Source organism: Burkholderia sp. SRS-W-2-2016 (assembly GCF_001931485.1).
Classification (GTDB): Bacteria; Pseudomonadota; Gammaproteobacteria; order Burkholderiales; family Burkholderiaceae; genus Paraburkholderia.
On sequence record NZ_MSDV01000071.1, the window covers coordinates 114,014 to 154,513 of the forward strand.

General features: G+C 61.8%; 26 protein-coding genes, 1 tRNA gene and 1 pseudogene (1 of these 28 running past the window's edge). 11 read left to right on the forward strand and 17 right to left on the reverse strand.

Features of this window, described 5'->3' with window-relative positions; genetic code table 11:
* Window positions 1-772: the 5' portion of a chromate efflux transporter gene (chrA, locus tag BTH42_RS29575; RefSeq protein WP_075304725.1), read on the reverse strand. The gene continues 578 nt to the left of window position 1, outside the view; the window shows 772 of its 1,350 coding nt (coding positions 1-772); the start codon lies at window positions 770-772; its stop codon lies off the left edge, out of view.
* Between the two features lie 299 nt (window positions 773-1,071).
* On the opposite strand from chrA, the gene BTH42_RS29580 reads away from it, so the two are divergent.
* Together BTH42_RS29580 and BTH42_RS29585 are read left to right on the forward strand one after the other, a co-directional pair.
* Window positions 1,072-2,157, forward strand: coding sequence for a porin (locus tag BTH42_RS29580; RefSeq protein WP_075304726.1), 1,086 nt, complete (start codon window positions 1,072-1,074; stop codon window positions 2,155-2,157).
* Window positions 2,158-2,371: 214 nt separating this feature from the next.
* Entirely contained in the window at window positions 2,372-4,111 is a 1,740-nt protein-coding gene (locus BTH42_RS29585) for a subtype B tannase (RefSeq protein WP_075304727.1), read from the forward strand.
* Window positions 4,112-4,173: 62 nt separating this feature from the next.
* Here the strand turns inward: BTH42_RS29585 and BTH42_RS29590 are convergent, their stop codons facing one another.
* The 3 genes from BTH42_RS29590 to BTH42_RS29600 form a co-directional block, all read right to left on the reverse strand.
* Complete coding sequence (locus tag BTH42_RS29590) at window positions 4,174-5,007, reverse strand: class II glutamine amidotransferase (protein WP_075304728.1); 834 nt, start codon at window positions 5,005-5,007, stop codon at window positions 4,174-4,176.
* 326 nt (window positions 5,008-5,333) lie between these two features.
* Complete coding sequence (locus tag BTH42_RS29595; RefSeq protein WP_075304729.1) at window positions 5,334-6,521, reverse strand: diguanylate cyclase; 1,188 nt, start codon at window positions 6,519-6,521, stop codon at window positions 5,334-5,336.
* 139 nt (window positions 6,522-6,660) lie between these two features.
* Window positions 6,661-7,272 (reverse strand): TetR/AcrR family transcriptional regulator, encoded by a 612-nt coding sequence (locus BTH42_RS29600; RefSeq protein ID WP_075304730.1) that lies wholly within the window; start codon window positions 7,270-7,272, stop codon window positions 6,661-6,663.
* Between the two features lie 81 nt (window positions 7,273-7,353).
* Here BTH42_RS29600 and BTH42_RS29605 point away from each other — a divergent pair, with 81 nt between their 5' ends.
* From BTH42_RS29605 to bfr, 5 genes are all read left to right on the forward strand, one after another.
* Window positions 7,354-8,487, forward strand: coding sequence for an MBL fold metallo-hydrolase (locus tag BTH42_RS29605; protein WP_075304731.1), 1,134 nt, complete (start codon window positions 7,354-7,356; stop codon window positions 8,485-8,487).
* Window positions 8,488-9,190: 703 nt separating this feature from the next.
* Window positions 9,191-9,937: a gluconate 2-dehydrogenase subunit 3 family protein gene (locus BTH42_RS29610; protein WP_075304732.1), complete on the forward strand. Its 747-nt coding sequence runs from the start codon at window positions 9,191-9,193 to the stop codon at window positions 9,935-9,937.
* A 2-nt stretch (window positions 9,938-9,939) separates the two neighbouring features.
* Window positions 9,940-11,712, forward strand: coding sequence for a GMC family oxidoreductase (locus BTH42_RS29615; RefSeq protein WP_075304733.1), 1,773 nt, complete (start codon window positions 9,940-9,942; stop codon window positions 11,710-11,712).
* Window positions 11,713-11,717: 5 nt separating this feature from the next.
* Entirely contained in the window at window positions 11,718-13,061 is a 1,344-nt protein-coding gene (locus BTH42_RS29620; RefSeq protein WP_083654973.1) for a cytochrome c, read from the forward strand.
* Window positions 13,062-13,346: 285 nt separating this feature from the next.
* Complete coding sequence (bfr, locus tag BTH42_RS29625) at window positions 13,347-13,823, forward strand: bacterioferritin (protein ID WP_075304735.1); 477 nt, start codon at window positions 13,347-13,349, stop codon at window positions 13,821-13,823.
* A gap of 15 nt (window positions 13,824-13,838) precedes the next feature.
* Here the strand turns inward: bfr and BTH42_RS29630 are convergent, their stop codons facing one another.
* Complete coding sequence (locus tag BTH42_RS29630; protein ID WP_075304736.1) at window positions 13,839-16,040, reverse strand: TonB-dependent siderophore receptor; 2,202 nt, start codon at window positions 16,038-16,040, stop codon at window positions 13,839-13,841.
* Window positions 16,041-16,496: 456 nt separating this feature from the next.
* Here BTH42_RS29630 and BTH42_RS29635 point away from each other — a divergent pair, with 456 nt between their 5' ends.
* A complete protein-coding gene (locus BTH42_RS29635) occupies window positions 16,497-17,318 on the forward strand; it encodes a helix-turn-helix domain-containing protein (protein WP_083654974.1) in 822 nt (273 codons plus the stop codon).
* 9 nt (window positions 17,319-17,327) lie between these two features.
* Here BTH42_RS29635 and BTH42_RS29640 read toward each other — a convergent pair whose 3' ends face one another.
* The 6 genes from BTH42_RS29640 to BTH42_RS29665 form a co-directional block, all read right to left on the reverse strand.
* Entirely contained in the window at window positions 17,328-17,864 is a 537-nt protein-coding gene (locus BTH42_RS29640; protein ID WP_075304737.1) for a chromate transporter, read from the reverse strand.
* A 66-nt stretch (window positions 17,865-17,930) separates the two neighbouring features.
* Window positions 17,931-18,545: a chromate transporter gene (locus tag BTH42_RS29645; RefSeq protein ID WP_075304738.1), complete on the reverse strand. Its 615-nt coding sequence runs from the start codon at window positions 18,543-18,545 to the stop codon at window positions 17,931-17,933.
* Between the two features lie 10 nt (window positions 18,546-18,555).
* Window positions 18,556-20,136, reverse strand: coding sequence for an efflux transporter outer membrane subunit (locus BTH42_RS29650; RefSeq protein WP_075304739.1), 1,581 nt, complete (start codon window positions 20,134-20,136; stop codon window positions 18,556-18,558).
* The gene (locus BTH42_RS29655; RefSeq protein WP_075304740.1) at window positions 20,133-23,444 is read right to left on the reverse strand and encodes an efflux RND transporter permease subunit; all 3,312 of its coding nucleotides are present in this window, start codon (window positions 23,442-23,444) and stop codon (window positions 20,133-20,135) included. Before BTH42_RS29655 ends, BTH42_RS29650 begins: the two co-directional genes overlap by 4 nt.
* Window positions 23,441-26,605, reverse strand: a complete 3,165-nt coding sequence (locus BTH42_RS29660) for an efflux RND transporter permease subunit (RefSeq protein WP_075304741.1) — start codon at window positions 26,603-26,605, stop codon at window positions 23,441-23,443. The genes BTH42_RS29655 and BTH42_RS29660 overlap by 4 nt, the downstream gene beginning before the upstream one ends.
* Window positions 26,606-26,620: 15 nt before the next feature.
* Window positions 26,621-27,820 carry an efflux RND transporter periplasmic adaptor subunit gene (locus tag BTH42_RS29665; protein ID WP_075304742.1) on the reverse strand — a complete coding sequence of 400 codons (1,200 nt, stop codon included), beginning with the start codon at window positions 27,818-27,820 and terminating at the stop codon, window positions 26,621-26,623.
* Window positions 27,821-28,827: 1,007 nt separating this feature from the next.
* On the opposite strand from BTH42_RS29665, the gene BTH42_RS29670 reads away from it, so the two are divergent.
* A complete protein-coding gene (locus BTH42_RS29670; protein ID WP_143752255.1) occupies window positions 28,828-31,620 on the forward strand; it encodes a hypothetical protein in 2,793 nt (930 codons plus the stop codon).
* 241 nt (window positions 31,621-31,861) lie between these two features.
* Here the strand turns inward: BTH42_RS29670 and BTH42_RS29675 are convergent, their stop codons facing one another.
* Complete coding sequence (locus BTH42_RS29675; protein ID WP_143752256.1) at window positions 31,862-32,818, reverse strand: hypothetical protein; 957 nt, start codon at window positions 32,816-32,818, stop codon at window positions 31,862-31,864.
* Between the two features lie 716 nt (window positions 32,819-33,534).
* Here BTH42_RS29675 and BTH42_RS29680 point away from each other — a divergent pair.
* A complete protein-coding gene (locus BTH42_RS29680; protein ID WP_075304745.1) occupies window positions 33,535-34,158 on the forward strand; it encodes a hypothetical protein in 624 nt (207 codons plus the stop codon).
* A gap of 75 nt (window positions 34,159-34,233) precedes the next feature.
* Here BTH42_RS29680 and BTH42_RS29685 read toward each other — a convergent pair.
* The 4 genes and pseudogenes from BTH42_RS29685 to BTH42_RS36490 all read right to left on the reverse strand — a co-directional run.
* A pseudogene (locus BTH42_RS29685) lies at window positions 34,234-34,613 on the reverse strand (SOS response-associated peptidase family protein); the annotation flags it as partial.
* Window positions 34,614-34,870: 257 nt separating this feature from the next.
* Window positions 34,871-37,102, reverse strand: a complete 2,232-nt coding sequence (locus BTH42_RS29690) for a hypothetical protein (protein WP_075304746.1) — start codon at window positions 37,100-37,102, stop codon at window positions 34,871-34,873.
* Complete coding sequence (locus BTH42_RS29695; protein ID WP_075304747.1) at window positions 37,099-38,286, reverse strand: hypothetical protein; 1,188 nt, start codon at window positions 38,284-38,286, stop codon at window positions 37,099-37,101. Before BTH42_RS29695 ends, BTH42_RS29690 begins: the two co-directional genes overlap by 4 nt.
* Before the next feature lie 125 nt (window positions 38,287-38,411).
* Entirely contained in the window at window positions 38,412-38,696 is a 285-nt protein-coding gene (locus tag BTH42_RS36490; RefSeq protein ID WP_083654975.1) for a putative phosphothreonine lyase domain-containg protein, read from the reverse strand.
* A 607-nt stretch (window positions 38,697-39,303) separates the two neighbouring features.
* Between BTH42_RS36490 and BTH42_RS29705 the strand changes: the two genes are divergently transcribed.
* On the forward strand, window positions 39,304-40,194 hold the full coding sequence (locus BTH42_RS29705; RefSeq protein ID WP_075304749.1) for a 2OG-Fe(II) oxygenase: 891 nt from the start codon (window positions 39,304-39,306) through the stop codon (window positions 40,192-40,194).
* Window positions 40,195-40,329: 135 nt separating this feature from the next.
* Here the strand turns inward: BTH42_RS29705 and BTH42_RS29710 are convergent.
* Window positions 40,330-40,404: transfer RNA gene (locus BTH42_RS29710), tRNA-Thr, on the reverse strand.
* Between the last annotated feature and the right edge of the window lie 96 nt (window positions 40,405-40,500).

Consider the following 40,500-nt stretch of genomic DNA (forward strand, 5'->3'; position numbering starts at 1 on the left):
CGCAGAAAAGCGTCAGCGCGATGGCGCCGGTCCGGCGGGACACCCGGAATTGATTCGCGTATTGCCGCTCGCCGGCCGGCGGCGCGACGGCGTTGGCGTTGGCGTTGGCGTTGGCGTTGGCGTTGGCGTTGGCGTTGGCGTTGGCGTTGGCGTTGGCGTTGGCGTTGGCGTTGGCGTTGGCGTTGGCGTTGGTGGCGGTCGCGCGGCACAACAGCCAGCCCAACGCCGCGCCCACGACGATCACGATCAGTTGCGCGTAGACCGTCGTCAGCACACCGAGCAGCACGAGCGCGACGATGGCGATCGCCGCGCGGCGCCGATCCGGGCACAGACGCCGCGCCATGTCCCAGACCGCCTGCGCGACAACCGCGACCGCGACGAGCTTCAGCCCGTGAATCAGGCCGCTCCCCGCACGGCCGCCCAGGTCCGGCGCGATCGCCGCGAATGCGATCAGCAGCAGCACCGACGGCAACGTGAAGCCGCACCACGCGGCGAGCCCGCCGAGCCACCCGGCCCTGAGTACACCGATAGAAAAGCCGACCTGGCTGCTGGCCGGCCCCGGCAGGAATTGGCACAAGCCGACCAGATCGGTGAAGGTCGCGTCGTCGAGCCAGCCGCGCCGATCGACGAATTCGCGGCGGAAGTACCCGAGGTGCGCGATCGGCCCGCCGAACGAAGTCAGGCCGAGTTTCAGAAAGACCGCGAGCACTTCGGCCGCGCTGCCGGCGCGAACCTGGGCAATCGGGTCCGGGGAAGTTCTGGTGGTTTTCATTGGGTGTTCGAGAGCCGTGATCGACGCTTGCGTCGCGAGTTCGATTATCAGGCTGACGGGCTTGCGATGGCGAGTGTGCTGGTTTACCCGGCCGCATCGCATGTAAAAAAATGCCACCCAATCTAAGTTTTTTGCATGGACCCAGCGCCGGCCGCGCGATTAACCTTTGCGCCTGCCGTTCGATACCTGCTTCACCGCAATCGCGCCACGGTGCGACACGTACATTAGCTCTGCCAACTAAAACACCAATAAAAGCAAAACGACATTCCCGGGGGCATATATAACAACGGAGATATTGCATGAAGAGGTACATCGCTCTCGCATCGGGCGTCATTCTGTGCTGCTCGTTCGCTTCGTCCGCATTCGCGCAATCGAGCGTCACGCTCTATGGCGTGCTCGACAACGGCTTCGTCTATCAGAGTGCGGGCAGCAACAACTCGGCGTTCCGGGCAGTACCCGGCGGGCTTTTCTCGACCCGCTACGGCCTGCGGGGCTCCGAGGATATCGGCAACGGTCTGCACGTGAATTTCCAGTTGGAGCAGGCTTTTTCCGGTCAGACGGGCGCGGCGACCGATCCGACCAAGGCTTTTAACCGGCTGGCATTCGTCGGTCTGTCCGGCGGTTTCGGCGAGATGCGCTTCGGCCTGCAAAACTCGCCGCAATACGATGTTCTGCAGGCGGCAATGGATCCGTCGTGGGTGAAGAGCATTGCTTCGCCGATGAATAACTTCAACGCGCTGATCATCCGTGCGAACAACGGCATTTCGTACTACACGCCCACGTTTGGCGGGCTCAATGCGAAGTTCATGATCGCACTACGCGACTCCTCGACGGGCGGCGGCAACGGCATCGGGTTCTACAACGCGGTCGTGCAGTACCTCAATGGACCGTTGAACGTCGCGGCTGGCTACGAACGAGGAGACGAACCGGCCATCGGCGCGGGCGGCAGCTATAACCTCGCGGGCGGTGCGGCCGCGGGTTCCGGCGCGGTACTGAGCGTATTCAATGCGGGCGCTTCGTATGCATTCGGTGCGAATCGCGTCTGGCTCGCTTACCACACGGAGAATCTGACCCGGACGCCGAAGTACATGCAACACGACGTCTACCAGATCTCGGACTCCTATCAGTTCGACCCATTCGCGCTACTTTCGCTGATGTACGGATACGTGCACGACCGCACCGGCCACGGTAATAACGCGCAGCAACTGGGGCTGCTGTTCGAGTACTCGCTGTCCAAATCGACCGAGCTTTATACGGCGGCCGGTTTCATCCAGAACCGCAATCAGGCCAGTTACACGCTTTCCGGTACCGCGTATGCGGGCCTTGCGGTCACACCCGGCACCGATACGCGCGGCATCGGGGTCGGGCTGGTGCACAAGTTCTGACATCGATCACGACGCCGGTGCCCGCTTGCGGAAAGCCTACCCATAAATAAAAGGCAACTTCCAATAAGTACAAAGCATGTTAGGGATTGGTCAAACGACTGTAACGTTCTCCCTGTGTCGAAACCGATGCGCTCCTGTGGGAAACACCTCAGGCGACACACTCCGCCCGTCTGGCCCGCGGGACGAAAAACATAACCTTGGAGACACCTTACAGATGCTTCGCCTTCGCACTATGCTCGGCACCGGCTTGCTGATGTCGCTGGCCGCCTGCGGCTCGGACCACTCGGACACCGCCGCCACCACCACTACACCCGCGGCCACCGCGGCCGCCACCGGCGTGTACGACAGCGCGCTGGCTTTCAATAAAGACGGCTACACGACGATCAACGTGACGATCGACGGCGTACAAACGCCGGTGCGCTGGTACAAGGAAGTCTGCTACGTCGGCAAGCCGATCGAAATGGCCGGCACGCAGAGCGGTCTGCGAGGCACGACGACCATTAGCAATACGAAGTGCGGCTATCAGAGCATGAATATCTTCGTGCCCGAAAGCGCCGCCAACGACCAGGACACCGCGATCTACTTCGCCGTCAACAACGCCGGCTGGATGGCCAGCTACGTGACGGCCAGCGTCGCGGACGGCGCGACGTTCAACAGCAGCACCAGCAATGTCGGCGCCGCGCTGAAGGCCGGCTACGTGTATATCGATGTCGCGTCGCGCAGCCGCGGGATCACCGCGGCCGACGGCAGCTATCCGGGCAAGGCGCCGGCGGCGGTCGTCGATGCGAAAGCGGCAGTGCGCTATCTGCGCCTGAACGATGCGGCGATGCCCGGCAACGCCAACCATATCGTCGTGAACGGCACCAGCGGCGGCGGCGCGCTGTCGTCGATCCTCGGCGCCTCCGGCAATAGCGCCGACTACTATCCGTATCTCGCCGAGATCGGCGCGGCCGGCATCGACAAGGACGGCAAGAGCACGCTGCACGACGACGTTCTCGCAATCAACGCGTACTGCCCGATCACCGACCTGGGCAACGCGGACCTGCATTACGAGTGGCTGTTCAACGTACTCGGCACGCGCGCCGCGGTCGATGCGACGAGCGGAACCTATCCGGGCGTGGCCGGCAGCAATACGAACCCCACCGGCAGCGCGAGCCTGATGAACGCGTTCGTCACGTACCAGAACAGCCTGGGTCTGAAGAACTACGACGGCACTGCGCTGACCGCGAGCACGATGCTGGCCAACGTTCAGGACGAACTGATCCGCTCGGCTGAAACGTATATGGCGGCCGGCGGCACGATCCCGGCGCTCGGCGCGACCGCGACCTATACGTCGAACGGTCCGAGCGGATCGTCGTCATTCAGTTATACCAACGACTGGATCAGCGTGGACAGCGCGAGCAAAACGGTACTGTCGCTCGACATCCAGAAGTACCTGAAATTCCTCGCGACCCAAAGCAAGCTGAAGCCGACGCCGGCGTTCGACCAGACCGGCCTCACCATCGCGACCTCGACCGTCGCGGGCGGCAACGGCGGCGAAACCAACCTGTTCGGCACCAGCGCGCAGAAGTACTCGAACTTCACCGAGTACGGCTGGAACAACAACGACACCGCCGGCGACGGCGTCGGCAAGGACGACACCGGTTATGCGTGGGCCGACTACCCGAGCCGTCAGGCGCTGCTGACCCAGACGAAGCTGATCAACCCGATGGCCTACATCGGCACGGACAGCACGACCGCGCCGTACTGGTACATCCGCGTGGGCACCCGCGATCGCGATACGTCGGTGACGGTGTCGATGAACCTGAGCCGCGCGTTGAAGGCCGATAGCAAGGTCACCGACCTGAACTATCACCTCGCGTGGGATCAGCCGCACGCCGGTAACTACGACGTGCCGGAAGCGATGGCGTGGATCCAGCAGACGCTGGCCGCGGCGAAGGCGAAGGGTCTCTAAACCCCAGGCAACCACGAGGGGCGGCGCGATGGTTACGCGCCGCCCCTCGTTTTATTTCCCACTCACCCCAACTCCGGCTCGAACGCGAACCGCTCGATCTCTCCATCGCGCGCGACCACCACCGTGCTCTCCGGAATCTCCTGCCACCATCCCGGCAAATCCGCGAGCGGTTCCGACAACACCAGAAACGCATCCTGCCCGGCCATCGCAATGCGCGGATCGTCGGGATACAACTCGTGCAGATGACGGAACGACGTGTTGTGAAACAGCGAGCGCGATTGCCGTTCGCTCGAATAACGCACCGCGACGATCTGCTCGCCGTCGGTTGCGCAGACGGTCATGTTCAGCGGCTGCTCGACGCCGTGGCGCCGGCCGGTTTCCTCGACGAAGCCCACCATCCGTTTGAGCGCGGTGACCGGCGCCAACTCGAGCCCGAACGTCAGCGCGAGAAAGAACAGTACTTCGGAATCGGTCGATCCTTCGATCGACGGAAACAGTTCCGGCGCGATTGCGACCATCAGATCGCGGCGCAACGCCGGATAGTTGCGCACGAGGCCGTTATGCGCGAACAGCCAGCGCCCATGACGAAACGGATGACAGTTGGTTTCCTGCGACGGCGTATCGGTGGCCGCGCGGATGTGCGCGACGAACAGCGGCGCATGGATCGCGCGCGCGGCTTCGCGCAGATTGCGATCGCTCCACGCCGGCTGGATGCAGCGATAGCGAAACGGAATGTCGGTCGGATGTCCGTACCAGCCGATCCCGAAACCGTCGCCGTTGGTGGTCGTGTGGCCGAGCCGCGAATGCAGGCTCTGATCGATCAGCGAGTGCTTCGCATTGAACAGCACCGTTTCGAGTTGCAGCGGTTTGCCGGAATAAGCGAGCCAACGGCACATGGGTTATCTCCTGTCGAATAGCGAACCGTCATCAAATCTCCACCTGCGCGCCCACTTCGATGCCGCGTTTTCGCTTCGAATCTTTCGTTTCGTTGCCGCGAAGTCGTTCGATCGTACGGGCTGTTCGTGCCGGGCGTGCGCCGGGGCCTGTTCACGCGCGCTAGAGGAAGTATAGAAATTTCCGGCCCATCCGGGCTCCGGAAAACGATCTCACAGGGGGGCCGAACGGCGTTCGCGAAACCCTGAGATCACGCGCATTCGCCTGAATAAAGGCAAGCTGTTTGGCCTGTCCGCGCGAAGGCCGTGCGCAAGCGATCAGGCCGCTTTCAGTTGGAGGAGCAGCTTGTCGCGGGCAGCGCGGTGCCCGGCGTCTGTTCGAGCCGGTTGCCGCCGAGCGACTTGGCGCGGTACAACGCGCGATCGGCGGCCGACAGCAACTCGGTCAGTGACGTCGTCGTATCGCTCGTCTCGGCGAGACCGATACTGACGGTCGCGCGAATCGGCTCGCCGTCCACGCGATGGGACATCGTCGCGAACCGGTACGCGACGGTTTCGCCGAGCGCTTTCGCACGCGCGCTGTCGTAGCCCGGCAGCAGCGCGGCAAATTCTTCGCCGCCGATGCGCGCCAGAATCGCGTCCGCGCCGGTCACGCTGCGCACGGTCGCCGCGAACGACTGCAAGACTTCGTCGCCGGTCTTGTGGCCATGGCGGTCGTTGATCCGCTTGAAGTGATCGAGGTCGAACGCGAGCAGCGACACCGGTCGTCGAGCTGTTTCGTAGTCACGAATAACCCGCTCGCCCTCTTCGAAAAACAGCTTCCGGTTGCCGAGGCGCGTCAGATAATCCGTGCGCGATTCCTTCAGCAACTCGGCGTGAATTTCTTCGCGGGTGAGCCGCAGCAACGTCATCGGCAGAATGACCGAGTACAGCACCCCTTCGTACATCGTGATCTGGCTGGACACCGCCAGCACGTGCAGCCCGAACCGCGCGACCAGCCACGGCAGCACGAGCGCCCGAAGCACGTAAATCAGCGCGTGCAGACCCGCGACCGCCACCGCGACGCGGCGCGATTGCCCCGCCGGCAGACGATCGCCGCGCAGCAACTCGACGGCCGTCAGCGCGGAAGCCAGCCCGATCGGCAGCGCGCTCACATACATCCACACCGCGGCCGGCCAACGCGTGCCGCCTAGCGTCCAGATCACCGCCATCAACAGCAATAGCGCAATCGAGCCGGCCCGATACTGCCGGCCGTTGAACATCGCAACCCCATGCAGCACCAGCAGATAGCCGGACAGAATCACCAGATTGCTCACCGCGGGGCCGGCGGCGCCCAGCAGCGCACTGCGAAATGCGGCGAGCGCGCAGCCCGTTCCCAGCGTCGCGTAGCCGATCGCCAGCATGCGCAGTTCGCGCGCACGCTTCGGATGAGACAGGTGTTCCCAATACAACATCGCGGAACTGGCCAGCAGCGTTCCGATCACGAGGAAGTAAAGGGTGGCTAAATCGACTTTCATCACTGACGCCAAAGCGCGTCCCCGGCACAACGGGAAGCAGGTTGCAGATCAAGCATGAGATAACGGCAAATGCCGAGAATTTTTGAGATGATACGCGACGCGCGGCGTGGACGGCCGGCTCAAACCCGCTAAAACCCGCTTACGCGTAGCGCGCGAGGAACATATCCACGGCCGCTTGCGCGACCCGCTTCTGCTCGCTCGCGTCGAGCAGCGGCTGCCCCATCGCCACCTGCGGCCAGAACGCGGACGCCTTGACGAGCCCCTGCAATTGCATCGCCGCGAACACCGGATCGTCGGTCCTGATCCGCCCGTCCGCGGCCGCCGCCCGCACCCATGCGGTCAAATCTTCCTCACGCTCGCCCATTCGCGCGACCATGTCCCGCGCCCGTTCCGGCGCATGCAAGCCGGCCGCGATCGCGACGCGGGCCAGCGCGAGGAAAGAGTCGTCGTTGAGCAGGCGCAGCTTGCGCTCCACCAGATCGAGCAGTTGCGCGCGCAGCGGCTGGCCGGCCCGATAAGCGGGCGCGTCGCCGTCATGGCTCGCATCCCACAGCTGATGAAGAATCGCCGCGAACAGCGCGTCCTTGCTCGGGAAATGGTTGTAGACCGTGCGTTTCGACGCGTTCGCGCGGGCGGCGATACGGTCCATGCTGGTGGCGTCGTAACCGGCCGCGAGAAATTCCTCGATCGCGGCGGTGATGATCGCCACCCGCTTCCGGTCGGTCAGACGTTGAGGTGTACTGGGTTCCATCGACGGATTTTACACTGGCCAGTTTACTTATCTTGAAAATAAACTACACTGGCAAGTGTACATTTTCCGGATGCTCACCTCATGACATCGCTCCCCGTTTTCGTGCGCCGCATGCTCGGCGTGACCGCCGCGCAACGCAGCCGCGCGCTGTTCAACCGCTCGCCGCAGCACGACGGCGAACGCTTTCGCAACGTCAAGCCGCGCCCGGTCGAAGGTCTGCGCAAAACGCTCGGCCTCGCGTGGACCGTGCTGTTCAACAAGCCGCGCGGCACCGTGCCGGCCGACGCGTTGCCGGTCACCCCGCTGACGCGCGCGCAACTCGATGCGGCGCCCGACCGCAGTCTCTACCGGCTCGGTCATTCGACGCTGCTGCTGAAGCTGCGCGGCCAGTTCTGGCTGACCGACCCGGTATTCGCCGAGCGCGCGTCGCCGTTTCGCCATCTCGGTCCGAAGCGCTTTCACGCGCCGCCGATCGCGCTCGCCGAGCTGCCGCCGCTGCGCGGCGTGATCCTGTCGCACGATCATTACGACCACCTCGATCGCGACACAGTGCTCGCGCTTGCGCAGCACACCGAAGTGTTTCTGACGCCGCTCGGCGTCGGCGACCGGCTGATCGAATGGGGCATCGACGCGGCCAGGGTCCGGCAATTCGACTGGTGGCAAGGCACCGAGGTCGACGGCATCCGCTTCACCGCGACGCCCGCGCAGCACTTCTCCGGTCGCAGCCTGTTCGACGGCAACCGTACGCTGTGGGCGTCGTGGGTGATCGTCGACGACGATCTGCGGGTGTTCTTCAGCGGCGACACCGGTTACTTCGACGGTTTTCGGACCATCGGCGAGCGGCTCGGTCCGTTCGACGTCACGCTAATCGAAACCGGCGCATATGACGCGATGTGGCCGTACGTTCATATGCAGCCCGAAGAAACCGTGCAGGCGCATCTGGACTTGCGCGGCCGCTGGCTCGTGCCGATTCACAACGGCACCTTCGACCTCGCGATGCATCGCTGGCAGGAACCGTTCGAACGCGTGAGCGCGCTCGCGCTTACTCGCGGTGTCGCACTGTCGACGCCGCGCATGGGCGAGCGGCTCGATCTGACCGCGGTGCATCGCGGCGAGCGCTGGTGGCGCGAAGTCGTGGCGCCCGTTGCCGCGCCGAAGGCGTCGTGGCGCTGGTGCGCGTCGCGCAATGCCGGCGAAGAAGAACAGGCGTCCTGATTCTCGTAGGAAATTGCCGGCGGCCACGCGAAGCCGTGGCCGCCAAACCTAGATCCAATCGAATGGCCGCGCAAAATCCTCCACGGGTTTTGCGCGGCCATTCGCGCATCCGGCAAGCGAATTTCTTTACTTTTTTGCTATCGTGGATTTTAATACGAGAAATTAACTTTTGCGATTTAGAGAATGACAGCGCAGTCACAAAAAAGCAATAATGCCGCGACGCTGTCAAGCGCGCCCTTGTATTGCAATAGATTCCGCATAACCATTCAATTTGCTTACAACCACGATATTTAAATCGGCGTGAACACGCCGAAATGAACACATATATCGGCATGGCCGATATTTCGGATACGGCCTTGGCGTTGCCGGGCGCCGCTGCCGGCGCAGAAACAGGTAGTCGCGCTGGTATCTCTCAATGCAATACGCAATTAAGTCCCATGTTTAAATTGCACGATTCGCAGCGAAATCGAGCAATCGAACCAGCGTCTCAATCAATGCGCCATCCTGTTTAGATAATGGCGGGCGCATACCCCGACTTGATAAATATTTAAAACGGCAAACTGTCAAGACGGGGCGGCAATTTCACGCATTAAACCCGCCGTTTGAAACAGCGCCGCTAATGCGCAGCCAAAGCGGATAACGCCGGCTTTGCCGTCGGCCCGCAATTCAATTAACAATTCGTCCCTCTCGCCTATCCCCGCATATGAAAGAAAAGAACGAAAACGACGATCAGCCGCGCAGAAAATTTCTGCGTCAGGTCATAGCGATTCTGCCGGCCTCCACGCTGGCGCCCGCGGTGCTCACGCAGACCGGCTGCACCGACTCCAGCACGTCGAACGCCCCGCAAACGGCCCATGAAGCGCAGCGCGACATCTATCAGCCCAAGTTCTTCCGGCCGGCCGAATGGGACTTCCTGCACGCGGCCGTCGACGAACTGATTCCCGCCGACGCAACCGGCGCGGGCGCGCTCGAAGCGGGCGTGCCCGAGTACATCGACCGGCAGATGGAGATGCCGTTCGGTCACGGCAAGCTGTGGTACATGCAAGGGCCGTTTCACCCCGAAGCGCCGCCCGAACTCGGCTATCAGTCGCGGCTCGTGCCGCGCGACGTGTATCGCCGCGGCATCGAAGCCTGCGACGCGCACTGCAAGCAGCAGTACGGCAAGCTGTTCGCCGCGTTGCCGCGCGAGACCCGCGTGCAGGTGCTCGAACAGCTCGAAGCCGGCAAGCTCGCACTCGACGCGGTGCCGGCCAAGCTGTTCTTCAGCACGCTGCTGAAGAACACCAAGGAAGGCTACTGGGCCGACCCGATGTACGGCGGCAACAAGAACATGGTGGGCTGGAAGATGATCGGCTTTCCTGGCGCGCGCGCCGATTTCATGGACTGGATCGAACAGCCCGGCGTCAAGTACCCGTTGGGTCCGGTGTCGATTCTCGGGGAGCAGGCATAACCATGGCGATTAAAAAAGACAAGGTCGATGCGGTGATGGTCGGCTTCGGCTGGACCGGCGCGATCATGGCGAAGGAGCTGACCGACGCGGGCCTGAACGTGCTCGCGCTGGAACGCGGAGACATGCAGACCACCGCGACCACCGCGCGCTTTCCGAACGTGGCCGACGAACTGTCGTTCGCGATCCGCGGCAAGCTCTATCAGGATCTCTCGAAGGAAACGCTGACGTTCCGTCATTCGCAGGACGGCTTCGCGGTGCCGTACCGCCAGCATGGCGCGATGCTGCTCGGCAACGGCGTCGGCGGCGCGGGCTTTCACTGGAACGGGCTGACGTGGCGCCCGCAGGTGTCGGACCTGCAATTGCGCAGCCACTACGAACAGCGCTACGGCAAGGCGTTCATTCCGGAAGGCATGACGATCCAGGACTTCGGCGTCACTTATGACGAACTCGAACCGTTCTTCACCCGCTTCGAGGAAGTCGCCGGCATCTCGGGCAAGGCCGGCAATCTGAACGGCAAGCCGTCGCCGGGCGGCAACCGCTTCGAGCCGTGGCGCAGCAAGGAATATCCGCTGCCGCCGCTGCAGGACGTGTACGGCGCGCAACTGTTCGCGAAGGCGGCGCGCGAGCTCGGTCACGAGCCGTTTCCGATTCCCGCCGCGAATGCTTCGGCCCCCTACACGAATCCGTACGGCGTGCGCCTCGGGCCATGCAATTTCTGCGGCTTCTGCGAAGACTTCGGCTGCTATATGTATTCGAAGGCGTCGCCGCAAACCACGATTCATCCGGTGCTCATCGGCTCGAAGCACTTCGAGTTGCGCACCCGCTGCCAGGTGATCCGCGTGAATCGCGATGCGAGCGGCAAGCTCGCCACCGGCGTCACCTATATCGACGCCGAGGGCCGCGAAGTCGAACAGCCGGCCGACATCGTCGTGCTGAGCGCGTTCCAGATGCACAACGTGCGGCTGTTGCTGCTGTCGGGCATCAGCCAGCCGTACGACCCGGTCAGCGGCGAAGGCGTGGTCGGGCGCAATTTCGCGTACCAGATGAACGGCGGCGTCAACGCGTTCCTCGCCAGGGGCACGCAGCTCAATCCGTTCATCGGCGCGGGCGCCGGCGGTCAGGCGATCGACGACTTCAACGGCGATAACTTCGATCACGGTCCGCTCGGCTTCATCGGCGGCGCGAACGTGCGGCACAACCGCACCGGCGGCCGGCCGATCGGCCAGACCGCCGAGCGCCATACGGGCAAGAAGTGGGGCAGCGAATGGAAGGCCGACGTGCAGGCCGACTACCAGCGGATGATGACGATCGTCGCGCAGGGTTCGGTGATGTCCTACCGCGACAACTACCTGAGCCTCGATCCGAACTATCGCGACGTGTACGGCCAGCCGTTGCTGCGCGTGACGTTCGACTGGCACGAGAACGAGTTCAAGATGACCCGGTACACGGTCGGCCAGGCGTACAACGTCGCGCGCGTGCTGACCAACGAGATCGACACCAACGTGAAGAAGTCGGGCTCGCACTTCGATACGCGGGTCTATCAAAGTACTCACACGACCGGTGGCGCGGTGATGGGCAGCGACCCGAAAACGAGCGTCGTCAACAAGTACCTGCAGAACTGGGATGTGCACAACCTGTTCGTGCTGGGCGCATCGGCGTTCCCGCAGAACTTCGGCTACAACCCGACCGGCCTCGTCGGCGCGCTCAGTTACTGGGCCGCGAATGCGATCCGCGAGCAGTATCTGAAGAACCCCGGTCCGATGATTCAGGCGTGACAACCATGAGAACAATTCGTTACGCCGTAGCGTGCGCGCTGGCGGCTTCGCTGTACGTCACTTTCCCCGCTCCGGCCGCGCTGGCCGCCCCGCCTGCTACCGCGGCCCCGGCGCCGTCTTCCGCCGACGCGGCGCTGATCGGGCACGGCGCGTATCTCGCGCGCGTGGCCGACTGCGTGGCCTGCCATACCGCTAAGGACGGCAAACCATTCGCGGGCGGCCTGCGCTTGCAGACGCCGATCGGCGCGATCTATTCGACCAACATCACGCCGGACAAGGAGACCGGCATCGGCGGCTATAGCCTCGAAGACTTCGACCGCGCATTGCGGCAAGGCATCTCGAAGCGCGGCTACACGCTGTATCCGGCGATGCCGTATCCGTCGTATGCGCGCGTCGCGCCCGACGACGTGAAGGCGCTGTACGCGTTCTTCATGCATGGCGTCGCGCCCGTACATCAGCCGGCGCGCGCGAGCGACATCCGCTGGCCGCTGTCGATGCGCTGGCCGCTCGGGCTGTGGCGTCAGACGTTCGCGCCGGCGGTGACCACCGAAAGCGCCGCGCCCACCGTCACCGCGGGCGCCAGCGGCGCCGCCGCGGATGCGGCGATGCTCGCGCGCGGCCGCTATCTGGTCGAAGGCCTCGGCCATTGCGGCGCATGCCACACCGCGCGCGGGATGGCGTTGCAGGAAACGGCGCTGACCGACAGCAAGGCCGCCACTTTCCTCGGCGGCGGCGAGGTCGAGCACTGGTTCGCGAACAACCTGCGCTCCGATCTCGGCGACGGTCTGGGTCGCTGGAGTCAGCAGGACATCGTCACGTTCCTGCAGACCGGCCGCAACGATCATTCGGCCGCGTTCGGCGGGATGCACGACGTGGTCGTCAACAGCACGCAGCACATGAGCGATGTGGACCTGAACGCGATCGCGGTCTATCTGCTGTCGCTGAAGCCGGCCACGCCCGGCGCGCCCGCGCCGGTCTACGACGCGACCGCCGCGAAGCAGCTGCACGCGGGACAGACCACCACGCCTGGCGCGCTGGAATTCCTCAACAACTGCGCGGCCTGCCATCGCAGCGACGGCAAGGGCTATGCGGGCGTGTTCCCGACGCTCGCGCTCAGCTCGACGGTCAATGCGCAGAACCCGGCTTCGCTGATCCACATCGTGCTGCGCGGTTCGTCGATGCCTGCCACCAAGGGCGCGCCGACCGTCTTTACGATGCCGGATTTCGCGTCGCGTCTGACCGACCAGCAGGTGGCCGACGTGGTGACCTTCATCCGTAGTTCGTGGGGCAACCGGGGCAGCGCGGTCAGCGCGGCGACGGTGAGCAAAATCCGCGCTGCCGGCGAGTGATCCAACCGACGTAGCAGATGTAGCAGACAGGGGGCGCGGCTGCCGGTCCAGCGATGGAACCGGTGGCCGCGCCCCTTCTCTTTTGCGCGAGCGCGCCGGCTTCTTCCGCATCGCACCAACGCATGGTCCGGAGTCCGTAACGATCCGTCGCACGGCACGCTCGTTGCTCGGCGAATACAGGCCGGAAGAAAGCGAAATTCTTCTCATTAGCGCCACGCCGACGTCGAGCGTCTATCCTGTCTAATTGCCCCGACGCCACACACGGACCGAGCCCAGGAGAACGTCATGCAAGCCGACCCGAAGGTTATCGAGTACCTGAACGCCGAACTGAAAAACGAGTTGACCGCGATCAATCAGTATTTTTTGCATGCGCGGCTCTATAAACATTGGGGGCTCGAAGGACTCGGCAAACATGAGTACGACGAATCGATCGAGGAGATGAAGCACGCGGACATGCTGATCGAGCGGATTTTCATGCTCGACGGGCTGCCGAATCTGCAGGACCTGAGCAAGCTGCTGATCGGCGAAAACACCCACGAGGTCCTCGAATGCGATCTGAAGCTCGAACGGACCGCGCAGGCGCAGTGCAAGGAAGCCATCGCATATTGCGAATCCGTGCGGGACTTCATCTCGCGGGAAATCTTCGTCGAAATTCTCGACGCGACCGAGGATCACATCGACTGGCTCGAAACCCAGCTCGGCCTGATCGACAAGGTCGGCCTCGAAAACTATCAGCAGTCGGGTATGGGCTCGCCGGGTTGAAACCGCCCGCCGCGCTTACCAGTTGTAGCGCGCCGACGCGATGACCGTGCGCGGATTGCCGTAAATACACACCGCCGCCGACTGGCAGCCGCCCACGTAGCGCCGATCGAACAGGTTCGTCGCGTTGATCGCGAAGCGCCAGTCGCGCCGGTCGTAGTGCACGGCCGCGTCGTACAGCGTGTAGCTGGGCACCGTCAGCGAATTGTCCGCCGCGCCCGCGGCCGAACTCTGATAGCGCACGCCCGCGCCGAAACCCACTCCTTCAAGCACGCCCGTGTGCCAGGTCCAGTCGGCCCACAGCGACGCCATCTGGCGCGGGCGCGGAATGTCGACCGGCCATTTGTTCAGCGTGTCGTCGTTCGCCTTCACGTTCTTCACGTCCTGATACACGTACGCGGCGATCACCGACAGGTTATGCGTCAGCTTGCCGACCGCGCTCAGTTCGATGCCGCGCGAACGCACCTCGCCGGTCTGCACATAGGTGCTCTGCGTGGGATCGTCGAGGTTCGGCGTCGCCACGTTGGTCTGGTTGATCTGATACAGCGCCGCGTTCAGCAGCAGGTTCTTGCCGGGCGGCTGCCAGCGCAGCCCCAGTTCGATCTGACGGCCGCGGGTCGGCTGCGGCAGGCTGCCGTCGGCCATGTTCACGCCGAGCAACGGATTGAACGAAGTCGAATAGCTCAGATACGGCGACAAGCCGTAATCGCCGAGGAAAGTCACGCCGACGCGGCCGGTGAACGCGTGGTCGGACTGAGTCTGCTGCGTGCCGCTCATCAGATCGTTCTGCCTGGTAATCGACCAGTCCTGGCGGCCGCCGAGCGTGAACACCCAGCGCTGCCATTTGATCTGGTCCTGCAGGTACACGCCGAACGAATCCATCGAACTTTTGAGGTCGGTGCGCGGATAGGCATCGGGCGACGAAAAGATCGCGGTGGTCACCGGCGTATAGACCGGATTGAACAGATTCAGCGACGGCGCGAGCGCGAGCTGCTCGCTGTCGGTGCTCGCCTGGCGGTTGTATTCGAAGCCGGCCAGCACCGTATGCGCGAGCGGGCCGGTGCGGAAATTCGCCTGCGCCTGATTGTCGATATCGAAGCGGTTGTAGTTGAACTGGAAGATGCCCGCGTAACGGTTGATCGTCGCCATCGTCGGGTCCGTGTCGTCGAGACCGCCGCCGTACACCGACCAGTCGTCGGTCGACAGATGCATGAAGCGCGCGCTCTGGCGCACCGTCCACACGTCGTTGAAACGATGCTCGAACTGGTAGCCGACCGATGCCTGACGCTTGCCGTAGCGGTCGAATTCCGGATCGCCGGTGTACAGCGTGTTCGGAATCACGCCGTTCGGATTCGGCAGGATCGTGCCGCTCGCGGGCAGGAAGTTGCTGGCCGTGTCGGTCCAGTCCTGCAGATAGGTCGCGTACAGCGTGACCGACGTGGCCGCGCTCGGCTGCCATCTGATCGACGGCGACAGCGCGACGCGCTGATCGGCGTTCGGCCCGATCTGCGCATTGCCGTCGCGCGCGACGCCCACGACGCGGTACGACAGCGTGCCGTCCTTGTCGAGCTTGTCGCCGAGATCGAACGCGATCTGCTTGCGCGCGAAGTTGCCGATCTGCAGTTCCATTTCGCGGATGCGCTCGCCGTTCGCGAGCTTGCTCTGCACGTCGACGATCGCGCCCGGATCGCCCTGCCCGTACAGCACCGAAGTCGGTCCACGCAGCACGCTCAGGCTGTCGATCATGTACGGATCGACGCGCCAGCTCGCGAGGTTGATCGTGTTGGGCACCGCCAGACCGTCGACGAACAGCGTCGGCGTGAAGCCGCGCAGCGCCGCGTACCAGTCGGAGCGATTGTCCGAGCTGTAGGTGGAAAAGCCCGGCACGTAGCGCAACGCCTGGTTGATATCGGTCGCGCGCGTCATCTCGATCTGCTGCGCGGTGACCACGTTGATGGTCTGCGGGATTTCGTTGATCGGCGTGTCGGTCTTGGTGCCGGTCGCGCTGCGGCGCGCGACGAGGCCAACCGTCGCGTCGTTGTCGGTGTTTCCCGATACCTGCACCGCGGGCAGCGTGGTCTCGGCGGCGGCCGGCGCGTTGTCCGCGCGCTCGGCAGACGGCTGCGCCTGCGCCCACGCGTGGCCGGCTGCCGCCGCGTAGAACGCCACCCCCGTGGCGGCCGAGATTGCGCGTACGCGCGTGCTGGTTGCCCGTTCCATCCTGTGTTGCTCTCCAGTAGTGTGGCCGCCCGCCGGGCCGGCCGATTCCGGCGGCGCCGGCCGTCCTCGTGGCCCGCGCTTTCCGGCTTGTACGTTGTCGTCGTGCCGCTTGCGATGCGGCCCTGTTCGTTCACGCCCCTGCGCTCGCGGCGGCGCTCCACTGGGCTCGCCCGCCCTCGGCATTTGTTTCACCGACGCGCGGGCAAGCCGACAGCACGCCGCGCGGACGGCGGGCGTCGCGCAGCAGGCCTTGGGGAGAAGCCAGTGGAGTGGCCGCGTGAGGCGGCAGGGGCTGCGGGGCGGTACTTTGCCGCTCCCGACTGTGCAAGAATGAGAATTATTCCTGTTGAGAAGGGGATTGTGGCCCCGTCCGAACAGGCAAAAGCTTAACTGCGACCGAGGTCCGACGTAATGACAAGTTCTATCGCGATCAGGCCAAAATATTGCCGAAACTCGATGAAAACCGAAAAGTTTGAAAATCCGGAGCCGGTCTGGCGACAACGCTTCCTGCCGATCAGCACCGGCGTGGACAATCCCGTGGTCGCGCGGCTATGGGACTTCGACGACGGCTTTCGCGATCCGTGGCACGCGCACGAAGAGGCGCAGCTGATCTACGTGACGCGCGGGGTCGCGCGGGCGCTCACGCAGCGCGGAATCTGGACGCTCGCGCCGTTTCAGGCGATCTGGCTGCCGCCGGGCGTGCTGCACGAATTGCACGCGATCGGCGACGTGACCGTGCGCACCGCCTACGTCGATGTCAACGCGGCGCCCGCGTTCAAAAGTTGGACCCAGTGCCGGGTGTTGCAGGCGGGGCAGTTGCTGGACGCGTTGCTGGTGGCGCTGGCCGTCAGCAGCGGCGACAGCGATCCGCAGCGCAGCCAGCTCGCGCTGCCGCTGTTTCTGTTCGAACTGCAACGCGCGTTGCCGGCGTTGAGCGGCACGCTGCCGCTGCCGGTCGAGCGACGCTTGCGCTCGGTGTGCGAGCAGTTGCTGTCGGCGCCGCAAAACAACGACACGATCGACGTGTGGGGCGCACGCGTCGGCGCAAGCACGCGCACGCTGGCGCGGCTGTTTCGCGACGAAACCGGGCTGAGCTTCGGGCAGTGGCGGCAGCAGTTGCGGCTGGTCGAGGCGGTCGCGCGGCTCGCGCAGGGGATGCCGGTGGCAACCGTCGCGTCCGAGTTGGGGTATCAGAGCGCGAGCGCATTTACCGCGATGTTCCGGAAGACGCTCGGCACCAGCCCGCAGCGGTATTTGCGGCAGCGCGACGGGGTTTGACCGGCCCCGCTACAGCAGCCCCGCGAAATGCACGGCGACGAACACGAGCGCGCCGCCCGCGATCAACACCAGCGCATTGATGCGCGTCTTCATCACCAGCACGGTCGCGACCGCCGCGGTGAGCCACGCGATCCAGCCGCCTTCGAGTTCCTTGATCAGCACGTACACGGCCGCGAGAATCAGCCCGGCCGCGACCGGCCGCAGGCCCGCTTGCAACGCGTTCAGCCAGCGCGCGCCCTCGTGCCGGTTCCACAGATGCACGACGCCGTACATCAGGAACGCGGTCGGCCCGAACAACGCGAGCGTCGCCACCAGCGCGCCGCCGACGCCGGCGACCTGATAGCCGATCAGCGTCGCGAGCAGCGAGCCGGGCCCGGGCGCGAGCCGCGCGATCGCGAAGTCGCTGAGGAACTGCGCGTGGGTCATCCAGTGATGCACGTCGACGACCTGGCGCTGCACTTCGGCGATGATCCCCTGACCGCCGCCGACGGTCACGATCGACAGCGGCGCGAACACCGAAAACAGCGCGATTAGAGTTCTGGACACGGCAAATACGCTTCTGAAATGAGTTCTGGATTCGGCTCTGGAATTTGCTTAGGAGACCCAGGCCCGTCACGGCTCACGTGACTTACGTGGCGCGCGCACGTACTCGTAGCCGACGCTCAGCGCACCCGCGATCAGCACGGTCCACACCAGCGACACGCGAAACAGCGCGGCGGCCGCGAACGTCGCGACCAGCACCAGATACGGAAACACGCGGCGCGGCAGCCGGCGCGCGGCGGTGATCGCCATCGACAGCGATAGCCCGATCGCCCCGGCCGCCGCGCCGGCGAGCGCGATATGCGTGAGCGGAAACGCCGCGATCGACGCGAAGAACACGCCGAGCAGCACGATCACCACGGCCGGCGGAAAGATGATTCCGCAGAAGCCGGCGCACGCGCCGCGCCAGCCGAGCAGCCGATAGCCGATCCAGATCGCCAGATTCTTCACGTTGACGCCCGGCAGCGCCTGCGACAACGCGAGGCCGTTGAGGAATTCTTCTTCGCTCATCCAGTGGCGGTCGTGCACGAACTCGCGCATGAACCAGCCGCTCAGCCCGCCGCCGAAACTCGTCAGGCCGATGCGCGCGAAGATCAGGATCAGGCCTAGCGACGTGACCTGGGGTGGCGGGTTGCTGACGGCGGGGCCGTCGGTGGCGTTGGACAAGGCGGTTCCTTGGTCGGTCATTGCGGCTCGGTCATTGCGGCTTGGCCGTTGCAGCCTGTTCGTTAGCCGGGCCGGCCGCGGCGGAAGCCGACGCCCCCGCAGTTGCAACTGCCGGATGGCGCGGATCGTGCAACAGATCCGCCGACCACCCGCCGCCCAGATCGCCGAACAACGACGCCGCATGCAGCAGCCGCGACTCCTGCACGTTCAGCGCGGTCTGGCGGATATTCAGCTGGGCCGCCTGCGCGGTCGCGACCGTCGTGTAATCGACGGTGCCGGCCTGGTACTCGTTGAACGCGATCTCCGCGCCGCGGTCCGCGTCGCGCACGGCCGCATCGAGCACGTCGGCCTGGTCGGCGAGAATCCGCAAGCCGGACAGATCGTCCTCGACGTTCTGGAACGCCGCCAGCACCGTGCCGCGATAGTTCGCGACGGTCGCGTCGTAAGCCGCTTTCGCCGCGTCGACATCGGCGCTACGAAGGCCGCCGTCGAACAACGTCTGGCTCGCGCTGGCGCCGAGCGACCACACATAGTTCGCGGTCCTCAGCAGACCGTTCAGCGGCGACTGCGTGAAGCCGAGCGCGCCCGAGATCGAGATGTCCGGATAGTAAGCGGCCACCGCGACGCCGATCGCCGCGTTCTGCGCGGCCATCTTGCGCTCGGCGGCGGCGATGTCGGGACGGCGTTCGAGCAGCGTCGACGGCACGCCCGCCGGCACCACAGGCAACGCCGGCATCGCGGTGCTGTGCGTGATCGACAGCTCTTCCGGGTTCTTGCCGACCAGCACCGCGATCGCGTGCGCGTACTGGGCACGCGCGACGCCGAGCGCGATCAGATCGGACTTCGCCGTATTGAGCTGGTTGCGCGCGGTGATCACATCGGCCGGCGAGATCGTGCCCGCGCGGTCCTGCTCGCTGACCACGTCGAGATAGTGCTGATACGCTTCGACCGTTTTTTGCAGCAGGTCGATGTTCGCGTCGCTGGTGCGCAACTCGATGATCGCGGTCGCGAGCGCGACCTGCTCGGAGAGCGTCGCGTTCGCGAGCGTCGCTTCGGTGGCCTGCGCGGTCGCCGCGTTTTCCTCGACCGTGCGGCGCACCTGCCCCCACAGATCGGGCGCCCAATCGACGCTGCCTTCGAGCGAGCCCGCGTTGATGATGCGCGCGCTGGTGCCGTTCACGAAGCTGCCCGACGAGCTGACCGACCCGCTGCTCGCGCGTTCGCGCGTGGCCGAGCCGGTCACGCCGATGGTCGGGAACAGGCTCGCGTGCGCGACCCGCACTTCGGCGAGCGCTTGCTGATAGTTCGCGTAGTCCGCGCGCACGGTCTGGTTCGATACCGCGACGAGCGGTTCGAGTTCGTCGATCAGCGGATCGTTGAACGCGGTCCACCAGGTGCCCTTCGGCGCGGCCGCGTTCGGCTGGGCCTGGGTCCAGCCGGGCAGCTCGGAATACGTCGCCGGCACGCGTACCTGCGGGCGGTGGTAGTCGGGGCCGACCATGCAGCCGGCGTTGAACACCGCGAGCAGCGCGACGGCGAGCGTCGGGGCCGAAACCGGTGAAACCGGCGATTCCGGCCTTCTCCATCGTTCAAACAGATTCTTCATCGTCATGCCTTCGTATCCGGTTGTCCCGGCCCGGCGTCGCGGTTCCAGCGCAGCCCCGCGGACCATCTGACCAGCCGCGCGCGCAGGCGGTCGAGGTACAGGTAAATCACCGGCGTCGTGTAGAGCGTGAACAGCTGGCTCAGGATCAGCCCGCCCATCACGGTGATCCCGAGCGGCTCGCGCAGCGAACCGCCCTGGCCGATGCCGAGCGCGAGCGGCACCGCGCCGAGCACCGCCGCGAACGTCGTCATCATGATCGGCCGCAGCCGGATCAGCGCGGCTTCGTGAATCGCGTCCCGCGCCGGCATCCGCTGCTCGCGCTGCAACTGGATCGCGACGTCGACCATCATGATGCCGTTCTTCTTCACGATGCCGATCAGCAGAATCATCCCGATCAACGCGATCACCGAGAACGGCGTGCCGAAGATCAGCAGCGCGAGCGTCGCGCCGATGAACGCGGACGGCAGTGTCGACAGAATCGTCAGCGGATGAATCGAGCTTTCGTACAGCACCCCGAGCACGATATAGACGACGCCGAGCGCGGCGAGAATCAGCAGCGGCACGGTGCCCATCGATTGCGAGAAGGCCGCCGCCGCGCCCGCGAACGAGCCGTGGATGCTCGCCGGCATGCCGAGCTCGCGGATCGTGTCGTCGATCGTTTTGCCGGCCTGGCTCAGCGTGCCGCCGGCCGGCAGGTTGAACGAGATCGTCGCGGCAACGAGGCCGCTCTGATGGTTCACCTGGGTCGCCGTGTGGCTGTTCGAGTACGACGCCAGCACCGACAGCGGCACCATCGTTTCGGCCGCCGTACTATCCGCGCTGCCGGTCGAGCTGCCGCCCTTGCTGTTGGCGATCGCGTTGTTGGTCGCGTTCGACTGCGCATTGGCGTTGCGCGAGTTGGTGTTCGCCTTCGTGCTCGCGGTCGAACCGGTTGCGCCCGACACCGTGCCGCCCGGCATCTGCGTCGCCGCGGTGCCGGTCGGGTTGCCCGACGCGGTGCTCAGATAAATCTGGTTGAGCGCCTGCGGATACTGCCAGTACTCGGGCGCGAGCTCCATCACGACGAAGTACTGATTCAGCGGGTTATAGATCGTCGACACGGTGCGCTGGCCGAACGCGTCGTACAGCACGTTGTCGATCTGGTTCGGCGCGAAGCCGTAGCGCGCGGCCGTCGCGCGATTGATCTTCACGTAGGTCTGCAAACCGTTCTGTTCCAGATCCGAATTCACGTCGAGCAACTGGCCATGCTGCTTCGACAGCGCGGCGACCAGCTTCGGCGTCCATTTGAACAGCGCGGCCGCATCGTCGCTGGTCAGCGTGTACTGGTACTCGGCCGCCGACTGCCGCCCGCCGATCCGCAAATCCTGCTGCGCCTGCAGAAAAAGCCGCGCGCCCGATACCTCGTCGAGCTGCGGCCGCAGCCGGTTGACGACTTCGGTGGCGGTTGCGTGGCGCTCGTCGAGCGGCTTGAGTTCGATAAACACGCTCGCGGTATTGAGCGCGCGGCCGCCGGTAAAGCCCGCGACCGACTGCACCGCCGGATCGCGTTGCACGATCGCCTGCAATTGCGCGAGCTTCTTTTGCATCGCCGGAAACGAGATGCTCTGGTCGGCGATGATCTGGCCGATCAGAATGCCGGTGTCCTGCTCCGGGAAGAAGGTGGCCGGCACCAGCTTCAGCAGGAACACATTGCCGATCAGCAGCGCGAACAGCAGCACGATCACCGCCAGCGAATGATCGAGCACCGCGGTCAGCGAACGCGCGTACATGTCCTTGAAGCGGTCGAACTGATGCTCGACCCAGCGCACCCACCGCGCCTTCGAATGGCCCGCATTGTTGCGGCTCAGCAGATACGCGCACATCACCGGCGTGACCGTCAGCGAGATCACCAGCGAGATCATGATCGCGATGGAAAGCGTGATCGCGAACTCATGAAACAGCAGACCGAGGATTCCGGGCATCAGGATGATCGGCAGAAACACCGCGATCAGCGACAGGCTCATCGAGATCACCGTGAAGCCCACTTCTCCCGCACCCTTGATCGCGGCCTCCTTCGGGCTCAACCCCAATTCGATGTGACGCACGACGTTTTCCAGCACCACCACCGCGTCGTCGACCACGAAGCCGGTGCCGATCGTCAGCGCCATCAGCGACAGATTGTCGATGCTATAGCCGAGCAGATACATCGGCCCGAAGCTGCCGACGATCGACAACGGCAGCGCGACCGCCGGCACCAGCGTCGCGCTCGGCGACTGCAAAAAAATGAACACGACGCCGACCACCAGCAGCACCGCGATGAACAGCGTGCGCTCGGTATCGCCGACCGACGCGCGCACCGACTCCGAGCGGTCGATCGCAACGCCCACATGAATCGTGCTCGGCAGCGTCGCCTCGATCGCCGGCAGCACGTTGCGAATCTGCGCGACGGTGCTGACCACGTTGCTGCCCGGCGTCGGATAAACGATCACCAGAATCGCCGATTTGCCGTTGAACAACCCCGCATTACGGATGTTTTCGTTCGAGTCGCGCACCTCGGCGACATCGCGCAACTGCACCGGCGCGCCGTCGCGATACGCGATCACCAGATCGCGATACGGCGCCGCGTGGGTGATCTGATCGTTCGACGTGACCACGAAGCGCTGCTCTCCCACATCCAGATGGCCCTTCGCGCTGTTCGCGTTGGCCGCGCCGATCGCCGCGCGCACGTCTTCGAGGCCGATCCCGTAGCTGTTCAGCTTGCCCGGCTGCAACTCGACCCGCACACTCGGCAGCGCGCCGCCGCCCAGCGTGATCTGGCCGACGCCCTTCACCTGCGACAACTGCTGCTGGATCACCGAATCGGCGGAGTCGTACAGCTGCGCTTTGGTCAGCGTGTCGGAAGTCAGCGACAGCACCATGATCGGCGCGTCGGCCGGGTTGTACTGGCGATAGCTAGGATTACTGCGCAGTGTGGTCGGCAAATCGGCGCGCGCGGCCTGGATCGCCGCCTCGACATCGCGCGCGGCGCCGTTGATGTCGCGATTGATGCCGAACAGCACGACGACCAGCGACGAGCCCACGCTGTTGATCGAAGTCAGCTCCTGCACGTCGGCGATCGTGCCGAGCCGCCGTTCGAGCGGCTCGGCCACCGTCGCCGCCATGATCTCCGGGCTCGCGCCGGCCATGTTCGCCTGCACGACGATCACCGGAAACGCGATGTTCGGCAGCGGCGCGACCGGCATGCGGAAATACGCGAGCGTGCCGGAGATCAGGATCGCGATGGCCAGCAGCGTGGTCGCGACCGGCCGCCGGATGAAGAGCGCCGGGATGTTCACCGCGCGCCCTCCGGGTTGTCGTCATTGCCGCCGTCATTGCCGCCGCTGCCCTCGCTGCCCTCGCTGCCCGCGTTGCGCTGCGCGCGCCAGCGGTTCACGCGCGCGGCCATCCGGTCGAAGTACAGATAAATCACCGGCGTCGTGAAGAGCGTCAGCATCTGGCTCAGCGTCAGACCGCCGATGATCGCCAGACCCAGCGGCCGGCGCAGTTCGGAGCCCGTGCCGGTGCCGAGCAGCATCGGCAGCGCGCCGAGCATTGCCGCGAGCGTGGTCATCAGGATCGGCCGGAAGCGCAGCAGCGACGCCTCGAAGATCGCGTCACGCGGCGACTTGCCGTGGTTGCGTTCGGCGTCGAGCGCGAAGTCGACCATCATGATCGCGTTCTTCTTGACGATGCCGATCAGCAGCACGATGCCGATGATGCCGATCACGTCGAGGTCCATCCCCGCGAGCATCAGCGAGAGCAGCGCGCCGATGCCGGCCGACGGCAGCGTCGACAGGATCGTGACCGGATGGATGAAGCTCTCGTACAGCACGCCGAGCACGATGTAGACGGCGACCAGCGCGGCGATCAGCAGATAGACCTCGCTGGACAGCGAATCCTCGAACGCGGCGGTCGCGCCTTGCAGCGACGACGTGATCGACGGCGGCAGATTGACCGCCTGCTCGGCCGCGTGAATCTCCCGGACCGCGGTGCTCAGCGATGCGCCCTTCGCGAGATTGAACGACACCGTCACCGACGGGAATTGCGCGAGATGGCTGATCACCAGCGGCGCCTTTCTGATCTCGATCTTCGCGATCCCCGACAACGGCACCTGGCCGCTGCTGCTGGTCTGACTCGGCAGATACAGATTGCCGATCGACTGCACGGTCGGCATCGTCTCCGGCTTCGCGACCAGAATCACGCGGTACTGGTTCGACTGTTCGAAGATCGTCGACACGATGCGCTGGCCGAGCGCGTCGTACAGCGCGTTGTCGATCGTCGCCGGCGTGATGCCGAAGCGCGCCGCCAGTTGCCGGTTCACTTCGACGTGTACGCTGAGGCCGTCGGTATCGAGGTCGCTTTGCACGTCTTCGAGCGCGGGAATCCGCTTCAGGCGCTCGACCAGTTCCGGCACGTACTTCTGGAATGCCTGCTGGCTCGGCCCGCGCAGCACGAAGCTGTACTGGTTCGGCGACACCGTGGTGTCGAGCGTCAGATCCTGCTCGGGCTGCATGAACAGCTTCACGCCGGGCACGTGCGCGACTTCCTGTTGCAGACGGCGGGCGATTTCCTGCGCGGAGTCGGAGCGCTTGTCGCGATCGCGCAGATTGATCAGGAAGCGGCCGTTGTTCAGCGTCGCGTTGATCCCGTCGATGCCCACATAAGAAGTGAGCGACACCACGTCCGGGTCCTTCAGCACCGCGTCGGCGAGCGCGCTCTGCCGCTTGACCATCGCCGCATACGAAACCGAATTGTCGGCCACGCTGATCCCTTCGATCACGCCGACGTCCTGCACCGGAAACAGCCCCTTCGGAATCACCACGTAGAGGATGCCGGTCAGCACCACGGTGAGGACCGCGACCGCGAGCGTCAGCGGCTGATGATCGAGCACCCACTCGAGGCCCCGTTTGTACGCGGCGAGCGTCTTGTCGAACAGCCCCTCGCTGATGCGTTCGAAGCGGCTCGGATGACGCTCGGCCTGCGCGCGCAGCATCCGCGCGCACAGCATCGGCACCACGGTCAGAGAAACCACCGCCGAGATCACGATCGTGACCGCGAGCGTCACCGCGAATTCGCTGAATAGCCGGCCGATCACGCCGCCCATGAACAGCAGCGGAATCAGCACCGCGATCAGCGAAATGGTCAGCGACAGAATCGTGAAGCCGATCTGCCCCGCGCCTTCGAGCGCGGCTTCGAGCGGCGTCATCCCCTCTTCCAGATAGCGGACGATGTTCTCGATCATCACGATCGAATCGTCGACCACAAAACCGGTCGCGATGATCAGTGCCATCAGCGACAGGTTGTCGATCGAGTAATTGAGCTGGTACATCACCGCTAAGGTGCCGATCAGGGAGACCGGCACCGACACGCTCGGAATCAGCGTGGCGGGCACATTGCGCAGGAATACGAAGATCACCGCGACCACCAGCACGATCGCGAGGATCAGTTCGAACGCCGCATCGGCGACCGACGCGCGGATCACGCCGGTGCTGTCCGACACCACCGTCACTTTCATGCCGGCCGGCAGCGTCGCTTCGAGCTGCGGCAACTGTTTCTTGATCTGGCTGACCGTCTGGATCACGTTCGCGCCGGGCTGGCGCTGCACGTTCAGCACGATCGCCGGCTCGCCGTTGTACCAGGCGCCGCGCTCGACGTCCTGGGCCGCCTGGCTCACGCGCGCGACGTCGCGCATGAACACCGGCGAGCCGTTCTGATACGCGATCACCGTGTCCAGGTAGTCCTTGGGGTCGGTGATCTGGTCGTTGCCGTTGATCGTGTAGTCGAGATCGGGGCCATCGAAATTGCCCTTCGGCTGACTCACGTTCACGTAGCTGAGCAGCGTGCGCAGATCGTCGATATTCAGGCCGTACGCGGCGAGCTTGTGCGGGTCCGCTTCGACGCGAATCGCCGGCACGTTGCCGCCGCTGGTCGTCACGACGCCGACGCCGGCCACCTGCGAAATCTTCGTGCCGAGGCGATTGTTGGCGACGTCCTGCAACTGCGTGAGCGACATCGACTTCGACGTGACCGCGAGCGTCAGGATCGGCTGGTCGGCCGGATTGACCTTCGCATAGGTCGGCGGCGCGGGCAGACCGGACGGCAGATAGCTGTTCGACGCGTTGATCGCCTGCTGCACGTTCTGCTCGGCGATGTCGAGGTTCAGCGACAGATCGAATTGCAGCGTGATCACCGATGCGCCGTCCGAGCTATACGACGTCATCTGCTGCAGGCCGGGGATCTGGCCGAGCTGCACTTCGAGCGGCGCGGTCACGGTGGTGGCCATCACCGTCGGGCTCGCGCCCGGGTAGAAGGTCTGCACCTGAATGGTCGGATAGTCGACGTTCGGCAGCGACGACACCGGCAACACACGCATCGCGATCAGGCCGACCAGCACCATCGCGATCATCAGCAGCAGCGTCGCGACCGGTCGGAGAATGAACAGGCGGGAGATGTTCATCGGCGCGGCGGTCCGTTACGACGACGCGGCTGCGGAGGCGGGCGCCGCTGCCGCGGGGGCCGAGGCGGGCTGCGGATGTGCCGGCTGAATCTTCGCGCCGTCGCTCAGACGGTCGGTGCCGTCGGTCACCACTTCGTTGCCGGCCGCGAGGCCCGACACGATCACCGTGTTCTTGCCGTCGCTCGGGCCGAGCTTGACCTTGTGCACGGACACCGTGCTATTCGGATTGACCAGATAGACGAAGTCGCCCGGCGCGCCGGTCTGCACCGCGGCGGTCGGCACCAGCACCGCGTTGTGCATCGTATCGACCAGCAGCTTCACGTTGACGAACTCGTTCGGGAACAGCGCTTCGTCGTCGTTCGCGAAGGTCGCGCGCAGCGTGACGGTGCCGGTCGCGGTGGCCATCTGGTTGCTGACCGCGTACAGCGTGCCGGTCGCGATCTCGCGCGCGTTGTCGCTCGAATAGGCGGTGACCGGCAGCTTCGCGCCGGTGTTCAGGCGCTGCACGATCGATGCGAGCGAGTCCTGCGGCACCGTGAACTGAACCGTGGTCGGCTTGACCGTGGTGATCACGACGATGCCGGTCGTCGACGACGCGGTCACGTAGTTGCCCGGATCGACGAGCCGCAAGCCGACCTTGCCGGCGATCGGCGCGGTGATCCGGCAATACGCGAGGTCGAGATCGTATTGGGCGATGTTGGCGAGATCGGCCTTGACCGCCGCCTCGTCCTGCTGCACGAGGAACTGCTGGTCCGCGAAAGTCTGCTGCGCGATCGACTTGTGCTCGTTCAACTGCGTATAGCGTTCGAGATCGGCGCGGGCCTGCGCGAGCGACGCGCGGTCTTTCGCGAGCGTCGCCTGCGCCTGCTGCTTGCTGATCTGATACTGACGCGGATCGATCTGCGCGAGGAACTGGCCTTTCTGCACTTCCTGGCCTTCGTGATAGCCGACCTCGGTCAGGTAGCCGCTCAGTTGCGGCAGTACGGTGACGGTCGCGGTCGGCGTGACGGTGCCGAGTTCGCTGAGCATGACGGGCATCGAGCCGATCGTCGCGTGAGTGACGGTGACGACGATCGGCGCGCTCTCGTGGGTGGGCTTCTTGCGCGTCAGCAGATGAACCACGACCAGGGCGATCAGCACCAGCAGGATCAGCGCGAAGACGATGAGCCCGCGTCGGGAGCGCTTCTTCGGCGGCGGGGACACGGTTTCGCTCATGGTGTACTCCGGAGACAGATAGTTATGTTGATGCTCGGTTGCGGCGTCGCGCTGTGGCGGGACTGCGCAAACTTGCCATGGTTCGCGCGGGTTGTCATCAGGCGATGCTTGTCGAATTAATTGTTGGCAAAACGAAAGGTTTATAGGCGTGGGTTTATCACTGCCGGAATGGCGTCAATGTAACTGGGTTGCGGCGGGCTTGAGTTACAGGTGTGAAACATGTTGGGGGTGGGGAAAGGAGGTGGCTGGGCAACGAAATCCGAAAACGCTTATTGCTTCCGGGCGAACGTCCCTTCTACTGCGGAGCGTCTTTTGTCGAGTTAAACCGCGCGCCTTACGTAGATCGAAGCTTTAGGTTAGTTGCTAACTGTTAGGAGCTTCGTGTTCCTGTCGGTCGTGAGCATACTTCGCCAACCCCATCGTCGTAGTCATACCGAAAAGTGCTTTCACCCGGCAGCCTGAGTATCAGCCCGTAGTGAAGGAAGCTGGCTTGCCATTCAATTGACTAAAGACACTGTTAGAACCGTGAAATCCGGGCATCTCTAGGTAAGTAAGCACCCGCTGATACTTGCAGCCCGTCACTTCGACGCAAGTCTTATGTGCGCCGGCGCACGCAACTTGAGAGATTTCGATATTTACATTTTACTCACCGTAACCTTTCATTGACTGGCGACCGGCGACGTTTCAGCTGGGATAGACCAGGAGGGGCCATGAAAAAAACAGCTTCGTCCCAGCTTGTGATTGAACAAACTCCTTCCGGGATTCGAGTATGCGAGGACTCCGAGCGTCCACAAATTCAGAGCAGCAACTGCACGGTTGAGAGCGTCATCGGCGATGACGGTCAGTGGATTGAAGAGCCGCACTGCGTGTCGAACGGTTGCAATGGGACCTGCATGCTCAAAAAGGAGACCGATGGGCCTCGCACAAAATACTGGTGCGAATGCACGTAGCTTCAACCGTTCGAGCCGGTGTTAGGACAAAAGCAAAAGCATCATGAGGAGGTTGCGATGACCCTTTTCAAGGACGAGCTAATTTTGAAGCTTGATGAGCCGACAGCATTCCGGCTTTATTCCGCGGTCCCTCTCGAGCTTTCTGATTATTCAAGGTCCGATAAAGATGTTTTCATACAAGCCGATACGATTGCTGTAACGAAACCGGCTCGGTTCTCCGGAAAGACTGTGAGCATTCTTTGCCGGAAACTCGCTGTCGCTGGAACGGGAGCGATTATCACCGCTGGCGAGAATGCAATTGTGAGCTTCAACGCTGGCGACAAAGCAGCAATGGGGACAGCGCCTGGCGACCATGGTCAGCCCGGACGACCAGGTGGCGACGGGACAAGCGGCGGTAATGTGTTCATTTGTGCCGGCGAGATAGTCGGGCAATTATCTGTGTTCACTCGGGGAGGGAACGGTGGACGCGGTGAGGATGGAGGGGATGGTCAAAAAGGAATCACCGGCACAACCAGCACGGCGACCTGCGATGACCCAAGGACACCCGGTGGGCAAGGCGGAAAAGGCGGCCGTGCTGGCGACGGCGGCCCCAGCAAACCAGGTGCGCCCGGAGGAAGTGTCACGCTAGAAGCCCCCAACTTTCCAATCGAAGTCATCTTGGATATGGCCGGCGGCGAAGGCGGGGGCGAAACCGCGCCTGGAAACCCGGGGCTTCCCGGCGACAAAGGCCCCGGTCACGACTATTCCTGCTGTATGGGTTCAGGCTGCACCAAGTCGTTCTGCTACGACCTGCTTGTAAGAAAAAACGAAGACGGTACCCAAGAATTTGCATCCCTCGCTTCCACGACCGTTCAGGCAATAGCTGAGCCGAACGACTGGATGCCGTATGCGAGCGTGTATCCGCAACAAGCCCTCACGCTGCGCCTTCTGAATTCGCACGCGAACCTTGAGCCGTTCTTGCGGGACTGCGTTAAGGGTAGGTCGCCAGAGGGTCCGCTTGGGGAACCAGGAGACCCCGGGAGTGGCGCGGCGGCCCAACCCAAAGGAAAGGCCGGTGTCCTTTCTCAATTTACTAGGCCACCGGAAGAGTTCTCTATCGAGGCCGAGGCGACGTATCTCTCCTACGTTTTGACATACGCAGAGGACCTGTTTCTTTCGGGGGAGGCCGCAGAAGCGGCGCGAATGCTTAATTGGATAAGCCGCCTTACCAAGCGCACGGCGCACATCGCAGCCCTTGTTCCGTCAACCGCGAGCGAAACTGTCAAGAGCGCTACGCTTACACGGGCACAAGTGCTCCTTAGACGGATGGCATGCGGTTTGGACTACTTCGGCAACGCTAGAAACCACGTGCCCGTGGCTGCGCCTAAGGTTTACTCAGACGCCATCAACACCATCTTGCCTATTGGCCAAAGCGTAGAAGCAGCCTACTTCGCCCTTTTCGATGCGAACACTGCCGTCCTGGAACGGCGAACCTTGGTTGTCTCTGCTGTAACCAGCGCTAAGTCGTACGTCGATAACGAGCTAGAACAAGAGAAGTTGAGATTGGCCGACGAAGCCAAGGTGGCGAGCGACGCAATCAACCTGCTGTTGTTGGAGATAGAGGAGACTCGTTCAACAGTTGTAAATGCGGCCGAAAAGTTCAAGTCAGCCGTAGAACAGGGGCGTGACTGCAAGTTTGAAGAAATCGTGAGTGTGGTCGGGCAGATTGTCGCGGTAGCGAATGGCGCTTGGCCTGCTGTCCTAAGCCTTGCGGAGCAACTGTCTCAGGTAGGTGAAGACCTTGAGGAGCGCGACTTCGAGTTTAATGACGTCGTAGAGCATGTAGAAGTTATTGGAAAGGACTATCAGAAAATCGACGACGCTTATAAGAAAATTAAGGACCTTATCGCCGACCCATCACGTCCCGACTTGGCAAAGATTGCACAGAGCAAAGAAGAGTTCGATAAAATGATTGAGCCGTATGCGAGGCTCGTTGAGGCCGAAGACTATAAAAAGGCAATGTATCACTATTTCGATATTACTCAGGCGAGGAATAATAAGGCACTTGAATTGGCGGCGATAAAGCTGCGTGTGATGGAGAGCATGAGTAAGGCGGAACATTTGAGATTTCAGAGAAATGCGCTCGAAGTGAGCTTCGCTCAGGGCATAGACCCTAGTTTGACACTCATGTTGTCGTTTATGCAGCGTGCCTATTACGACATTCGTCGAGCGCTGGCAAGGATTGTGTATGAGGAGAATCGCTCGATAGAATTTTGGTCGCTCTCTCAATTCGATACCGACATGCACGGTCTTACTGTGGACCAGATTCGCTATCAGCATGGGAAATCCAGCGAGCACGCATTGAGCGCAGTAAATGCCATCGAATCGGCACATTCCAGCGGACGTTTTATCGAATGGCAGATGCTCAGTATTAGTGAGCTCGTAAGTGAATCAGCATTCAATGAATTCAAATCGACGGGAACGTTGTTTTTCAGTATACGTCCCGACAACTTCCGCGCGATATCGGCCTTCCCGAACATGCGATTAACTAGCGCGCGAGTTTTATTGAATGGCGTTATCACGGGTGATGACGGGCTAAATTGGACTTTGGTTCACACCGGTCTTAGTACGTTCTATCCAAGAGTGGGAACCGGCAAAATCTATAGCCATAATCCCATACCGTTCAGTGGAAGGTACCGAATTTCGACTGGAAAGGATGAGACGAAGACCGACCTGACGAGTTCGGGGGCTCACTTGGCTCCGAGCCCCTATACCACCTGGCTGCTCACTGTGTTTGACGTGAATAACGTGTCGCTCGACAGGAGCAAAATAACAGACATCAGGATTGGAATGCTTGGGTCGTACTCTTAACGTCCTGACCATGGGGCCGTACGAATCAACATCTGCGCTTGGTCCGGTGATGAGACGCTTAAGCGGCGAAATGTACAGCTGTACGTCGCGGGCCCAGTGCTAAGCTATGGAAACATGGCACATATTTCGAATCTTGGAAACTCCAGCTGTATTGACTTACTCAAAGGGAGCTGCGACGCCCCCAAAGTGGACTCTAAGTCTTGGGTATGAAGGCGTGATTTTCAAAGCATAATGCCAGGAATTATTTGCAAGAAGATGGCGTGGCTTGGCATGTAGCCAATCGCTGTTGCTGAGCGATTAGGTCAGCCTGCGCCTTGATGGCGTCGACCCGGTCGGATGTCGTCGGGCGCTTGAGCGGTGTCAGCACATCGGCTGCGCCTGTCATTGCATTGACGGTGCCTGAATTCTTGACGTATTGAATGCTAGTAACGGCGCCCGACTCTGCCAGTGTCAGTGCAAATTGCTGCGTACCAAATGCCGCTGGTCTCGGAATGTGTAGTGGATAGTCGCGTAACCTGCCTTCGCTCGGCAGCAAGACATTTTGCTGGCCCACCATGCGAGCCGGCTTTCCCCACATAAGCTCCACAGAGACTTGATAGATAACCGGCAATCTCACTTCGACCCCGGAGGATGATTGCTCCGTCACAGGCTGAATAGGATGCGCCGCACGGACGATTAGGGTTGGCTTGATATATTTTTCGAGAGAAGATTTCTTTACCAACTCGAAGGTTGCTTGGCTCCCTGAGTCGGCTTCCATAGCGTCAATCTTGTCGGTTCCTTGATAGAAAAGGTCACTGAATTTTTGGTTCAACTTCGAATAGGTGATAGTCACGGGCTTAGCGGACTCTTTGAACGTACACCAATCACGCTGCTCGCGGGCTCGATTCGCAACGAGCACACCGCTCAGCGTCACAGCCTCTTTGATAATGGTCTCGGCTTGTCCTATTTGCTTCGCATTTATCGCTTTCAGGCGAGCGTCGTCAGTCATCGTGACTGACACGTCGGTATCAGAAAAAGAGCTGTCAAGCTGAGACAAATCAAGCGACCGAGGTGCGAGATAGTCTGCGGAGTAGTCCGTCTTGACGTTGAGAGACGTAGTTACATGCACTGTCTGTTCCTTGTCGCAGACAATAGTCTGTATAGCCGTGATGTTTGTTTCTGACTTCGGTAGATAGTAGGTCACAGTTGCTTTAGGCAACTGCGCGCATCCAGAAATCAATGCTAAAAGAGTTGCCGTCCTCGCGCACCTGATACTCATTTTAGTACACTCTAGGCAAGAGGTTTATGATATGAAACTTGAATCAACCTAGCGTACTGGCATGGCATGAGGTCATGTGTGTTTTTCCGAACAAACTGGCAGCGATAGCAGCAAGGCAGCAAGTGCTTGTTTTCGTTTACGTGCTAATGGAATTAGAGATAAACACATGAACCCGAGCGAGAAGGAGATGCAGCTCATTGGCAAGCAGGCTGAAATTGTCTGTGTAGGTAGCCCGTTTTCCACGGCACCACTCCGATGAGCGCGTTTTCGGATTGCATCTGCGGTGCCTGAGCTTCTCATTGCGCCGGTATCGAAATAGCGACGAAGTGTGGCATGCGATTCGAGCGCAAGTGCTCCCGTGCTCAATGCGCAAGATTGCAAGCTCAAACTCTTTCCTCCGAGCTGTGGCGGTCTTACGTGTAGCCATTTGAGCCTCCTCCAAGTCGCACCCAAGCTTCGTCAAGACATCAGCGCAATACGAAAGCCATCTCCTAGCTTCGCTACAACTGAGCAAATCCGAGCGAGCCTTCGCTGAAGATGTCGGAAGGCGGCAGCGGAGGGTTGTAAAAAAAGCGACAGACGAAAATCCAGCGCTAATCGAGATTGCAGCAAGGGTAGGGTGGTCACTGGAAGCCCAATCGGCCATCTACGCATGGTTGAAGACCCGGGAAAACTGGCAACTGGAGCAGTTCGGAAATCTTGTACTAGGCGGATACATCTTCAATACTTCAAACGTAAGTTATCTGATTGGGCCAGTCGCAAAGTATTTGCTCGCCTTTGATGGTGAAGCGCTCGGAGGCGCGTACTCATATCTCGCAGAAAAGTGGATAACGGGAACACCGCTTTCAAGGTTTGAAGTTAAGCACGGTACGTTCGGCCAGATGATTGCGAAAATCTACGGCCGGATGCAATACCTGTTGCCTTGGGGCCTATTTGGAATGCACGAGTTGTTGAAATACGAAGCAAACCTTAGAGGCATGGTTGTCGGGGATGGAGTCAGTGCGCTTTCGGTACTTGCAGCCGAGGGCGTACCGAACTTCGACGCGCTGACGCTGACTCTATCGCTCGGCGTTGAACGTGCCGATGCGACTCGGCTGTCGCAGGCGTATAAATCGGTCCGCTCTAAAGCGACGCCTATCGTGGGGTGGCTCTCTGGGCTGCCGTGGAGTCGCGCAGAAGAAATTGTTCGAGGTGTCGACCAACGTCGTGTCGACCCGACATTTCGAGCCTTACATCGCCGTTTAGTGAGAGAGCGTATCCAGCAGGAAACGAAAGGATAGAAGTCCGTTCGTGCCATGGCCTCTGACCTTGAAGCGCTGCGATTGAGTTTTTTACGGCGCATCGCCTGCTAGTTCTCACGCAGCCAGTCGATGCTCATAATACGGTCGCTCTTTGTCATCAAGGATGGCATAGGACGCCGTGAGGTCGGATGTGTCCGGGTTAAGCCACGCGTCGATGTTCTCAGGCTTGATGGGAATGATGTATCGGTCATGTCCGGCTGCTGCAACCTCCGCGGGGGGCTCGTCGGTAATGGCGGCAAATGACAACAAGTCGGGTTCGCCCGGTGCTGACCATCGAGACCATAGACAGGCGACCAGCATCAACTGTCCGTTGTTTGGACGAAATGCCAGAACGATGCTTCCGTCTTTTTCATGACTCTCGCTCAAGGTCCCCTCGAATTTCGCCTTGCTGACATTCTCATAGAAGACGTCACGAGGATGAGACCGTGCGTGTATGTTCACGCCGACACAAAATCGACCCACATGCCGGCGCCGGACTGACCATTGTTTCCAAGTAGAAAAACGTTTCAGCAGCACCAATTCGCGGCTTTCTCTGGCGGTTCAGCCGAATGTCGGCATCCGGTTCAAATGGACGCCGGCGCCAACAGCTCGTAGCTCAGCCGCAGCTCAAACAGAAACAAGAGTAAGGAGAACATTACACATCAGCGCCGCCGTTTCCTAGCAGGAGGCCACCGGGCTCGTGCTAGCAAGCTTAAAATTCCGGAGGCAAATCTCCGTTGTCAGGCAGCGGTTCCAGTTCAAGGAAGGCGCGTATGAGCCGAAGTCTCGGCGTGTCGGCAGGAAGCGAATCTCGCAGATGCGCATCAAGCTCACGGCGGTGGACCAAATATAGCCGCAACCTTTGCGTGAACAACGCCAGGGCGAACTCTGCGGCCGCTTCACCTTGTCGTCTGTCATGTTGCTCAAATATTCTTTTTAGCAGGTCAAGCATAAACTGACTCGCGTTCTGCTCCTTGGAGTAATCAAGTTCGCCGACTCGAGCGCAGCGCAGCAGTGCGGCCTGTATGACTCCATCGTTGTAGCGAGCAAAGTTCTCCGGGTCCAAAATCACTTGCTGAAACGCGTCCGTGGACAGGCGCAGGATTTGGTCTTCGAACTTCGTCTCTCTCGCATTCTGAAGTATCGCACCGGCCATTGCGACAACGGCTGAGGTTGTGCCGGCGGTATCAGCGTCGTAGTCGAAATTCCAGAAAGCGAAATCGCGCCGGAGTTTCATGGGCTCGGTCAAGTCAGAGTTCAAACCAATGAATGTTCGGGCATTCTGGCCCGCCGGCGTGCCAGCAATGGCTGCGATCCGCGCGTTGTACTCGTCTCCAAATGCAGTCCCAGAATTCTTCAATAGTCGTGCTTCATCCATGAAGGATTCGCCAAGACCAGCGCCTATAGCAATCTGCGAGAACCGCACGACCTCGATGTTAGCTTTCGTGGCAGAGTACTTCAGGTTGTCGGTCAGAACCTTGATTTGGTTCGCAGTTTCGGCAATCTGCGCGCCAATAAGGTAGGTCCGAGCGCCCTCGTGAAGGTCCCGCAGGTCGCGGCTGATAGACAGCATACGAGTGCCACGACCGGCCACGGCTGCTACGATGAGGAGCCCCGATTCTTTCGAAATCTCAACAGCCCTCGCCGCTATCTCGGTTTCGTTGATAACGAGCACTGACTCATACCGCACCATGATTTCTGTAAGTCGCCGGGCGCATTCCTGGGCGAGTCCGAGAGACGCGTCATCGTTCTGATGGATGATTGCATGAACAGACGCCGGTGTCCTTTGCCGGAGGGAGCGATATAACCACGCGTCGAAGCCGGGGCTTAATGCAACTTTTGTTCCGTCTAAATAAATCGGTCGAACTTTTGCGTGTGCGGTGCCACGGCCCAGAACGCCGAGCCCATTGGTTCGGACGAACTTACAGCAAAACTCTTCTGCATTGCGTTCCATATGGTTCCAGCGCAGAAGCACTGATTTGGGCAACAAGTCGGCTGGCGCGAAATGCTCTCCCACTATCGGTAAATCTCTCAGATGTCTTGTTGCCTGTTCAACGTTGGAATCATTTGGTCGAGGCAACGCGAAGAGTGCGTTCTCTCGCCCCTTCGCATCTTCAAGAGTGAGCAGCGTCACTACTTCTTCTTGATGGCATCTTGTCCGCTGTCGCCACTCCCTTTCAAGATTCAGAGACGATGACGCGGAGATGATGCAAAACGACGTTCCAGAAAGAGGTGCGTCGATGTGTTCGATGCCGTCGTGCGAGTGAAAACTGACGACCCTCGGCTGCGGTGCGTTGAATAGCGTGCAATACATCTCTCGGAGCGCATACGCGACGCTCGCTATTCCCATCGAGTCTATAAAGATGACATCGAGGTCCCCCTTGCACATATCAGCCCGCTGTTTCAGCTTATGCAGCAAAGCGAACGCAAGGAATTGCACGCCCTCCACTTCCGTCAAGGCCTCTTCGGTTCGAAGAAATAGGGTTGAACGTTTTTCAGACGGTTTGACGAATGTGAAGCCGGGCGGCGCCATGACAAGCACATGATGGGCAGAGAAGAGCTCGTCCAGTCCTGCTGTGCGAATCGCTTCTGTTCTATTCCGAAGCATCGAATCCAGCCCTGCGACCGGGTTTCGCAGTTGGTCGCGCAACTGAAGAGTCCCGTCCCGGTCGAAGGCGCATATGCACAGGCAAACCTTTGTCGATGTCCTGTCGGCTGCCTGGACGAGCACAGGCTCCTGGAACCGCTCCTTGATTTCGGCCTCTTCGGACGAAGAGCATACGACTGCGACCACGTCCGGAGCATTGACGGTCTGCAGTCCATGCTCGATGGCGTCTGCCAGATACGTTGCGTGCAGCTTGCCCGGAGGTTTGAAAAGAAAGTGAAAATTCCGAACAGGACCTGTTTCCGGCAACACACAATCAAAAGCGAAGAACCCTTTCATAGCAAGTCCTTCGACAGAGGCACGACAATTGAGTAACACGCGCCGGCAGCCATTGGCAGTTGCGGGCGCTCTGTGAGCCAATGCCTTGGTTCGAATGAAACGCTCGCTTTAGGAGCAGAAAAATCCTGGGTTAGGCAGACTCTTCCGGTCCTCAAACGAAGATAAGCGTTCAACTGCTGCAGGGTCCGCAAGACGTAAGACAGGCCGCCCCCGCTGCCAGCCGTCGTCTTTGTGGTCGCATGGAGCTCGAAACACTTTCGGACCAGAGATACTTCCTCATCAATGGAAAGGTGTCCAACTTCGTCGCCGGCGTGCCCGTGCCGCGAGAGCCAGCGGCGCGCGAGCCCTGGACCCGTGTCAACCACGGTGAGTTCTAGCAAAGCAGTCTGCTTGCTCAGTTCTGGTTTCCCTTCAGCGTTGGCGAACTTACGGCGATTGGCAATGTTGTGCATCATGTAGAACGCGAGTGATGGGTCCTCCTCGCCGATGTGCGTTGGCGCATCCTTAGCTTCGAAAGAGATGAACTTGGCCATCACTCCGCGCACGCTTTTTACGTACGGCCGGCCTTCCTCATCGGTGGTCGCGTGCTCGTCCGTGTTGCGGAAGAGTTCGTAAAGAAGTGTCCCCAGCGCAATGCGCGCGGCCTCCGTCATCTTCTGGCCGGCTGCCGGCGCGCATGCGGCAATCAGGCGAGAGGTCAGCGTGACAAACTCATCGCGCGACCGCACGGCGCCAACTTCCGGGCGCGAGTAGAGCGGAACAAGGAACTCATTCTTTGCCCGGGCAAAACATCCCAGGAAAGCTCCTCGTCCGTGCATCGTTTCGCGGAAGTTGCCGTTCTGCATCGCTTCGATTCGGCGAACCGCATTTGCCAGCGCCTCACGGGTGGATAAGCGTTCGCCCGCACCAGCTTCGATGACGTCGGAAAAGTAGGCCGCTACCATGCCGTAAGGCTCTCTCGCCAAGGACTCAGACGCATCCGATGGGCCTTTGCCGTAGAGCCGTAGCGTCGGGTGCTCGACGGTGCGGGACCAAGCCGCCAAAAACTGCATGAGCGAACCTGGAACGCCGACGTTTCCTCCAAACTTCAGGCCGGTCGAGAGCCTTAAAACCGTGCTCGTCGAAAGCGATTCATACGCCCCCTCGATGTCCTTGAGGACAGTCCCGCTTGGAAAGGAAATCATGTCTTCTAGGTCCGCATGTGTTTCGTCAACTGCGTACAGGTGACTCCTGCCGTGAGATGCAAGAGACTACCAGACAAAATGGGTCATCGGGCTGCGCTCGAGCTGACAGCGTCAGTGCGGTGGGCTTACGCACGCAGGTACCACTCGCCAGAGCCATAAACCCTGTTTTGTGTATCAATGTCGCGCTTGTACCCGAGTTCCTCCACGAAGCCCAGCGACCGCAACACTTCACGTACGCGCAAGAGGTCTTGTTTGTCTGTCCAGTCTCGCGTGTACACGCAAATGACGTGACCGTCACGACCCATGCTGCGCAAAACCGTCGACACATTCGCAAACAAGAGCTTGTCGCCCTCAATAGCGCCTTTAACTTTCGCCCATGGCTCGTCGACACCGGATGAAGGCGCGAAAATGCATCACTTTCCCGTTGTAGGTGCCGGGCGGATGATGCCGCAGCTAGGGGATTTCCTCATCTGCCAGCTTCGGGTGAGGTCTTCGGAGGGGCGTTCTGACCTACTCAATAACAGCTCTTCAAGACGCGATTGTTCGTTCATTGAGTCGTCGTTTTTCCAGAATGTCCTGAAGTCTCCGTGCCACATCCACGCTTCGTCCAGGCGATGTCACGTCTCTCTAGTTATGCCAACTGGGTGCAGCGGTTGCAATGTCTCCAGAGCAGCCCAGACATTGGGAAAAGCCGATGCTGACACCGAAAGGTCGATGTTGAGTGGGTAGTGCCGAAGGAGCGAGCACCCAAACGACCTGACCAGCGCGTTCGAAGATATGTATCTGCGCTCGTTTTGTCCCGAGCCTTGGGGGTACACCGTAGCGTCCTTCCTCGACGAGATACAGCGCCTGCTACTCGAGTGAGCAACTTGTCCGATGCAAGCCCCCGCATGACCTGGACGACACCATTCCAACCTCCACCGCCCCCTTCCCAAACCCGTCACAATCCCCCGCTATCATCCGAGCGCAGCCTTTTTACCCGCCCGCTCCCACTCCAGGTTCTTCGCCTTTCCGCCGATGTCCATCACCGTCAATTTCCCCGCCGAAGTACGCGACTGGATCGCCGCCAACCTGACGCGCGGCGTCGCCCCCCAAGCGATCGTCACCGAGATGGTGAACCGCAACAACGCGCCCGAACTGGCAGCGGCGATGGTCGAAGCCGTTTCCGCGTCGTTCCTGTACGCCGCGCCGCTGCCAGGCGACAAGCTCGAAGTCGGCGGCCCGCCGCTCAGCTATCAGCCGGACGCGCTACGCGTGCCCGACGGTCCGTTGATCCAGCTCGGCGAGCGCAAGGTGCGCGTGCTGTCGCGACTCCAACGTCCAGCCGCGGTTCATCTCGCCAACTTCCTGAGCGCCGACGAATGCGAGCAGCTGATCGCGCTGGCGCAGCCGCGCCTCGATCGCTCGACGGTGGTCGACCCGGTGACGGGACGCAACGTGGTCGCCGGTCATCGCAGCAGTCACGGAATGTTCTTCCGGCTCGGCGAGACGCCGCTGATCGCGCGACTCGAAGCGCGCATTGCGGAGTTGACCGGTACGCCGGTCGAGAATGGCGAAGGGTTGCAGATGCTGCACTACGAGCAAGGCGCGGAGTCGACGCCGCATGTCGATTATCTGGCCACCGGGAATGAAGCCAACCGTGAATCGATTGCGCGTAGCGGGCAACGGATGGGCACGCTGCTGATGTACCTGAACGACGTGGAACGTGGCGGCGAGACAGTGTTCCCGCAACTCGGCTGGGCAGTCACCCCGCAGCGCGGGCATGCGCTCTATTTCGAATACGGCAATCGCTTCGGCTTGTGCGATCCGAGTTCACTGCACGCGAGCACGCCGCTGCGTGCCGGGGACAAGTGGGTCGCCACCAAGTGGATTCGGACGCGACGGTTCGTGGCGCGAAATCAAGAGTAAGGCCGGCGATAGACGTCGAAACGCAAAAAACCGGCCGCTCCGGCGACACGCGTCGTCACCGGAAAAAGCGGAAAACGAAGAGGGGAACAGATCGGGAAGATGCCGGCGCATCGATGCGCCGTTGCAAAAACAGAGTGGTGCCCATGGGCAGGATCGAACTGCCGACCTCTCCCTTACCAAGGGAGTGCTCTACCACTGAGCCACATGGGCGTCGCCTTGACGGCGTAATACTGGAGCGGGAGACGAGGCTCGAACTCGCGACCTCAACCTTGGCAAGGTTGCGCTCTACCAACTGAGCTACTCCCG

What these genes read in the sequence shown, in the direction of transcription:
- BTH42_RS29620 (WP_083654973.1), top strand. Translation starts at nt 11,718, where the DNA reads ATGAGAACAATTCGTTACGCCGTAGCGTGCGCGCTGGCGGCTTCGCTG.
- BTH42_RS29690 (WP_075304746.1), bottom strand. Translation starts at nt 37,102, where the DNA reads ATGAAAGGGTTCTTCGCTTTTGATTGTGTGTTGCCGGAAACAGGTCCT.
- BTH42_RS29670 (WP_143752255.1), top strand. Translation starts at nt 28,828, where the DNA reads ATGACCCTTTTCAAGGACGAGCTAATTTTGAAGCTTGATGAGCCGACA.
- BTH42_RS29590 (WP_075304728.1), bottom strand. Translation starts at nt 5,007, where the DNA reads ATGTGCCGTTGGCTCGCTTATTCCGGCAAACCGCTGCAACTCGAAACG.
- BTH42_RS29665 (WP_075304742.1), bottom strand. Translation starts at nt 27,820, where the DNA reads ATGAGCGAAACCGTGTCCCCGCCGCCGAAGAAGCGCTCCCGACGCGGG.
- BTH42_RS29605 (WP_075304731.1), top strand. Translation starts at nt 7,354, where the DNA reads ATGACATCGCTCCCCGTTTTCGTGCGCCGCATGCTCGGCGTGACCGCC.
- BTH42_RS29610 (WP_075304732.1), top strand. Translation starts at nt 9,191, where the DNA reads ATGAAAGAAAAGAACGAAAACGACGATCAGCCGCGCAGAAAATTTCTG.
- BTH42_RS29580 (WP_075304726.1), top strand. Translation starts at nt 1,072, where the DNA reads ATGAAGAGGTACATCGCTCTCGCATCGGGCGTCATTCTGTGCTGCTCG.
- BTH42_RS29585 (WP_075304727.1), top strand. Translation starts at nt 2,372, where the DNA reads ATGCTTCGCCTTCGCACTATGCTCGGCACCGGCTTGCTGATGTCGCTG.
- BTH42_RS29650 (WP_075304739.1), bottom strand. Translation starts at nt 20,136, where the DNA reads ATGACGATGAAGAATCTGTTTGAACGATGGAGAAGGCCGGAATCGCCG.
- BTH42_RS29595 (WP_075304729.1), bottom strand. Translation starts at nt 6,521, where the DNA reads ATGAAAGTCGATTTAGCCACCCTTTACTTCCTCGTGATCGGAACGCTG.
- bfr (WP_075304735.1), top strand. Translation starts at nt 13,347, where the DNA reads ATGCAAGCCGACCCGAAGGTTATCGAGTACCTGAACGCCGAACTGAAA.
- BTH42_RS29635 (WP_083654974.1), top strand. Translation starts at nt 16,497, where the DNA reads ATGAAAACCGAAAAGTTTGAAAATCCGGAGCCGGTCTGGCGACAACGC.
- BTH42_RS29645 (WP_075304738.1), bottom strand. Translation starts at nt 18,545, where the DNA reads ATGACCGACCAAGGAACCGCCTTGTCCAACGCCACCGACGGCCCCGCC.
- BTH42_RS29695 (WP_075304747.1), bottom strand. Translation starts at nt 38,286, where the DNA reads ATGATTTCCTTTCCAAGCGGGACTGTCCTCAAGGACATCGAGGGGGCG.
- BTH42_RS29630 (WP_075304736.1), bottom strand. Translation starts at nt 16,040, where the DNA reads ATGGAACGGGCAACCAGCACGCGCGTACGCGCAATCTCGGCCGCCACG.
- BTH42_RS29660 (WP_075304741.1), bottom strand. Translation starts at nt 26,605, where the DNA reads ATGAACATCTCCCGCCTGTTCATTCTCCGACCGGTCGCGACGCTGCTG.
- BTH42_RS29600 (WP_075304730.1), bottom strand. Translation starts at nt 7,272, where the DNA reads ATGGAACCCAGTACACCTCAACGTCTGACCGACCGGAAGCGGGTGGCG.
- BTH42_RS29615 (WP_075304733.1), top strand. Translation starts at nt 9,940, where the DNA reads ATGGCGATTAAAAAAGACAAGGTCGATGCGGTGATGGTCGGCTTCGGC.
- BTH42_RS29705 (WP_075304749.1), top strand. Translation starts at nt 39,304, where the DNA reads ATGTCCATCACCGTCAATTTCCCCGCCGAAGTACGCGACTGGATCGCC.